We start from the raw sequence: 57,671 nt of genomic DNA, 5'->3' as shown, positions 1-57,671 counted from the left end.
AGACCTCTGCTAAAGAAGCTTTATCCTGTTCCAACCAATACCTCATTAATTTTTTAGCTCCTTCGAGATCGTGAAGTTTTGCTTGGCCGCACTGCTCTTCGTTAGCGGCCGGTACTTCGTTTAATTCTAAAGAATATTTCATAGTCTTTTCTAGTACATCGATTAACTCTTCGACTTTTGGTTCTCCGTTCATGATAAGGTAAAAGCCGGTTTGACACCCCATCGGTGATAAATCAATGACTTCAAAGTGATCATATTCTTCAGCAAAGCGACGAATGTTCAGCGCTAATAAATGTTCCATCGTATGAATAACAGACGGTTCCATATTTCCTTTATTTGGTTGACAGAATCGAATATCAAATTTATTCACTACGCCGTCTGAACCTACTTTTTGAACTCCAGCATGTCTGACGTAAGGGGCCTTTACTATCGTGTGATCTAACTCAAAGCTTTCTACTCGAGCCATATAAACACTCCTTTTAGATTCTCTGTTTTGATCATACAATGATTCTAGCATCGGATGCAAATGAATTTGTTTTTCCACTCATCAGACAATGCTTTTAAAAGATCCTGAACGCTAGAGGAACATCGTCAGTAAAAATACCATCGATTTCATAGTTTTTCACTTCTCGTAATTTCTCTTCCTTATTTACCGTCCAAACGTACATCCTGTATCCATTGCCACGGAGTCTGGACACAAAGTTACGATCTAGTAACTTATAGTATGGGCAGATGGCATCTGCATCAGTTTCTCGAAGACGTGTCTCTGGGTAATAATCTCGCCAGTATGTTTTTCCTTTTATTTTTGCTTTTCCTAACATGGACTTCCCAACTATTAGAGAAGTTTTTACGTTGCTATTTATTGATTTTATTTTCTTTATGACTTGGTCTTCAAAAGAAGAGAATAATAAATCTTGAACAGGGTACGATTCAGGGATTGCTTGAAAAACCTCGCTCTCTATATCCTTTTCTTTGATCTCTAAATTAAGCGGGATTCTTCCTTCACATAACTCGAAAGTTTCCTTTAAGCGAGCTGGCTGCCATCCTTCTTCCGTGAGGGTTAATCTCTTCCATTCCTCGTATGTCATATCAGACAGACGTTTCCCTTTCCAGTCTGGGTTATGAGCACACACTAAAGTCCCGTCTTTCATTCGTCTAACATCTGTTTCTATCATGTCTGCCTTCCATTCAATAGCCTTTCGAAAAGCCAATATGGTATTCTCTCGTATAGTAGGGGTAGTTGATCCTCTGTGAGCAATCACTTCGATAGAATTGTTCATGTTGCCTCCTCGCCAATCCTTTTACATCTCACTATCACAATTCAGTTATTATCTGTTTCTATTTTATTCTACCCCTTTCCTTCTAGATAACCAATAGGTGACGAATAGAAAATAAATGGCTCCACAACAGTTACTTTCCCATCAGCTCCCTACTAAGAGGTCTCTTCCTAGCCAGAGAGAAACACTTAAATTGGTACAACTTTTAAATTCCGATCTCAAAAAAACTGCGGGTGATTTTCTCACCCGCAGTCTAACTAATCTTTCTTACTCTCCTGTAATTTCTTCGATTTCAGAAGTTAATTTATCTAAAATTTCTCCTGCTTGTTCTCCGCCATTTTCGCGGTAATAATCACGCAGTGGTTCTTGAAGCTCACGGAAAGCATCGCGCTGCTCTTCTGTAAGTTCCACAACTTCTGTCGGATTATCCGTGTCTTCCTCAATCACCTCTATATACTCGCTATTGAGATCATCTTGAATTTGGAATCCAACATCGCGCATTTCTTCTACTGTTTCGTCAAACATAGCCTTAATGTCATCAGGAAGATCATTGTAGAAAGTAGGATTTACAGTCATCATTGCTACATAACTGTTATGATTGGAAATCATTAAATAGTCTTGTACTTCATGGTAAGAAGAATCTGCTATAAAGAATATAGGGTTTTCCTGTGCATCAACAGTACCTTGCTGAAGTGCAGAGTAAAGATCACCCGCACTCATAACCGTTGGATCCGCTCCATATGTTTCGTAAGACATCTGATTGAGCGGAGAATCTTGCGTTCTGAATTTTACTCCTTCAAAATGAGACGGCTCTGATAATTCCTTATTTGCTGTCCAATTTGTAAAGCCTTCTGTAAAGAAAGATAATGGTTTGATGTTGTTTTCTTCATACAAGGCTGCTAAATCTTCGTTAATTGCTTCACTCGTATTTAACAATTCATGAACTTGTTCTTGATCACTCGGCAATAGGTATTGCAATGAAAAAATTTGAGCTTCATCTACCATCGTACCAGTGAAACCAGGCGACACAATAGCCATTTCTACCGCACCGCTTTGTAACTGTTCTACTTGGTCAATTTCGCTTCCAAGTCCTCCAAATTCATAAACATCGATGTTAATTTGTCCGTCTGATTTTTCTTCTAATCGACTCGCAAACTCTTCGGCATAGTCAAATTGAACTTGCCCATCATATTCTTCTGTGATAAAACGCCAGTTATACGTTTCCTCGCCTGCTTCTCCTCCATCAGCAGACTCACCACCGTTATCACCACCTCCGCCACCGCAAGCGGCGAGAAGCATCGATGTCACAAGAGCAGTACTTCCTAACAACCCAAATTTTCTTTTTTTCATGCAACATTTCCCCCTTTTCGTTCAATATATCTATTCTCACTCCTGTTATAACAGGAACAGAGATAGCTGTGGAAAGAACACAAGCAGTACCCAAACTAATAGTAGCATCCCTATAAATGGCGGCGTACCCCTTATCGTATCAAGATAGGATCGGTTAAACACTGCACTCGCCGTAAATATGTCCACCCCAAACGGCGGCGTAGCAGAACCAAGCGCAGCCTGGAATGTAACAATAACCCCTAGATGGACAGGATCAATCCCCGCATCCATGGCAGCAGGAGCAAATATAGGAGTTAAGATTAAAATAACTACAATTGGATCAACGAACATACATCCTATGAAGAAAAAGATCGATATTATAATTAGCACGTAGATAGGGCCTGGATCTCCCGAGAGAAACACTTCAGACATTAGCTGAGGTATTCGTGCGTATGAAATAGCCCAGGCAAATGCCTGGCCGCCAGCAACAAGAATAAACACCGCGGACGTAACCAATCCAGTTGATAGAGCTATTTTAGGCACTTCTTTAAAGCCGAAAGATCGAAAAATGAGCAATTCCAATATTAGCGCATACAATACAGATATCCCGGCTGCTTCTGTAGGTGTAAAAAAGCCGGTATATATCCCACCTACAATGATAACGGGAAACATAAGAGGCAGTACTGCTCTCCATGTATACCGGAACCTGTCTCCCCATGTAAATTTATCCGCAAGCGGTATTTTATAAAGCCGTGCGTGTATGTAAGAATAAAGAGCAAAGAAAAGAAAAATAATGATTCCTGGAATGATACCTGCGATAAACAAATCTCCAATTGAAGTATTAGAGGCAATTCCGTAAATGATCATTCCAATACTAGGCGGTATAAGAAGCGCCACGTCACTGGAGTTAATGATTAATGCAATCGCTGTGGAGTCCTTATACCCTACTCTTAAGAGTCTCTCACGCATAGGCTTTCCGATCGCAACTACAGTAGCCTGTGTTGAACCGGAGATCGATCCGAATAACGTACAAGCAGCGGCAGTGGTGATGGCATAGCCGCCTCGCAAGTGACCGATAAAAGAACCAATGAAATCAAGTAACCGATTAGAAGTCCTCCCCATCGACATAATGTCCGCTGCAAATATGAATAAAGGAACAGCTAATAACGCATAGTTTGATATCCCTTCCATCATTTGCTGGATCATGAAAAATGGCTCTACATTTGGGAAAAATATTAATACTACAACTAATGGAGCCAAAATCAATGGGATCATCATTGGAAAACCAAGTACAAGAAATATAACCATAATTGCTAATAATGTAGTAACCATTGGCATTCCCCGCTATTCTAATTTTTTAAATAGATGGTGGGTTTTCCACATCCGTATCATCGTCATAATCTTTCCTCTCTGCAGCCAAGTAAACATCTTTGTTTCTAACGTTCACCCAGAAGTTTCTAAAAAACTGCAGAGCCCCTAAAACGAAACCGATTGGAGCCCATATAATCATTATGTAATAAGGCAGCCGCAATGCAGAGGTTACTCTCCCAGAGTCAATTACACTTTGTACGTAACCCCAAGAGAAATAGGCAAGACCTAGTAAAATAATCCCAGTAGTAAGTGGAATTAACAGAGCAAGTGCTTTCCGAAACCCAAAAGGGACGGTGTCAAACAAAGCGGACATACTAATATGTCTACCTTTTCTTGCAACGTAACTTATACCCATGAAAGTAGCCATAAATAAAGCTAATTGACTTATCTCTTCCGCAAAGGCCCAGCTGTTCCCAAAGAAGTTACGACTAACAGCGTTGCCAGCTACCATCACGGTAATTACGAGAATCGCCAGACTTAAAATTACTTCTTCTACTCTTCGAAGTATATTATCAAGCCACTTAATCACTTTCATCATTACACACATCCCATCTACGTCACTGCCGCTAATTGGTTATAATTTTCTGAATGAAAACTATTGTAACTGACATGACTTACTCTCATCAACCGGAATACAAGACGATTTTACCGAATTTTACCTAATATAACAGTAAAAGCTACGGTCAGCTCACTTCTTCTTTTTCATTCCGCCCTACAACATAGATTCTCTATTTTAAGATGAAGAGTAGTAAGTTTTTAATATTATTTTAAGAAAAGAAAAGTAAGAAATTACAAGCTTATGTTATAATTTAATGTGTAGTGTGCGCTTATTTTCGAAAATATCGGAAAAATTAAGATAGTAACATTATACCAGCAGGTGCTAGTTTATAAAAGACTTTTTTCAAATCCGCGCACATGTAAAAGTGTCTGTATTGTCAACCGAAAGTGACAGATTGCTTTTTCGATATTGGGTGGAGAGACCTGGTATACAGCCTCATCTGCAGAATATACAGATAAAAATACTTGAATGGAAGTTTCATTTTATAGAGGAGAGGTCGTACAAGCTTATGGATGTATTTCACAATTTTCCACTTTGGATTGCACTATTTTCAGTACTTTTTGCCCAAGGGATCAAGATCCCTCTCTCTTATATAGCTTCAAAAAAATGGGACCTTACGTTGGTCACCAGCACAGGAGGTATGCCTAGCTCTCACTCCGCTGCTGTCACTTCCGTGTCCACTGCTATTGGTATCGAACATGGCTTCGATTCAGGGCTTTTTGCTATTTGTACTGTTTTTGGAATCATTGTCATGTTTGATGCTACAGGGGTCCGCAGGCACGCTGGTTATCACGCTACCGTGATTAATCAACTCGTCGTAGATTTTAATAAATTTGTTACAGAAGCTAAATCATGGCAGCATAAAGGAGATACGGAAAAAAGAGAGGAATTAAAGGAATTGCTAGGCCATCAGCCAATTGAGGTTTTTTTTGGAGCACTTCTTGGAATATTAATAGCTATTATTGGTCAAATGATCGTTTTTAACTGACTAGAAAAACATGTTCTCCATGTACAAATGTACAACACTTATTTAATATGATCATTCTCCCTCTTAGACCCACTTATGAAGATTGATGCTTTTCTACAATATCACGGGAGACGTTAGTTTACGGTTTGAATTCTGATGTGATTGCTGGCAATGCCCCTTCTTTGTTCAGCGCCATCACTTCTGCCTCTTCTAACGTCCCGTCCCCTTTTTTTATTACTTGTACTTCTACCTTACGCTTTCCCCATTCGTTATAAACATCTTCTACCGTGTCATAATAAAGATCTATCTTCCTTCCTTTAATTGCAGAACCTGTATCAGCTACCACCCCATACCCATATCCGGGGATGTACAAAAGGGTTCCAATGGGGAATAAATTTGGATCCGCAGCGATTGTAGAAACATTGTCTCTTCTGACTTCTACTCCTGAATAAGTAACTCCATATGCTGGATGCTCCATAGTCTTTCCTGTCGATTCATAACCAGCAGTATATCCTGTAGCGGTTACAACTTCTGTAGGACCTTCAGCCTCAAACAATGGTTCAGACTCTTTTTTAATTGCTGGTTTTTCCTCCGCTTCGATAGGGGAGCGTCTCTCTATTGGACTTCCTTGTTTTTCAGGAACTTCAGAATGGTATTTCATTGTTGGTTCCTCTGTTTGAAAATACTGATAAAAATAACCAGGAAGGTCCTGAGCTTTCACATTTGTAATATAAGATAAGGTTGTCACTAAAGCCATGGTAAATAACACGATCATACTTGTACGTCTAAAAATTATAGTCATTTTCCAACAACTCCTCTCACAACAACATCCTTTCCAAAAAGAAAAATTTTATTCTCTGTGAGAGGTACAAGAATATTTGTAAAACATAATTTCGTAAATTGCCGCTCGCTTTTCCCTTCTTCTTCTTTGCATAAAAAAACACTATCGGCTCCCTGTTGAATTCTAAGAAAACAAGAAGGATAATGCCGACAGTGTTAAAACATTTGATAGCCACGGGCTCGCAGCATTTTAATTACTATTCCAGCTATCACTGATCCCGCCATTCCACAAGACAAAATAAGAATATCGACAAGCTGTAAAGCAGCAAAATGATCACCTAATGCACGAAATGAAGAGACGGGCGAAAAGATATAATCAAAAAACCCTACATTATCTATAATTAAAATGACAACGACTGGATAAACAACTGCCATAATCCAAGTCGATCGAAGAATCATATTAAGTAAAAATCCTATACCGAAGAATAATAATAGAAAAAGGAGCATGGATATAATTAACTGCGGTAGACTTCCTATTCCTGTCATAAAAACCACCTCCATCAAAAAGAAAGTGTACGCAACGCAATAACATTCATCAATTTCTTATTATACAAAAAAGATATGTCTAACATGTGAAATAATAATATCCTGCAAGACCTTTCATCCTGCAGGATACGGGACATTATATTCATCATTCTGACTGAAGCCTAGTTTAAAACGGGTTTTTCCCTTTCTTAAGAACTAAACCAGCTCCACCTAAAATCCATAATGCCCGGTTATCAATCATTTTTTTCATGAAATGAGCTGATGTGCCGAACAGTTTTTTATCGCCGACTACACCAATTGCTTCTTTTCCTCCCAAGGAAGCGACAGTACCCTTAATATCAGGCTTAAACTCTTGAAGCTCTCCGCCTTTTATAAGTGCTTTGATATTTTTAACGACTGTTTCTCCTTGCTGCATTGCAATTTGTGCAGTCGGAGGATAAGGACGTTCTGTTTCTTCATTAATAATCAGTGAGCAGTCTCCAATAATAAAGACGTTCTCGTATCCAGGCGCACGTAAATCTTTTTCCACTTTAACTCTAGCTCTCATGTTCTCAAAACCAGATTTCTCTATAATTGGGTTGCCACGGACACCAGTTGCCCATATGACTGTCTCTGCGTTTATTTCTTCGCCACCTTTTAGTGTCACACCGTTCTCCGTGACTTCACTAATTGGTGTTCCAATTTTGAATTCAACTCCGCGATTTTCCAGTAAATTCATTGCATACTCTACCAGCTCTGGATCAAACCCAGGAAGAGCGGTCGGCGCAGCCTCAACACAATATATTTTCACTTTATTAAGAGGGACGTCATATTTCTTACATAGCTCAGGTACTCGTACGCTTAATTCACCTAGATATTCAATCCCTGTGAAACCTGCTCCAGCTACTACAAACGTAAGATATTCATCTTTCGGTTCATTGTTATATTTTGCAAACATATATTCTGTATGCTCTTTTAATTCACGTGCCCCATTTACCGTCCATTGATTAAAGGAATGTTCAAAAACTCCCTCTACACCAAAAGTTTCCGGGATCGCCCCTACAGCAACTACTACGTAATCATAATCAAGCTGCTCACCATTGGATAGTGATACTTTATTTTCCTCCGGGTGCACTTGCTCCACTTCACCGAGTACAAAATCTATTTTTTTCCCACCGATGAGTTGACTGACTGGCATGCGAGTGCGGTCGGAATCAAGTGTGCCCGCTGCTGGTTCATGGAGCCAAGTAGTTTGATAATGGTAATCATGCTTGCTAACCAACGTAATATTTGCTTCATTCGGTCCAAGCTCTTTTGTAATCTTTGCCGCAGTAACCATTCCACCGTATCCTGCGCCTAAAATTAAAATGTTCGGTTTCATTGCCAACATCATCACTTCCATTTTCTTAATATTTTCAAGGGCATAAAAAAAGTTTGTGATTTTATTCACGAGTTAGGGCATAAAAAAACAAACCCGTACAGGGACACAGTGAATAATACACGCTGACACACATTGTCGAATATGTATTTTCTTTGTCGTAAATTCGTCACAACCCATACATGTACTATCTTATTTCTTTTCAATATGTTTTTCAACCTCTTTTTTAGAGACTGTGTAATCCTTTGTTGAAAAATCTTATTCCTTTGCTTATAACAAACTTCAAAGGGGAGACAGTGCCGCTGACACAAAAATTATATTTAAGAACGAAGAGAATGTTCTTAGTATCGAATTCCCACTAAATCAAAGGTTTCAGGGGGGAAGACAAGCTATTTTTACTCCAATCGTATAAACATAGATACTATTCTTCACTTCTCTTTCTTTTAAAATAAATACTCCTATGCTTATAATAAGATTGTATGAAGAAGTTAAGATGGAGGTGGACACTTTGGTCCAAGAACAAGATATTTATGATATAACGATCCTCGGGGGTGGGCCTGCAGGATTATTTACAGCTTTCTATAGCGGGATGCGCCAAGCGAAAGTAAAAATTATAGAGAGTATGCCTCAATTAGGCGGGCAATTATCAGCTTTATATCCAGAGAAGTATATATACGATGTAGCAGGTTTCCCAAAAATTCGTGCCCAAGAGTTAGTGGATAATTTAATCGAGCAAATGAACATGTTTGAGACGGAAGTCGTTCTCAATCAGTCGGTAAATGATGTGTCGAAAACCGACGAGAATATCTTTGAATTACAGACTGACCAGGAAACACACTATTCTAAAACAATCATCATTACTGCCGGTGTGGGTGCCTTTCAACCTCGCAAACTTAAAATTGAAGGTTGTGAAGCATATGAAGAAAGCAATCTTCACTATTTTGTAAATGACTTACAGCAGTTTAAAGGTCAAAAAGTAATGATACTCGGTGGCGGGGATTCAGCAGTAGACTGGGCAAATATGCTTGACCCAATCGCTGACGTTACACTTGTTCACCGACGTGATAAGTTTAGAGCTCATGAACATAGTGTTGAACAATTAGAAAAGTCAAATGTACGTATTCTAACTCCTTTTCAAGTTAAAGATCTCGCAGGTAACGGTAATCGCATTGAACAAGTAATCTTAGAAGAAGTAAAGGGAGATAAGACGGAATCAATTAGCGTGGATAGTTTAATATGTAATTACGGGTTTGTATCCTCTCTTGGCCCTATAAAAAATTGGGGATTAGAGTTCGAAAAAAATATGATTAAAGTGAATTCTAAAATGGAAACTAATATTGAAGGCATTTACGCTGCAGGTGATGTAACTACGTACGATGGCAAAGTAAAGTTAATTGCCACTGGTTTTGGTGAAGCTCCAACGGCAGTAAATAATGCCAAAGCTTATTTAGATCCAAAAGCAAGACTGCAGCCGGGGCACAGCTCCCATATGTTTTAATGTTCTTGATTAGGTAGAATAGGCGGAATAAAAAAAGCCACGGGGGATAATGTTCCCGTGGCTCTTTTTCGTATTTCAGCGAGTTCTCTCGGTGTCATATTAGCAATCTTCCGGTGTTCCCGCGTGAGTTGCGGTTTTAAAAGATGATCCACATCCGCAGGAAACAATGGCATTCGGGTTATCAATGGTAAACCCTCCGCCCATCATATTTTGTTTATAGTCAATGGTTACACCATCTAAGATAGGAGCGCTTTCCTTATCCACTACTAATTTCAGCCCGTTCATTTCTTCGATTTGATCATCTTCATTTACATTTTCATCAAATCCTAAACTGTAAGAGAGTCCAGAACAGCCACCGCCTTTTACTCCAACACGAAGCATAAGACTTGGGTTACCTTCTTCTTCTTTCATTTGCTGGACGTGACTAGCAGCCGCCTCGGTAACATTGATCATTATATGACCTCCTTCGTCATAGTTGGCATGCCTTAATGTAAGTATAACGCTTTCTTTGTTTGCTATCAATCGATCTGCAAAGCGGATAATTTTTAAGCAACCCACTCCGTAGAGAGCACCATGAGGATACTCTCTAGAACATGGGGTTGTCCTCTAAATGTTTATAAATATTGGCAAGCAACTCATCCGGATCCTCACCGTCCACTATTTCTCCATTTACTAAAGCGTACATATTCATAGCACAGTGAGCGCAATTACCAAGACAACCATACTCTATAATGTCTAAGTTTGGATCTTTTTCGAGTTCAGCTCTCACTTCCTCTGTGCCGCTTGCCAAATTACTCATACAAAATTCTATAATAGGAAGCATCCATAACACCTCTTTAATTATCTTTTCTTATCCTATCGTTCGTCAAGAAAATAGTCAATGTGTATGCTTTCGACATGGACTTTCCATACCGTGATTTGTTTTTCAATGAATTGTTGTAAAATCGCCACACAGTCGTTATAATCATAAATGACCGGGGTCATTTTTTATGTTTCATTCTTGTTTACTGATATCGATATATTTTGTTTTTCCCATTATTGGAGGATACATAATGAATAGATCACAAAAAAAGCAGCAGACCCGGGAAAAAATATTAACAGCTGCAATTACTTTGTTTCGTGAAAAAGGGTTTGAAGAAGCAACTGTACAGGAAATAACGAAAGAAGCGAAAGTTGCCAAAGGTACATTTTTCAATTATTTTCCAACGAAGGAATCGATTATGGAGACATTGGCAGAAAACCGCCTCCATCAAATCGATGAATACATGGCGGCGTATGGGCTGTACCGCCTGAATTTCCTCTCCAAATTGCGTGCTTATTTCAGCTTCTTTCTCGGAGATTATCATCTTAACCCCGCGTTAACGCGGCAAGTTTGGCAGCATATGACCGAAAAAAATTCTATGCTATCTGATATTTGGATAGAATTATTAAAAGAAGGGGAAAAACAAGGGGAAATAAAATCAGATACCGACATTACAATATGGGCCGACGTGATCAATAGTCACTTCTATTATTGTTTGGCAATGAGTACAGATGATACACGTGAACTGTTCCTGGATCGATTAATGCTGCTTCTCTACACAAGTTTAAAGGCAATTTTAACAAAAAGGGGACGTCAAACCATGAAAAAACTAGTTATTTTAGGGGGAGGATACGGTGGCTTGCGCTTATTACAGCGTCTGCTTCCAAATGATCTTCCGGAAGATGTAGAAATAGTGCTTGTTGACAAACTTCCTTACCATTGTATGAAAACAGAATACTATGCATTGGCTGCAGGGACGGAATCCGATCATGAGGTGAGAGTCCCTTTCCCTACCCATAAGCGCTTAAAACTTCATTTCGGTACCATTGAGCAAGTTGACTTGAAGAATCAGGTGGTCCGGATGAAGGGAGAAGATCCTCTCTCCTATGATTATCTTGTGGTCGGTTTAGGAAGCGAAGACAATTACCATGGCGTACCTGGTGCAGCGGAACATACGTACAGTATTCAATCCATGGAAAGTACGCGGAGAACGTATGAAGTGTTAAATAACCTTCCTGCCAATTCCATCGTTTCCATTATTGGCGCGGGACTAAGCGGAGTGGAAATAGCTAGTGAGCTCCGGGAAAGTCGGTCCGACTTACACATTAAGTTATTTGATCGTGGAGAGACAATTCTTCCTATGTTCCCAAAGAGGTTAAGTAACTATGTACAAAATTGGTTTGAAACACATGAAGTCGAAGTGATTAGCAACTCAAATATCACGGAAGTGACAGAGGAAGGCCTATACAATCACGAGGAATTCATCAAGTCGGACGCTATTATTTGGACGGCTGGTATCCAACCGAACAAAGTAGTTCGAGAAATGGATACAGAGAAAGATAAAAAAGGGCGTGTCATATTGACACCTCACCATCACTTGCCTGATAATGAAAATGTTTTCGTGGTTGGGGATTGCGCGAGTCTTCCTCACGCACCGAGTGCCCAGCTTGCAGAAGGACAAGCTGACCAAATTGCCATGGTACTCAAGAAACGCTGGAACGGAGAAGTGCTTCCTGACAAACTCCCTACTATTAAGTTAAAAGGAGTTCTTGGTTCTCTTGGAAAGAAACATGGTTTTGGAGTTATGGGAGACACTGCGTTAACTGGTCGTGTTGCCCGCTTACTTAAGAGCGGAGTACTTTGGATGTACAAACATCATTCTGGCGTGTAATCATCCAATTGATATTAGTTGTCATTTGCATGATATCCATAGTACAATAACATATAATCCCTTATAAAATATCACCCTCCATGGAAACAATAGTAAGGGAAATGAAAGGAGAGGTCTGAGCATGCCACAAACGACAGAAGATATTTTTGCACAAGTACAGGAAGTGTTAGACAAGTTACGTCCATTCTTGCTACGCGATGGCGGTGACGTTGAGTTGGTTGACGTGGAAGACGGTATTGTCAAAGTTCGCCTTATGGGAGCGTGTGGCACTTGTCCATCTTCTACCATCACATTAAAAGCCGGTATTGAGCGTGCGTTGGTTGAAGAAGTACCTGGCATTACAGAGATAGAGCAAGTTTTTTAACACATTTCGTGATTTCGATATGATGGCTGTCCTTAAAGGACAGCTTTTTTTTATAGGAATTTGGCAGGCGAGAAGGATATGCACACGGAAAGCGAATATGTTTTTTCTCTGCGTCCTATGCGTTACCCTATTGTTAATGAAAAGCCTTTTGAAGAACGAAAAAAAGCTGTACAAGTGCCATTTCATGACCACTTGTACAGCCCTTTATCTTTCTTCTCATGTAGACATACTCGTACTCCGGTTTTCATTCACAAACCGTACAACTGATCCAAATGGTGCTGGTTTGGCGGTTTGAATGGAGTACTGAGGAAAATCTCTCTGAAGAGCTTCTCTTACCTTTTCTCCTTCATCATAGGGAACAAGACACATCAAAGTAGGACCTGCTCCGCTTAATGCCGCACCATAAGCTCCGTATTTGCGAGCATTCTCTAATATCTCTGTTAATCCAGGAACTAGCTTCGCCCGGTAAGGTTGATGGAACAAGTCCTTCGCCATCATACGTCCCGCAAGGTCCCAATCTTCTTTCAAAAGAGCCGCGGTTAGTACATTACCTATTGCGCTGCCTTGGATGGCCTCCTGATACTCCAATCTATCTGGCAGCACTCCCCTTGCTTCCTTTGTCATCAATTCCGCAGATGGTATGGCAAGCACTAAATCAACATCCGGAACGCCACAACGTACAATATCTGTCGATGTTTCCGTATGTAACCCGATGATCAATCCTCCATACAAGCATGGCCCTACATTATCTGGATGGCCTTCTTCTCTACTTGCATAACGCATCTTTTCTTCCTTTGTTAGTGATGCCCCCGTGAGCCAGTTTGCTAATTCAATAGCAGCTACAATAGCAGCTGCACTGCTTCCCAGCCCTCTTGCAAGAGGGATATCACTCGTCATACGGACGTTACAAGGAGGCAGAGTCACCCCTAGATCTTCCGATACACGTAAAGCTGTTTGATACACTAAATTATCTTTCCCTGACGGCATATTCGCTAATTCGGCCGAATTTGAATGAAAAGACCATTCATCTGCCCGTTCTGCTTCTAATGTTAAGTACTTATTAACTGCTAGCCCAATAGAATCAAATCCAGGACCCAAATTAGCGGAACTGGCAGGTACAGTAATAACAATCTTCTTACCTGCCACCTGACGCGCCTCCCTTAAGCTTTTCTAAAAATGCCTCCTCATTATTAGGAATAACAGTTGGCTTCACCGTAATTGTATCGATAGCGGTATTCGGATCTTTTAATCCATTCCCTGTCAATACACAGACCACTTTTGATCCTTTCTTTATTTCGCCATTGTCCAACTGTTTTTTCAAGCCTGCAATAGAGGCACAGGAAGCCGGCTCAGCAAACACCCCTTCTTTTTGAGCAAGAGTTTGATATGCCGATAATATTTCTTCATCTGTTACCATACTAATCTTTCCGTTTGACTCATTCGCAGCTTCTACTGCTTTAGACCAGCTGGCTGGATTCCCGATGCGAATAGCAGTAGCTACTGTTTCCGGTTGTTCAATAACTTTGTTATTTACAATAGCAGCAGAACCTTCTGCCTCAAACCCTCTCATTTCAGGAAGCCCTGTATTTTTAGCCTCATTATACTCCTTGAAGCCTTTCCAATAAGCTGTTATGTTCCCTGCATTTCCAACAGGAATTGATAATACGTCAGGCGCTTCTCCCAACACATCACAAATTTCAAACGCAGATGTTTTTTGACCTTCAATACGGTATGGGTTTACTGAGTTCACGAGAGTAATATTTTCCTTTTCACTCACCGAACGGACAATATCAAGGGCATTGTCAAAGTTCCCCTTGATTTCAAACACTTCCGCCCCATACATGACAGCTTGGGCAAGTTTCCCTAGTGCAATTTTCCCTTCAGGTATAACGACAATGCAACGAAGGCCGGCTCTCGCTCCATAAGCAGCTGCTGCAGCGGACGTGTTACCAGTAGAAGCACATATAATTGCTTTGCTTCCCTCTTCTTTTGCCTTAGCCACTGCCATAACCATGCCGCGATCTTTAAATGAACCTGTTGGGTTCACTCCTTCTGTTTTTACGTAAATTTCCGCTCCCCATTCTTCAGACAAACGCTCTAAAGGAATTAACGGTGTATTTCCTTCATTCAATGTTAACAAGGGGGTATTCTCATTTACCGGTAAATGTTCCTTGTATTCGTGTAGTAAACCTCTCCAGCTGCTCATTACTGATGTCCTCCCTCAACGCGGTAACTGCTTTTTACATCTATCACAACATCCATGTTCTCTAATTCGTTATAGATCCGTTCATACACTGCGCGGTTCGTCTTATGAGTGACGATCACAACTTCTGCTGCCGGTTCTTCTGTTTCCAACGGCCACTGTAATAGTTTTTCGAAACTTACATCTTCCTGGGCAAACAATGAAGTTACTGCCTTAAAGGTTCCCGTTTCATCCTTTACATGCAACCGTAAGAAATATTTAGCTTCCACTTCTTCATCAGACTTTAATTGTTTCTCAAATAAAGGGGTAGGAATCGAGTGGCCATTCACACCGAGAACATAGTTTTTAATCACGGCAACTAAGTCTGAAACAATTGCTGTTGCGGTTGGCAGTGAACCCGCCCCTGGTCCATAAAACATGGTTTCCCCTATCGCTTCACCGTACACGTAGACGGCATTGTACTCATCATTCACAGCTGCAAGCGGATGACTGTCAGGGAGCAACATAGGCTGAACAGTTACTTCTACTCTTCCCTCTTTACGTTTCGCAAGGCCAATAAGTTTTAATGTATAGCCTAATTGGCGACAATATTCCATGTCCTCCGTGGTCACTGTTGTAATACCTCTAACAATGACATCTTCGAGAGCTATGTCTGTTGAGAACCCTAATGTGCCTAGAATCGCCATTTTTCGCGCCGCATCCAGCCCTTCAACATCTGATGTGGGGTCGCTCTCTGCGAATCCTAACGCTTGTGCTTCTTTCAATACTTCATCATAGTCTCGACCTTCCTGGTCCATTTTTGTGAGGATATAGTTTGTCGTTCCATTTACAATCCCCATCATTTCCGTAATCCGATCAGACGACAAGCCTTCCGTTAAACCGCGAATAATAGGTATTCCTCCAGCAACACTTGCTTCAAAAAATAAGTCACAGCTGTTGTCCGCTGCAACTTTGAGTAACTCTGAGCCATAGAGAGCCATCAAATCTTTGTTAGCAGTCACTACATGTTTTTTATTACCTAAAGCTTCCAAAATATATTCGCGAGCCTCTTGTACGCCACCCATTACTTCAATCACAACATCTATATTCGGATCATTCAAAATCTCGGCTGCGTCTTCTGTTAATTGGTCTTCGTTGATAGCAATATCACGAGGTTTCGTTTTATCACGTACCAGTACTTTCCCAATCTTCACAGGCCGTCCTACTTGATGTTGCAATTCTCGTTGATGATCGTTGATAATCTGGATAACTCCGCTTCCTACTGTACCTAATCCCAGCAGTCCAACGACTACGTCCTGAGCCATAATTTCTCCACCCCTTACACTAAATCCGTGCGTATATTTGATACATATCATGTCATACAAAATGCTTACATGTCAATTAGTAAAACAGCATTGTTTTTCTCCAAAAAACAAATGTCCCTCAGACACGGACATTATAAAACCTTCTGATCATTTTTACAAGCTATTTTTAAGAATCAATCTTACTCTGTACATGTCCATATCCAAGCAGGTTCATGACTTTCATTGTTAGAGACTACATTTTTAAGCAAGTAGCTCATTTGCTTCATTTGTTCTCCTTCATTATCCCATATTGTCTGAAGACATTCGTTCAGCCTTCCATTTTCTTTGGGTGCTTCCCGTAAATAAATCTGTTCTACTTGTTCTACATAATGGTACGGAAATAACAAACGGCCAAACATCATATTTCGAGTGAAAGATGTAAGGGAAAAACGTTCCTCATAACTGTTTATAAATTGAAGAATACTCTTCTGTTTATCCCTTGCCTCAAAATCATTCAATTGGTACCGAATCCATTCTGCTATATCACGAGCAGGGTGGTCGTATACCCAATCAGATGGCAATTTAACCGGCGGCGTCCGTTCTCTGATAACGACCCAGGAAGCTGATGTAAAGCAAAAATGACAAATTGTTCCTTGTTCGCTGTGTCCCGCATTCACCATACTGCTTCTTATCCATTGTATCGCATTTTCCGTACGCCCGATATAATAGGGCAGAGTTTGGACAAACCAACGGTCCATCTCAGTGAGTCGTCTTTTTTTACGTATTTCTTGGTACCAGGTTTCCAACTGTTCAATCCGTTTCACCCACCATTGGCACCATCTTTCTCCAAACGTGTTTACAGGCTGTGATTCAAACAATTGCAATGATCTATGGTGGAATTCACCAAGCTGCCTGCCTTCCTCTGAGCTATCCAAGTAAGGAAAATCTTCATGGAGCTTTGGAATATGAAACAATAGCTGCCACTCCCCATCTATTGGAGCAGAGTATTCTCTAGATAGCGTTGGTACGAAAACCGCGCTGTTTAATTCTCCCGATTGTTTCATTTGTTGTTCCCATGTTAGTTTTTCCTCCCACTCAGTTGCTCCATGGCCCTTATCAGGGACAAGAACATAATCTTTCTCCTTTACAGTAAAAGCAGTGTATGGACCAACATAAAAAAGCTCTTCTGCATATAATCCATAATGTTGATAAATGTCACGCTGTATCATTAAATATCCCCCGCCCTCTACGTTCTGTAAAGATTATATGAAAGAGAGGCAGGAGTTCATTCAAAGTTCATGGATAATGCTACAAAAGCCATTCCGATAAAGAAGAAATTTTATAAGTTGGTTGAATTTCTTTGTCACTCACTTCTTTTGTCGTTGTTACCCCAGTATTTACATGTATTGTGTCTACACCCGCCCGAATGCCCGCTAATATATCCGTGTCATAGTTATCCCCGATGAGAACAATTTCTTCTTTCTCTAAATTTATTTTCTTTTGTGCCTGCTCAATCATGATGCTTTCCGGTTTGCCGATAAAAACTGGATTCTTTCCAGTTGCAGTAGTGATGGCAGCAGATATAGCTCCATTACCAGGAGAAAGTCCCTGCTCCGTTGGTAAAACGGCATCTTGATTCGTTGATAAAAAGTGAGCACCTGCTCTTATAGCCAGGCACGCCTTTTCTAACTTTTTATAAGTCAAAGACCGATCCAGCCCTACCACTACAAAACCTGGTTCCTCCTCCTCTTCTCTAATATCGTGTTTTTCCAATATTTCTTTTAAGCCTTCTTCTCCAATTATGTAAGCACTTTGTTTCACTGATCGCTCCTTTATATACGAAGCTGCGGCTAGACTAGAGGTGAGAACTTGTGAGTTTTCACATGGTATCCCCAACTTAGTAAGCCTCGCAGCGACATTTCCAGGAGAAGTTGTTGAATTATTTGTAACAAACAAATACGGTATGGACAATTTATTCAGTGTTTGAACAAATTCGACCGCTTCTGGAAATGGTTTTCCTCCCTTATAAACGGTCCCATCTAAATCTAATAAATATCCCTTATATTTCCTCACGGATCTTCCACTCCTTTAACACGATTACTCATCCGGAAGAAAAGCTGATACAGGACCAAGCTCTTGCTCCAAGTATTTCCTTACTCTTTCAGGAAAAACGGTAATGGATCGTAAGTTGTCTTTTAAAGTTTGTTGAATGTAAGTATGATCCACTTTGGTAAAATCTTGCACGAGCATTTTACGTAAACCAATTACCTTTTTTAAGGAATCTGCTTCCGACGGTTTAATTACCTTCTCATCATCTAATATGTCAATAATATCCTCATAACTGCCTGGATCTCTCATGATGAATCCATCAATCATTTGGTTACCTACATCAATAATTGCTTCTATCCACCCTTGCGCCATGCGTTCAAGAGCTAGTTTTTTCAGTAGTGAATCAAGTGTTGTTGTCTGGGAATATGCATCATGAAGGTCTTCCATGTAAACTAATGCATTTTCTATTTTTTTCCTATCAACAAAGTACAATGTAACGTCTCCTTTCTCAAAAAGCGGTATGGTCAGAATAGCCAGTGTATGATTTCTAAAAGGGGAGGGAATTGTATAGGTTGAGGGGGGATTTTTATGGAAAGAAATTTTTTCAAGTCTCGGAAATTGCATGAACATCCGGATAACCATAGGTATACAGATGTGTCTAATGTGGAAGCTAGCAAAAACTTTCTAGTTCCTGAACAAACTCCCGAAGGTCCATACGGTTCACCTATCGATGCAACGTTTCAAAAAACAACACCTTGGGAGGAAGGTCAGCGTCCTTATAGTGCATTCAACTATGAATTCAAAGCTCACCACCAAAACATTCCGAGACAATACCCTCAATCACATCCTATTCACGATGAACCAGGAGATCAAGAAGAGTACTTGTATACAGAGAAATAAAAATCCACTTTCAAAAACTCTCCCACTGCTGACGCAAGGGAGAGTTTTATTCAGCGTCGTCGCTTTGACGTACCTTTTTAAGCACGAAATAAGAACAACCAAAACTGCAGTACTCATATATATAATCCTCTAACGTATCAATTTTAGAGTCAAAGGCGACTTTTTTACGGCTGTTCTCATAAAAACCCCGTAACCTCAACTGATTATGGGACCAGTCTCCCACAATGAAATCATACTTATTCAAAATTTCACTGTAACGGTCTTTGAAATCATCCTCGCTCCACCCGTCACGAACGTTCTCCCACAACTCAAAGGACTGTCCCTGAATTTGTATCAATTCCTTCTCCACCTCATTTCTTCCTCATTTTATTGTATCACAATGGGTATCTTACATCATTACATAGAGTTACCGAGTTTTACCTTCTTCAATTCTTTGCATTTGAGGCATACTAACTTAGACAGCGAGAAGCTTATTTGGTTGAGGGAGAGGATAACAATGAAAAAATTAATTGTATTGAGTATAGTTTTATTTATGTTACAGGGTTGTGCTCAGATCTCTAATAATACAAAAGAAAATCTCGGGGCAGAATACGGGCCTCATCACCCAATGGATTATGTATCATATACTGCTGAGGAAAAGTATAAACCCAGACCCGAAAAAGTAAATAACTTCGGTTTCAGCAGAAATTACAGCAACGAAGTAGGGTTGGATGAGGAATTAACCGTTTATGATATTATCGATCATCAAAAGACAGCAGAAGGTCTAGGAAGTCTTCTTGTCCAAACCGCTGATGTAAAAGAAGCAGCAGTGTTAATAACCAACGAATACGCTCTCGTTGCTTATACTCCTAACAGCGAGGATAGCGAACGTACTGCCCAGCAAGTGAAAATGACAACCGAAGCAGCTGTACCTTACTATTATGAGACTGTCATCACTGACAACCCAACAATGAAAGAAGACATTGAGTCATTTAAACCAATGGACGAAAGAGACCGCGGCGGACATCAAGCCCTGGAGCGTCTTGTTAGTGAGATGAAACAAACAACGGATCAGCCAGTTACAGATAAACAAAAGGTCGACTCCCAGTAGGAGCGACCTTTTATTTAAGCGTTTTTGTATTTCTCTGCCTCTTCGAGAACTTGGGCATCGTTCACTTGCTCGTCAGCATGGTAAGAAGAGCGAACAAGGGGACCTGATTCACAGTGACTGAACCCTTTCGTCATAGCAATTTCTTTTAGCTCTGCAAACTCTTCAGGTGTGTAGTACTTCTTAACTTTAAGGTGTTTCTTTGTAGGCTGTAAATACTGACCAATCGTCATGATATCAACATCATGTGCACGCAAATCATCCATCGTTTCAATAATTTCCTCTTTTGTCTCTCCCAATCCAATCATGAGACTGGATTTTGTCGGGATATCTGCATGCAATTCTTTTGATCTCTGTAAAAGTTGGAGAGATCGATCATACGTCGCGCGCGCTCTAACTTTTGGAGTTAATCTTCTAACTGTTTCAATGTTATGATTTAATATGTTAGGTCGAGCTTCCATAAGAATTTCCATATTTTCAGCAATTCCCATCATGTCTGCGGGAAGTACCTCGATTGTACAGAATGGATTACGACGTCTAACTGCACGTATCGTTTCTGCGAAAACAGCAGCCCCGCCGTCTTTCAAATCGTCTCTTGCTACTGCCGTGATAACTACATGTTTAAGCCCCATTTGTTCTACTGATTCTGCTACCCGTTCCGGTTCTTGCCAGTCCAGTTCATTCGGCAGTCCCGTTTTCACCGCACAAAAGCGGCAGCCTCGTGTACAAACATCTCCTAAAATCATAAAGGTGGCTGTTTTTCTCTCAGCCCAGCACTCATGTATGTTGGGACATCTTGCTTCTTCACATACCGTATGAAGATTTTTCTCCCTCATCATTTTTTTCAGACCTTTATAGGACTCATTTGTATTTAACTTTATTTTTAGCCAGTCGGGCTTACGAAGGTACTCCTCTGTTTTAGCCAACCATCTCACTCCAATTCATATACAGGTTTGAAGAATCCCCTGCTGCTATGTATTGCTTTTATATCTTACTTTAACATGTCTTTCCTTTAACACCAAGTCGTTTGTTTCCAATCATTGTCTTTATTAAAAGCGGAAAGGAAGTTCACACTAAGGTTAGTAAAAAGAAAGCAAAGGGCGAGTGAGAATGCAAATACGGAAAAAATCGATGATTGCAGTGATGACTATCATAACTTTATTCATCTCTAACGTGTCCGTTCAGGCGGAGGAAGATCTTTCACAACAAGAGAAATATCAAGAACGCCTACAATTATACAAAAAAATGGAAGCTGTCACTCATGTTCCTTGGTATTGGCTAGCAGGAGCGGATGCTTACGAACGCGGCATTCGGAATGCACGAAAAGATCGCGATGCGGCAGAAGGTCTTATAAGCATTTACTTTTCCCCAAAAGAATGGGCAGGACCTTTAAATCCTAATTTAACATCAGACAATCCTTCAGTTATTTCTATATTTGGGGGCGTCGGGCTTGATGGTAATGGCGACGGAAAAGCATCTATTCATAATGATGAAGATGTCTTGTTTACATTCGCCAATTACTTAGGACGATTCGGTCACGACGACGAAAACGTTAAAATTGGGTTATGGGAATACTATCATCGCGACCAAGCAGTTAATATTATCAATGGGCATGCTCGTATTTTTAAGAAATATGGCCGTATTGATTTAGAATCTGAACATGCTTTTCCAGTCCCGCTTCAATACAACTATAGTTACAACAACACTTGGGGGGACAGACGCGGATGGGGCGGACGGAGAATTCATGAAGGTACAGATATTTTTGCGGACTACCGCACTCCAGTCCGAGCTACATCTTACGGTATTGTGGAGTTAAAAGGATGGAATAAATACGGAGGGTGGCGTGTAGGCATTCGTGATTTATCCAACACGTATCATTATTATGCTCATTTAAGTAGTTTTGAAGAAGATCTTGATGTCGGTAATATCGTTGCTCCAGGTGAGGTAATCGGCTATGTCGGCAGCTCCGGTTATGGAAAACCCGGCACAGAAGGAAAATTCCCCCCTCACTTGCACTACGGTTTGTATAGAGATAACGGTTACAGCGAATGGTCATATGACCCTTATCCATCTTTAAAATCTTGGGAAAGAAAAGAAAAAGCAAAGAGCTGAGCAGGAACAGCTCAGCTCTTTGTACTATAAATTTATTGTTTATTTTTTTGTTTTGAAACTTGCCTTGCGTATACCATGCTCGAGATCATTCCACCCCAAATGATGATCATTCCAATAATCATCATGGCTATAGCGCTAGCTGTCATATTATAACGCCTCCTTGTAGTCATCGGTTCCTCGTTTATTCTTCCAGCGAATGACCGTTAGTATGACCCCTATTAGGAAAACCAGGAAGGCTACACCCCAACCGCTATACGTAATAAACACGTCAGAGTATCCTTCATAGTTACCGGTAGGTGTATCAAACTGACGCAACAAGTTTTGACGGAATAAATCGAACATCATATAACCGAGTACAAGTGGTGTGATCAAACCAAGACACACTTTCCAGAACGTACCGATCTGAATATCAGACGTACGATTCGCATGTTGACTCAAAGGCCCAAGCTTTCTCATAAACCACGCAATAGCTACTACTTCGATCAAACCGACAAGTGCCACTCCAAATTGATTGATAAAGTAGTCTATCGTATCTAGGAAGTACAAGCCGCCATTCGTAGCGTAAAGTAAAGAGATGACTGCTGCTATGCCGCCTCCAATGGCAACAGAAGCTTTACGTGAAAGCCCAAACTTTTCCGCAAAACCTTTCACGTAGGTTTCGGAAATGGAAATTAAAGACGATAATCCCGCCAACACAAGAGAAACGAAGAATAAAAACCCAAACAAACCGCTTAGTGCCGGGAATTCATTAATGATTTGCGGGAACACAACAAAGGCAAGACCAACACCGCCTGCAACTACTTCTTCAACTCCTACACCTGCTTGAGAGGCCATAAAACCTAAAGCTGCAAACACCCCTATGCCCGCAAGCAGTTCAAAGCTCGAATTACTAAACCCAGTGATAAATGCGTTGTTTGTGATATCCGCCTTCTTAGGTAAGTAACTTGAATAAGTGATCATAATGGCAAAAGCGATGGATAAACTAAAGAATATTTGTCCGTAGGCCGCAACCCATACTTCTCCTGAAAAAATGGCATTAAAATCAGGCTGGAAAAATGCCTGCAAACCATCCGCGGCGCCAGGAAGTGTAACCGCCCGTATAACAATGATCAAAAATATAATGACTAAGGTAGGAATAAATATCCGATTCGCCATTTCAATTCCTTTTTGAACTCCTCGGAACAATACTCCCAAAGCGATGGCCCACACGATAATAAGTGGAATGAGTACAGACGGAACTAGACCACCCATTTGCCCTTCTGCTTCAGCGATCTGTAAATAGTTATTAAATAAAAATCCTTCCGTGTCCTCCCCCCATGCCTGATTCAAGGAAAAGAAACTATAGGAAATAGCCCAAGCGATAATGACGGAATAATAGGTGGAGATGACGAAAGCGATAATAACTCCCCACCAGCCGATCCATTCTGATTTTTTGTTCATCCTTGAAAAGTTGAGAGGGGACGAGCCTCTGTACTTATGCCCTATCGTAAATTCCAAAATTAACAAGGGAATACCGGCGGTCAACAACGCAAACAAATATGGAATGAAAAAGGCTCCCCCGCCATTTTCATACGCTGTTGCTGGAAAACGCCAAATATTACCTAATCCAACGGCAGAACCAACGGCGGCCATAATAAAACCTGCCCGGGTCCCCCACTGCTCTTTCATGCTCATATTGTAGCTCCTTTCTTGTGAAGAATATTCAGATAATAAATGAAGAATCCAATAAACTATTATAATTATTAAATTGTATTATGTCAAAAGAATATTTTAACATATCGATTTTTATAGATATTCTCCCCAATATACGAGCGCCTAGTCTTCTTTATTTTTCTCTCTCATTTTTTCTAATTCACTTTCTGGTAAGATGGACAGCCCTGGCCCTTCTCCTCCCGAACTGTAATAGTCCGGAACTTCCCCTGATATAAACACGATTCCTAATGGAACAGTAGTTGAGACAGTGGATTTTTCCGTGGCAAACGGAATATAAATTCTTATATCCACTTCGATTTCAATTGCCACTCGTAAATACGTATTATTAATGCCTGCTTCTTCGATCGACTCATTAATTTCTGGCTTTACGTCCCCAATTGTACTAAACGTCACTGGAATTTTCGGTCCTAGTTGTGCCAGTAGGGCATTATTTGTTGCCTGGCCCAAAGGGATAAAATGGATGATTTGGTCCTTTGGTTGTTTTTCCTGTGGAGGAAGATCCGCCATGCCATCTTCTTGTACACCAGCTTCTACATTTTTTAAGTAATAATGGACTCGTTCAATAGTTTCCGCCAATACATGGTTATACAGAGTAGAATTAAAATTAACCGATGTCACATGCCCATTACTATTACGCTCAATATGAACCATATCGTCTACGTCTATTTCTTGTAATACGTCACCAGTTATTGCCTCTTGAATAGCATGCACTGCTACTTTTTGAGTTTCCATTTCTGCAATCGTCATCAGTGCTGGACGTATTCGTTGGTCAATTAGCCAAATGCCTTGAACCGTAAATAGGATAAAAAAAAGTAGAGAGATAATAAAGACATAGCGTAAAGGGAGTGGGCCTTTTTTCCGTACAAATCGCTTTGAAAAAAGACCGTATTTTTTCATAAAAAAACCCGCCCTTCTTTGCCTTATTAATAACTATGCAAAGAAAAACAGGTTCACGCCTTCTTACTTTATTTTCTCTAACGTTAAATACGTATGAGGAAATTTATTTTTCTCATCCACTTTTCCTTCGCGCTTTTCAACGATGTGCCATTCGTCCTCTTTCCAATGCGGAAAAAACGTGTCTCCCGTAAATGTTTCATGAATAATAGTTACATACAATCGTTCCGCTAGTGGGAATGCCTGTTGAAAGAGAGTTTCTCCCCCAATAACAAAGACTTCCTCCGTAACATCTTTGTAGGTAGATAATTCTTCTACCGAATGAATGACTTCACAACCTTCTGGGTGATAATCACGGTTACTCGTCACAATTATATTACGTCTGCCAGGAAGAGGTCGACCAATCGACTCAAAGGTTTTTCGTCCCATTACAATTGGGTGCCCGTTCGTTACTGATTTAAAGTGCTTTAAATCAGCAGGAAGATACCATGGGAGTTGATTGTCTTTTCCAATGACTCTATTCTCGTCCATTGCTGCGATAAAAGATATCATACGGATACTTCTCCTTTAATGTGGGGATGAGGATCATACCCAACTAACTCAAAATCATTTATTGTGAAATCAAAAATGGAAGTAATGTCTTCATTTATCTTCATCTCAGGTAAAGATCTCGGTGTTCTTTTTATTTGCTGTTTCACTTGCTCTATATGATTTAAATAGATATGGGCATCTCCAAAAGTATGTACAAACTCATGTGCCCTAAGCCCACATACTTGAGCTATCATTTTAGTAAGTAAAGCATACGAAGCAATGTTGAACGGGACACCGAGGAAAACATCAGCACTTCTTTGGTACAACTGCAAAGATAACTTCCCGTCATTCACGTAAAATTGAAACAGACAATGACAAGGGGCCAGGGCCATATCTTTTATTTCTGCAGCATTCCACGCACTAACAATAAGACGTCTGGAATCAGGGTTCGTTTTAATTTCATGTATGACATCCGAAATTTGATCAACTGTCGTGCCATCTGCACCTTCCCAAGAGCGCCACTGCTTCCCATACACAGGGCCTAAATCTCCATTTTCGTCTGCCCATTCATTCCAAATTCTTACCTTATTATCCTGTAAATACTTTATATTCGTGTCCCCCTGCAGAAACCATAACAGCTCATGGATAATCGACCGTACATGGAGTTTCTTTGTCGTTAGAAGGGGAAAGCCATCTTCTAAGTTAAACCGCATCTGCCAACCGAATGTGCTAATCGTACCTGTGCCAGTTCGGTCATTCTTTTCCGAGCCATTTTCTAAAATATGTTTACATAAATTAAGATATTGCTCCATTTTATTCGCCCCTTTCCGTTACAATCATACCTTGTATTATACAAAATCTCATCTCCTTCACGCAAAAAAGAAAGTGGTTGTTTTCCCTTATTGAGGGCATAACAACCACTCGACCAATTATGCCATCCGCAGTAAGGCTTCTCTACCGGACATACCTTTCACAACACCCAATTCTTCAGCAGCTTTTGTCACGGATTCTAGCGGTGCGTCAAGAAGCTGTTCCATTGTTCGAACTCCTAACGCTCGGGCGGCAGCGATCTTTCGTTTTGGCCATTTTGTATTTAAAACATCAATATCTAAGGCACCGCACATAATATAGCCTTTGCTTCCTGAAACAATTAATAATGTTGTTTCAGGAAGTTCTATTGTCATACATTTAAACATCTTATCTTGGAGTAATAAAGGCTCCATTCTCATCATGGATACCCCTCCTTCTTCTCCATTTTTCATTTCATTATATGATGACCGGAGAAGAATGGAAGGTTAGTTGCCCGTATGAGAAGATATCGGATAATATTTTTTTAGTATATATGTGAGAATATCACGAATCGTTTCAGGCATAAAATATTTCTTTGGTGCGCTTTGTGCCAAGCCTGGATATAGAGAGCCAAAAGTGAACATATCTGCGGTGGCGAGTTCATATGTCTCATCCAGTATAATTGGCTTCCCATGAATAAATACTTCCCTCACCGATTCCTTACTATTCCCGCCAAAAGTTGCTTCTATTCCTGAAAATGCCATTCTTCCTAACTGATGACCGCGAAATCCAAATCCTTTTAGCGGCAGGTCTATCATTTTTTCGGTAAAAGCAGCAGCAATGGTTTCCTTTAATACAGACCCTTTCACCTGAACGACACATGGATTGATAGGATGAGGACATATACGGTGAATATCTTTTTTGGTCACCCGCCCCGGGACGAGCGGTTCAAGTATCAATCCTGAATTTAACATAGCAATATCTGCTTTACACCAATGTCTCAGCCCTTCAGTTAACATATCTGCAAAAAAAGATGGTTCACTCCAAGAAATAGACAATGATTCAGGTAAAACAGCAACCGTTTCGTCTAATGCTTCTTCTGCTTCCTGTCGTAATTGTTGAACAAGAGACACTGTTTCTGCTGAAGGTCTTTCCCTGCTCACGTCCACAGCTGATCCGGTTTTTTTCATTACCTTTTTTGACTCTTTATCCACCCATATTTCCACCCGACCAACATAATAACTGCTTTTTCCACATTGAGCAATCAGTGTATCATTTACTAGTACTGAAGATTTAAGGAGGTGGTGGGTATGCGCCCCTAAAATGACATCAATTTCATTAAACTGGCGGGCAATTTCTTCGTCTTGCGGATACCCAAGATGGGATAATAAAACAACCACGTCTGCTTTTGCTCTAACTTCTCTAAGAATGCTAGGCAACACTTCATAAGGGTCTTTAATATCCCAACCTAACCCTTTATAAAATGGATAAAAAGGGATGGTTACCCCAAGCAACCCGATCTTAATTCCTTCCTTTGTCTCAACGATGTCATATGGTAATGCCCAATCTGGCATATCACCTTTGTCATCAAACAAGTTGGCGAGAAGCACTTTAAATGTTGCATTTTCATATAGCGATTGAAGCTCTTCTTTCTTTAAGGTAATTCCTTCATTGTTTCCAATCGTTGCATGCTGTACTCCCGCCTCATTCATCAGCTCTACATTCCCTTTACCCTTTGTAGCCTCAGTAATGGGGTGAACTAAATCCGCATGATCTCCTAAATCAAAATAAAAGGAGGTCTCATTTTTTCTTGTGTGGAATTCCCGTCTCTTTTTTATATAATTTACCGCTGACGGCCATTGATTTAAATCACTGTGTAGATCATTCGTATGGTATAAATTAATGGGTATGACAGAAGACAATGCCTGCACCGCCTTTGAACGTTTTGTACCACCACGTTTTCATTATACTAGGTTTCCAAATCATCATCGAATAAGGAGATTTGCCTAGGAGCCAAGCCTTCGTATGAAATACCTGCCAATTTTAAAAATTGTTTTGCATTCGGGGCAGCATGCCCACCTGAATTGTTATTAAATAGGACGTAAACATTTCGAGAATGATTTTCCAGTCCTCTTATTTTTTCAAAGCAATCTCTCAACTCTTCTGTTGAATAATCATATAAGTAACGTACTTCTCGCCATTTTTTTCCTTTTACTGGACGTTTCCATGCTTCTCTATTTCTCCCATGCAGTCGTACTAGAGTCTTGTTATCATGAGTGGGGTGTAAAACCATAGGAACAGATCCTTCTTCTATTTGCGGTTCATCACATATACTGTGAATCCATTCTTCTTCTTTCATAAACTGTAGGGTTTTATCTTTTAATTCTGGTGAAAACCATGATTGGTGCCGAAACTCTAGAGCACATGGAAACGCAGCTAACTTTTCTCGAACAAACCGTAAGTAAGCTACATTTTCTTTTGTACAATCAAACCACGGAGGGAACTGACATAAAATCATGCCTAATTTATTCGATTCTTTCACTTCTTTAACCGATTCTACGTATGCCTTAAACATCTCATGAATGGAAGAAAACGGTATTTCACCTCGTTGATGTCCGGTGATCCCTTGATACGCTTTGACAATAAATGAAAAGCGTTCCGGGGTTTGGTCGATCCACTTTTTATAATTTTTTACCGGCTGAACAGCATAAAAAGAAGCATCGACCTCTACTATTGGAAAATGACTGCTGTATACTTCTAACTTCTCCCCTGGCCGTGTTCCAGGAGGGTATATATAATCATGATCCCCCCAGCCGGTCAGACCTACCTCAATCATGAGCTTTTCCTCTCCTTACTATGTATAGGTTAGATAACAAATCGAGAGGATCCTCTTTCGGCAAACTCACATGCATGTGTAGCACAAAAAGCGAACCCAGGTTACAGGGTTCGCTTTTATGGCTTTCTGTCACTTACAGCTTAGCCGATCGATCCTTCCATTTCAAAACGAATTAAGCGGTTCATTTCTACCGCGTATTCCATTGGAAGTTCTTTCGTAAACGGTTCAATGAATCCCATAACAATCATCTCTGTTGCTTCTTCTTCCGATACACCACGGCTCATCAGGTAAAAGAGTTGTTCCTCCGATACCTTGGATACCGTAGCCTCATGCTCAAGAGTAATATTGTTATTGAAGATTTCATTGTACGGTATAGTGTCAGACGTAGACTGGTTATCCATGATCAGGGTGTCACATTCAATATTCGCTTTTGAACCATCTGCTTTACGTCCAAAATGAGCAATACCACGATACGTCACTTTCCCGCCATGCTTAGAAATCGATTTTGAAACGATAGTCGAGGAACAATTCGGTGCAAGATGCATGACTTTGGCTCCCGCATCCTGATGTTGTCCTTTTCCTGCAATAGCTATAGAAAGAATAGTTCCTTTCGCTCCAGGACCACGCATGATAACCGATGGGTATTTCATCGTAAGTTTTGAGCCAATATTTCCGTCTACCCATTCCATTGTTGCTCCTTCATCTGCAACGGCACGCTTTGTAACAAGGTTGTAGATATTAGGAGCCCAGTTTTGGATGGTAGTATAACGGCAATAGGCATTCTTCTTCACGATGATTTCCACAACCGCACTATGCAAAGAGTCTGTTGAATAAACTGGAGCCGTACAGCCTTCTACATAATGGACGGAACTGTCTTCATCCGCAATAATAAGCGTACGCTCAAACTGTCCCATATTCTCTGAGTTAATACGGAAGTACGCCTGTAGAGGTGTATCTGTCTTTACACCTTTTGGAACGTAGATAAATGAGCCGCCAGACCATACTGCGGAATTCAAAGCTGAAAACTTGTTGTCAGATGGAGGAATGACTGTTCCAAAATGTTCTCTAAACAAGTCTTCATTTTCCTTCAAAGCACTGTCCGTATCTTTAAAGACAATTCCTTGTTTTTCAAGGTCTTCTTGCATGTTGTGATATACCACTTCAGATTCATACTGTGCTGAAACACCTGCTAAATACTTCTGTTCTGCTTCTGGAATCCCTAACTTATCAAACGTATTTTTAATTTCTTCTGGAACTTCATCCCAGGATTTTTCGGAACGCTCAGAAGGCTTTACGTAATACGTGATATCGTCAAAGTGCAAGCCAGTCAAGTCACCGCCCCATTGCGGCATTGACATTTTATAGAATAATCGAAGGGACTTGAGGCGAAAATCAAGCATCCACTCCGGCTCTTCTTTGATTTTAGAAATCTCACGAACAACGTTTTCAGTCAGTCCACGTTCAGAGCGGAAAATTGATACGTCCTTGTCGTGAAAACCATATTGATATTCACCGATTTCCGGCATTTTTTTAGCCATGTGAATGACCTCCTTATAGGATTAATCCTGAGCCAGCCTTCTTTCCATGCTGGATGACTCTTTCACTAAGATCCAGATATCCCTGGTTACAAAAGTGGTTGTCGACACTTCTAACTTTCTTCTTCATGAAGTCCTTTCTCCATGGCCTTCCATGCTAGTGTAGCACATTTTATACGGGCTGGAAACTTAGTTACCCCCTGAAGTGCTTCAATGTCTCCAAGGTCGAACTTCTCATCATCGTAGTCTTCCCCTTGCATCATAAGAGAAAAAATGTTTGACATTTCCAAAGCGTCATCTATTGGAAGTCCCTTTACTGCATCTGTCATCATGGAAGCTGATGACAGGCTGATGGAACATCCTTCCCCAACGAACTTCGCGTCTGCAATTTTTCCCTCTTCCACTTTTAACTGTAATTGAATTCGATCTCCACAAGTCGGGTTATTCATGTTCACATGTAACGTTTCATCCTCCAACTCACCGCGGTTACGGGGGTTTTTATAGTGATCCATAATAACCTGACGATAGAGAGTGTCTAGATTGTTGCTATGCAAAGACATCGCCGAAATACTCCTTTGTTTTTATTAAACCCTCCGTTAGTTTATCAATCTCCTCAATCGTATTATAAAGATAGAAACTTGCTCGGGCCGTCGCTGTTACATCAAGCCATTTCATAAGGGGCTGTGCACAATGATGACCGGCCCTTACAGCAATACCTTCAGAGTCTAGTACGGTCGCCACATCATGAGGGTGAACAGTATCCATATTAAATGTAATGAGTCCCGCCCTCTTTTCAGGACCATATATAGAAAGTCCTTCTACTTCTTGCATTTTTTTCATAGCATAATCAGCAAGATGTGATTCGTGCGCTTCAATCTGATCCATACCTATTTCTTCTAAGAAATCGATGGCAGCTCCCAATCCAACAGCGCCAGCAATGATTGGAGTCCCGCCTTCAAACTTCCAAGGCAGTTCTTTCCAAGTAGAGTCATAAAGATCTACAAAGTCAATCATTTCGCCACCGAATTCCACTGGTTCCATCTTTTCTAACAAGTGTTTCTTTCCATACAATACTCCCGTACCAGTCGGTCCGCTCATTTTATGGGCCGAAAAAGCAAAGAAATCGCAGTCCAGCTCCTGAACATCTACTTTCATGTGTGGAGTGCTTTGTGCACCATCAATAACAGTAACGGCTCCATGTTCATGAGCAAGCTTTGTAATTTCTTTTACCGGGTTAACAGTGCCAAGAACATTGGATACGTGTGCAATCGCTACAATCTTAGTGTTGGATGTCAAGGTATTTCTTACATCCTCTATGGAAACAGTTCCATCTTCCTGCAAAGGTATATACTTTAATTGAGCACCCGTGGCTTTTGCTGCTTGCTGCCACGGAATGATGTTACTGTGATGCTCCATTGGTGTCAGAACAATTTCATCGCCTTCCTCCAAGTTAGTATGCCCATAGCTCGCGGCAACCATATTTATCGCCGTTGTTGTTCCACGAGTGAAAATAATCTCTTGCGTGCTGGAAGCATGTAGAAAGGAGCGTACTTTTTCACGCGCCCCTTCATATGCATCTGTAGCAAGACTTCCTAATGTATGCACGCCACGATGGACATTAGAGTTGTAACGCCGGTAATAATCGTTAACGGCTTCAATAACCTGCACTGGCTTTTGTGATGTCGCTGCACTATCAAGGTAGACTAGCGGTTTTCCATTGACTTCTTGATCGAGTATCGGAAATTGTTTACGGATTTCTTTAACATCCATTAATAGACTTTCCTTTCAATGACTTCCGTCAATCGTTCTTTTACAGCTTTAATAGGTAACTGATTCACGACAGGCGCCAAAAAGCCATGGATAATCAGGCGTTGTGCTTCTGTTTCAGACAAGCCGCGGCTCATTAAATAAAACATTTGCATCGGATCGATACGACCAACAGATGCCGCGTGTCCTGCTGTCACGTCATCCTCATCAATTAAAAGAATAGGGTTAGCATCGCCACGTGCCCTTTCGCTAAGCATAAGGACTCGCTCCGTCTGCTCACCATTTGATTTGGAAGCACCTTTCTCTATCTTAGAAACACCATTAAAGATAGAGGATGCCTTGTCTTTCATGACCCCATGGGTGAGGATCTGGCCATCCGAATGCTTTCCATAGTGATTGATATGCGTGACAAAATTCTGGCTTTGCTCGCCTCGGCCGATTGTCACCGACTTCGCATCAGCGCTAGAACCGTCTCCGTACAGTACAGTAGTATTATCAGATACTGTATTTCCTTCATTCATTTGACCAAGAGCCCATTCAATTCTACCGTCTTTTTCTACATATCCCCGTCGACTTACGTAGGTTGTAATCCCTTTTTCAAAGTGATCTACCCCTCCGTAAGAAACTTTTGCTCCTTGTCCTGCATACACTTCAGAGACAATATTAGCAACGGATCCTTTTTCTTTCTCAGAAGAGATATAGTTTTCCAAGTAAGTTAATTGGCTGTTATCTTCTGCAGCAATAATAACATGGTTAAATAATGCAGCTTCCGGGTCTTCCTGTAAATAAACCGTTTGTAACGGCGCCTCTACTTGGACATTCTTCGGCACATAGACAAACACTCCACCATTCAACAGTGCTACATGCAATGCGTTTAAACGATGTTCGTCTACTTTCACAGCTTTCCCCATAAAATATTGTTTCAACAGCTCACTGTGTTCTTTTGCAGCAGTCTCAATATCAACGAAGACAACACCTTGTTGTTGTAGACGTTCATGGACAGAACGATACAAAGGTTTACCATCCCGAAACACAATAAGATTTTGTTCTCCGCCGCTGCTGTCAATCAGCCTTTGGACGTCTTCAGGAAGTTCTTCCACTTGGTTTACCATGCCGCTATTCTCTGTCTCATGTTTAAACTCTGTAAAATTCCATGTCTTAATATTGGTCTTTTCCGGCTTCGGAAGTTCTAGCTTATCCGCAAGACGAATAGCTGTCAGACGCTCCTCCATCAGCCACTCTGGTTCTCCACGACGTTTGGAAAAGTCTTTCACGTATTCTTCATCGAATGTCCACTTCGTCTCTGTTGCCATGACATATCCCCCCTTCCTTGCTTATGCTTCTTGTTCTTTTTCTCCGACTTTTTCATTCTCAATGCCTAGTTCTTCTTTTATCCAGTCGTAGCCTTCTTCTTCTAAGCGTTGAGCTAACTCTGCTCCTCCAGATTTAACGATACGTCCTTGCATCATCACATGCACTTTGTCTGGTGTAATGTAATTCAAAAGACGCTGATAGTGAGTGATAATTAAGCATCCAAAATCCGGGCTTCTCATGTCATTGACACCGTTTGAAACTACTTTTAGAGCATCAATATCAAGTCCAGAGTCAATCTCATCTAAAATCGCAAACTTTGGTTCCAGCATAAGTAACTGTAAAATTTCATTGCGTTTTTTCTCACCGCCGGAAAATCCTTCGTTAAGATAACGCTGTGAAAAAGATTGATCCATCTCCAATGCATCCATCTTTGCATCCATTTTACGAATAAATTTCATTAGGGAAATTTCATTACCCTCTTCCCGTTTCGCATTAATAGCTGATCTCATAAAGTCAGAATTAGTCACTCCGCTAATCTCACTAGGATATTGCATAGCCAAAAACAGACCAGCCTTCGCACGTTCATCTACATCCATTTCAAGAACGTTTTCTCCATCGAGCCATACATTTCCTTTTGTGATATCATAACGTGGGTGCCCCATTATCGCTGATGCAAGGGTGGATTTCCCTGTCCCATTCGGCCCCATGATAGCGTGGATTTCTCCACCCTTTATTTCCAAATTGAAATCTTTAATAATTTCTGATCCATCAATCTCCACATGAAGATTCTCAATCTTGAGAGTCGATACTGCCATACGTGAAATACCTCCAGTGTTTTATATTAAAGGAATCGAAGTACATCCTTTATTTATTCTCAATCTATTCTCATTACAATCTTAAAACAAATCCAGATAAACTTCAAGGTAAGAGCTTCTACTATATTGTTATCCCTCTCATCTATTATTAACAGAAGATTTTTTCCTATTTCTTATGTTAGTGGAAAACGACTCATAATAAAAGGGAACCGCCCCCAAAAGTAATTTTTAGAGACGATTCCCTTTCGCTATTTACTAGGCATGTTGCAGTCCAGCTGTTAAACGGCAGCACTTTTTGTATTCTGACTCTCGATTCTTTTCTACTTCCATACGCTTTTTTAAGCTCCTGTTATACTCCGCGTAACCAAATCCGTGGTTCTGTTGCATGGCCTTTTCCATCGCATCCGTATAACTGTTTTTAATGTCGTGGATAATTAATCCATCCTTTCTGTGTGTTTAACACATGTATAACTTTATCATTAATATCCCACTGCAACAAAACGGATACAGTTTGATATTTAATAATAAAGTTTTCTCAGAAAGGATATAAAACCACAGCGTCTATCTCATTTATAATTTCTTACATATGCTCCAAAATCCTCATGATGAACGGTCTGAACTTTCACTCTCAAATTCATTAACTGCATCCTGGACAAGAGTTACAGCTTGACTTACAGCGGCTCCCCCTCCAAAAGCAGCAGCGACACCAACTGCTTCCAAGATCTCCTTTTCTGAACATCCTTCATCCAAACAACCTTTTGTATGGAATATAATACAATACTCATCTTGCGAAAATATGCTTATACCTAGTGCGATCATTTGTTTTTCCTTTTTGGATAATGAGCCACTGGCAAAACACGCATCCGTAAACGCATGATATTTGCGCGCCAAGTGCGGCACTTTTTCTGAAAATCGTTTCAACCCATCTTTATAATCCTGTAACGCTTCTTGGATAAATGAATCATTACTTGGTTGTTCTGACATCAGGCTCCCCCTTTCGTTTTCATTTCTATTATGCGAAAAGAAGACCTAACCCATTCAGTATTCAATTACAAGCTTGACAACAATAAAAAGCGCAAGTATTAAGGATGTCCGACTATGTTCGAGTACTTCTGTTAACACCTCACACCTCCATGGTTGATCTTCTGCTAAGAGAGAAAACGTCCTACTCGCAGAAGTTACTCACAAGTGAATACCTCTTATAAACAACAAAAAACAGCCCAAGGAAAATCCCTGGACTGACTTATTCGTTTTATTGGTCATCAGATGTCTCTGCATCACTTGACACAGGTAAAACGGCACCCTCATATTCTTCTTCAATAAAGGTCTTTACTTCATCTGAACGCAAAACTTCTAGCAACGTTTGAATTTCTTCATTGTTCTCATCACCACTGCGTACCGCAATGATATTTACATAAGGGTTATCTTCCCCGCTTTCAAGTGTAATAGAGTCTTCCTGCGGATCCAACCCATTATCAATAGCGAAGTTAGAGTTAATCAGAACAGCATCTCCTTCACCATTTTGATAAGCTTGCAGGAGCATTGCTGGTTCGATATTAGCGGTAAATTCAAGATTTTTCGGGTTTTCTACAATATCTTCAATGGTGGCATTCACGCCATCCACTTCTTCGTCTAATGTAATAAGACCTTCTTCCTCGAGCATCATAAGAATTCGTCCGTGATCAGCAACGGAACTGCTCATTAATACTTCAGCACCGTCTGGAAGCTCATCAAGACTGCCGTATTCTTGAGAATATACACCTATTGGCTCAATATGAACACCGCCAGCATTCACAAAGTCATACCCATGCTCTTCGATTTGGCCTTCCAGGTAAGGTATATGCTGAAAGTAATTAGCATCGATCTCTTCTTCAGATAACGCTTGGTTAGGGATAACATAGTCGTTAAACGTTTCTATTTGTAAATCAATACCTTCCTCGGCTAGGAGGTCTGTTGCAAATTCTAAAATCTCTGCATGCGGTACATTAGAGGCACCTACTGTTAATGTTGTATTTTCTTCTGAAGCGCCTTCTTGGTCGGTTGTTTCTGATGTTTGCTCGGTATTGTCATTTTCCGCATTTTCCTCTGCAGAATCTTCCTGCCCGCCGCACGCTGCTAACAATAAAACGAGCGCGAACACTAATAGTAATTGAAGCCAATTTTTCATTGACTTTCCCTCCTTTATTTATCTTTTATCTGTTTTATTAGTCATCCAATCGCCAATCCATTGCATGATGAATACAATAATTAGAATGGCAACGGTTGCCACAAAAGTCACATCCGAATTGCTGCGTTGATAGCCTTCTCGGAATGCCAGATCTCCAAGTCCTCCCGCTCCGATAACACCAGCCATCGCTGTGTAACTCACTAAGGCGATGGACGTCACAGTGATACCAGAGATGAGAGCAGGCATTGATTCGGGAAGCAATACTTTAAAAATAATGTGCCATTGACTGGCTCCCATAGACTGAGCTGCTTCGATAACTCCTTTATCCACCTCACGCAAACCAATTTCCACCATTCTTGCGTAAAATGGGGCCGCACCAATGACCAGAGCTGGTATTGCAGCATTAGGTCCAAGCATGGTACCGACGAGAAATATAGTAAAAGGAACTAATAAAATAATTAATATGATAAATGGAATAGAACGAAAGATGTTAACAACAGCTGCAGTAATCGCATGAATAGGTTTATTCTGCCATAAATTTCCTTTGTCTGTTAAATAAAGCAACAAACCAAGTATAATACCTAAGACAAAAGTAAGTATCACAGCTGCAATACTCATATATAATGTCTCTAAAGTAGCTTCCCACATATTATCCCAATGGACATTCGGAAGGAGGTTATTTATCATCTTCTAAAACCTCCGCTTCCACTTGTTGGCCTTTTAAGTATTGAATGGCCTCTTTCACGCTATCATCATTGCCTTCGAGTTGCACAAACAATGTTCCATAACTGCCATCTCGTGTTTTGGAGACTTTGCCCTGAAGAATATTCACACTCACGTGGTACGAACGTATTAATTCATTAATTACTGGCTGTTCCGCATTTTCCCCCATAAACATTAATTTAACGATCGTTCCGCCGTCATCTTTACCGAGAAGTTCTCTTATCGTCTCCATCGTTTCTTCCGGTTCAATGACTTGTTTTACAAATTCTTTCGTTATCTTTTTCTCTGGTGTACGAAACACATCGAGAACAGGTCCCTGTTCCACAATCTTACCGTCCTCCATAACTGCTACACGATGACATATTTTTCGAATCACATGCATTTCATGCGTAATAAGAACTATTGTTAAACCGAGTTTTTGGTTAATGTCTGTAAGTAATTCCAAAATGGAATCTGTTGTCTTAGGATCTAAAGCAGAAGTAGCTTCATCGCAGAGCAGGACTTTAGGCTTGTTCGCTAATGCTCTAGCAATACCAACTCTTTGTTTTTGCCCGCCACTCAGTTGAGAAGGATAGGCATCTTCACGGCCTTTTAATCCAACTAGTTCAACTAACTCTTTTACTCTCTTTTGCCTATCCGCTTTGGGAACTTTGGCAATCTCCAATGGGAATTCGATATTTTCCGCAACAGTTCTTGACCACAACAAATTAAAGTGTTGGAATATCATGCTGATTTCCTGTCTCGCTTCTCGAAGTCTTTTCCCTCTTAAACTTGCCATATTATTACCAGCCAAAATGACTTCTCCGGAGGACGGACGTTCAAGCATGTTCAACATACGGATGAGGGTGCTTTTCCCCGCACCGCTATAGCCAATAATGCCAAAAATTTCTCCTTGACTTATCTCTAAATTTGCTTGGTCTACAGCTGAAATCGAAGTTGTTCTTGTTTGAAATGTTTTTGATAATTTTTTTAATGTTATCATCGCCGCTCCCTCATTACATATCAAGCGTATCAGACCTGTCAGGTATATGGGTAAACATCTAGTAGTGTAGGATAAATCTAGACAAAATAAGACACTCTACATGATACAAGAGGGAGCGGAAAAGTCAAGCAGTATGAACTCATAAAAAAAACGCCAGCGACCTCGAGCCGATGGCGCCTGAAGCTAGACATCACTCCTATGTTATACATTCCTATCTGTCTAACGAAAAAGAGCAGTCTGGTAACATGCACCAGACTGCTCTTCCTCTAGACAGATACTTATGTATCCAGGATTAGTCCTCACTAACCATTTCTTCGTATTCTGTCGCTGACATGAGCTCGTCAAACTCATCTTCGTTTGAAGGCTCTACCACTACCATCCAAGCTTTGTCATATGGTGATTCGTTGACAAACTCAGGAGAATCATCAAGTTCTTCATTCACTTCTACCACTTTTCCACTAACAGGGGCATATAGCTCGGATACTGTTTTCACCGACTCTACACTGCCAAAAGGCTCGTCAGCTTGAATTTCATCTCCCACTTCTGGCAACTCTACGAATACAATATCACCCAACTCGGATTGAGCAAAATCTGTAATTCCTATTCTAACCTTTTCTCCTTCTTTCTTTACCCACTCATGCTCTTCAGAATACTGCAAATCACTTGGTAAATTCATATAAAACCCTCCTTATTTAGAATTCACTCTTTCTTTTGCTTCATAGTCTATCGTTATTGCTTCCATGTTTCCTCAAATTGATCTTCTTTAAACCCTACTGTCACATTCCGGCCATCTGTAATAATGGGTCGTTTTACTAACATTCCATCCGATGAAAGGTAGTCCAATAACTCTTCCTCGGAAGCACTTTTTACTTTGTCTTTTAATCCAAGTTCACGATATTTTTTTCCACTTGTGTTAAAAAATTTCTTTAATTCCAAACCACTTTTTTTCCAAAGTGACTTTATCTCTTCTCTGTTTGGCGGCTCTGTAACAATGTCGTATTCATTATAAGCGATTCCTTCGTTCTCTAGCCACTGTTTTGCTTTCCTGCACGTTCCACATCGGGAATAACCGTAATATGTAAGCTCCATGAATTATCTTCTCCATTTCTGCTTAAAATCCTTCCTCATTATATCATTTTAAAAATATCAAAGTGAAATTTTTTACCAGGAACGTTAAAAAATGAGGCCGGAAGGGGCTGTATCAAAAGCCCTTAATGTTAACTCATAAAAAAATCGTCTGCTTTCGTTAATGTAGTGTTGGGTACCTTCATTATACTGAAAGCGGCGATTTTTTTGTATTTTTAATATATAAAAAGAGTGTTGAAGTTTTTTTTCATCCTTTATTTTTGGTTGGCGATCAGGTGAGACGCCTGCGGGACGTCGGCTAAATGCGGCCACGTCCTGTGGCCAACGCCGACACTAGCACGTCCTGTGCGTCGAAGCAAGAGCTGAAGATCCACCGACGGCGGTCTTCCGTCGGTTAGCTGAAGCCTTGCCCTGCGGCTAAGAAGACACAGCGAAAACAAGCGTAGCGTCGTTTGAACTGATGTCGCCCTTGTGCCCGTGGTGCAAGCGAGCCTGAAGAGCCATTTATACGAAAGCGGAGAAGTTAATTTTAACAACGAAGCTTGCAGAATTGAAAAAAGGGCTGTCAAAAGGTCATTTTTTATGACCTTTTGATACAGCCTCCTCCGGGATTGCGAACAACTTAAGAAACAATATATCGCTCATGTTTTAACAACATAGTCGCCACTTCTCTCTTCAAGCTTATTACATCTATCGGCTTGTGCCGTGTCAACTTCCGCAGCATCGATAGGAACATGAGTAAAGTATCCCCTTCTTCAATATGAATCAAAGATTCTTTCGCGGCGTTTTCTATGCGTTGAAATGCTTCCTGGCAAAAAATACTTGTTAGTAGATTTTTCATTGTGCCTTCCTTTAGTTCCTGCGTATTTTGCACTTTTTCGGTACGTAAAATGATACTTTCCATACCGTAAATGTCGCTAGCTATATTCGTAATTTTCATGAGTACTTCTTGTTCGTGTTCAAAGGAAGTTCCATACTTTTGGAACCCTGCTCCAGCTACAAGCAAGAAGATATTCTTTCCATTTTCAAGCAATATCTTTTCTCTTGCAAGGGGCTTCTCTTCTGACATCTTCAGCTCCATAGTCACAATATTCTTCTTCAATTCTTCTGCTGCTTGAAGAAATGGGAGTTTTCCTTTTCGTGATCTCTTAAATATCATATCAGGGACTAGTAAACGGTTAATTTCATTCGTTCCTTCAAAAATACGGTTGATCCTGGAATCTCTATATATGGTCTCTATTTCATATTCAGACATAAAACCATACCCGCCATGTATTTGGACAGCTTCATCAGCTACAACATCCAATGTTTCTGAACCTGCAATTTTGTTTAAAGAACATTCTATCGCATATTCAGCTATTGCATCTGCAACCTTACTGCCATCCTCCTGTTCTTCTTCCGTTAGGTTTCCAAGCCGCTTTTCGATTAAACCACCTGTTCGATAAATGGTGCTCTCTAATGCAAAGGTTTCCGCAGCCATGGTCCCTAGTTTTTCTTGAATCGCTCCAAAATGTCCAATGGGCGTGTTGAATTGCTTCCTCTCCTTCGCATAGGTTGCCGCTAGTTCTATCGCTCTCTTTGCTGCTCCTACGCACCCCGCTCCTAGTTTATAACGGCCTACATTTAGAATATTAAAAGCAATAATATGTCCTTTTCCCGGCTCCCCTAATAAATTGTCTTTAGGAACTTTCGCATTTTCTAAAAGAACGGTTCTGGTCGATGATCCCTTAATACCCATTTTCTTTTCTTCAGGCCCAGTTGAAACGCCCTCACTGTCGCTATTTACAATAAATGCAGAAAAGTCTTTTCCATCTATTTTGGCGTAAACAATGAACACATCTGCGAAACCAGAGTTCGTAATCCATTGTTTTTCACCATTTAATATATAATGGGTGCCTTCTTTATTTAACACAGCCTGCGTTTTTGCACTTAGTGCATCTGACCCGGAGCTTGGCTCGGTTAGTGCATAAGCTGCAATTTTCTTTCCTGAAGCTAAATCTGGCAAATACTTTTTCTTTTGTTCTTCGTTTCCAAAAAAAACAATAGGTAACGTACCAATCCCTACATGTGCCCCTTGACTAAGTGAGAAAGCTCCTCCACGCGAAAATTTTTCCGCTATTAAAGTGGAGCTGATTTTATCTAGTCCCAGCCCTTCGTACTTTTCCGGTACATCAGCACTTAATAAGCCTAGCTTTCCTGCTTCTTTTAGTAGCCTCTTCGATATGTCAAATTGCTGGTCTTCTATTTTTTCTTTTAAAGGCACCACTTCCCCAATCACAAAGTCTTCTGTAGTTTTGGCTATCATCTTTTGTTCATCGGTCATATCTTCTGGGGTAAACACGTCCTCTGCTTTTAGCGTATCGAATAAAAAACCTCCGCCCCTCAATCCTACTTTTAATGTATGACTCATATATTAACCTCCTGCATGTCACGCCTTAGAAAGTCTTCATTTATTTATCAACAGAAAGAACAGATGATAACCTCTCCACTTCATCACATTAATTCACATTAATTCGAACACACCAGCTGCTCCCATACCTCCTCCGACACACATTGAGACGACCCCAAATTGCTCTTTTCTCCTACGCATTTCATACATTAACGTTAACGTGAGCTTTGTTCCCGTACATCCAAGCGGGTGTCCTAAGGCAATAGCTCCTCCATTCACATTCACTTTTTTATGGTCTATCTTTAGTTCTCGAATCACTTGCAACGCTTGCGAAGCAAAAGCTTCGTTTATTTCATACAACCCGATGTCTTCCATTGATAGCCCTGCAGCTTTGACTGCTTTCGGAATAGCCTTTATCGGACCAATCCCCATTATTTCCGGAGGTACACCTGCCACTGCGAAGGAACGGAATTTAATGAGAGGCTTTAATCCCTCCTGATACGCCCTTCTTTTTTCCATTATCAACACAGAAGCCGCTCCATCACTCATTTGTGAAGAATTGCCCGCTGTTACGGTTCCGCGAGGATGAAAAACAGGCTTTAAGCGACTTAACACTTCAAATGTCGTATCCGATCGTATGCCTTCATCTTCCATTAACACGTCTTTTTTTTCTCTCCATTTCCTATCGCTCGTTAATGTTCTTGTTGTTATTTCAACCGGTACAATTTCTTCTTGAAAATAATGCTTCCTCTGTGCATTTGTCGCTCGCCGCTGACTCTCTTCAGCAAATCTATCCTGTTCCTCTCGAGAAATATGATACTTTTTTGCTACCTCCTCCGCTGTGTGACCCATGCTCATATAATATTCAGGCATCTCATCTACCAACACAGGATTCGGTACTTTTACATGCCCTCCCATGGGAACTAAACTCATAGATTCAGCTCCGCCCGCTATAATAGCCTGCGCCTGCCCTGATAGTATTCGTTCTGCCCCGTAAGCAATACTCTGAAGCCCCGAGGAACAGAAACGGTTAACGGTAATTGAGGGAACCGTATAAGGCAAACCAGCAAGCATTGACATGCTTCTCGCCATATTCATACCCTGCTCAGCTTCCGGCATGGCACAGCCAATGATGACATCTTCTATAGAAGCAGGGTCAAAGTTATTTGCCCTTTTTAAGGTTTCCTTAATTGTGATTGCTCCAAGATCATCAGGACGTGTATCGACGAGCAATCCTTTTCTTGCCTTCCCTACAGGCGTCCTAGCTCCTGAAACAATTACTGCTTCATTCTTCATTGATGCACCTCCTTTCTACCTTCTGTTAATTTCTAAGAGGTTTCCCTTTTATCAGCATGTGTTTCATCCGCTCTTGTGTTTTAGGTTCTCCTACCAAACTTAGAAAAGCTTCTCTTTCCAAATCAAGAAGATATTCTTCATCAACGAATTCACCGATTCGAACTTTGCCACCCGCTAATACAAAGGCTAATTTATCAGCCACTTTCATATCATATTCAGTGGCTCTTCCACCATATTGCATCATTTTTGCTGCCATTTTCATCGAAGCATATCCTGCTTCTCCAGAAACTGGTACTTTTCTCTTCAAAGGTGGCATATATCCTTGGTCGAACAATTCCAGCACTGTTTGCTTTCCGTAATACCACCTATCCTCTTCGTTTCTAATGATCCGATCTCTTTGAAGGAGGTAACCATTTTCTTTTGCTTCCTCCGCGGATGTAGAAACCGTCCCTAGTGCTATCCTTTCAAATACTTGATTGGAAGCTTTTAAAATATCTATTTTATCGATCTCCGTAGAAAGAGTACGTTCTAAATAACGTAAATATAATTCCTTGTTTCCTCCCCCACCAGGTATTAATCCCACTCCTGTTTCTACCAATCCCATATATGTCTCAGAGGACGCCTGTATACTAGCAGCAGGTAAACAAATCTCGGCTCCGCCCCCGAGCGTCATTCCGTGCGGCGCGACGACAACTGGACACTTTGCATATTTTATCTTTGTCATTGTCTCTTGGAATCGACGGACAATGTGTTCTATTTCATAATAATCCTCATTTTGGGCTTCCATGAGAATGAGCATTAAATTAGCACCGACAGAGAAGTTTTTGCCTTGGCTGCCAATCACCATCCCTTTAAAGTTTTTTTCCGTTTCTTCTATCGAGCGGTGAATCATTTGTAAAATATCCAACCCAATGGCGTCATTGGGAGAATGAAGTTCGAGATAAGATACATCTTCTCCCGCATGAAAAAGAGTAGCCCCTGGATTTTTGTGGATGACACGTTTGTTACGTTGAGTCACCCATTGAACATGCTTCTTATTCATCGATTTTGTCTTATATTGTCCCTCGTGATAGAAAGTGAGCGGGTCTTTATAAAAGGTGGCAATATTTTTATTGATCATTTCTTTGACCCATAAAGGGACCGTCTCACCTTCTTGTTCCATTTTGACAATGGACGGCTTCACACCGATAGAATCCCATAGTTCAAACGGCCCTAATTCCCAGCCAAATCCCCATCGTATAGCATCATCGATGGCTGTTATATCCTTTGCAATTTGGTCCTTTACTTCAGCGGTATATAAAAGAAGTGACTTTATCAAATTCCATATAAATCGTCCTGCGTCGTCATCAGAATACACAAGCATCTTTAATCTCTTTGCTAAATCTTTCTCCTGCTTTGCCTGAATAACGGCTGAAGTCGTGACTTTCTTTCTTTTTTCATATTCTAATGTGTGGGGGTTTATCTCCAAAATGTCAGTGTGATGGTCATACTTTACTTTCTTATAAAACCCTTGCTTAGACTTGCTTCCTAACCACCCTTTCTCTCTCATTTTTTCCATAAATGGAGGAGGTTGTAACACTTCTGCTTCCCTTCCTCTAATTTCGTTGGAATGGTTCTTCGTAACATACAGCAAAGTATCTAACCCTACAATATCAAGCGTGCGAAACGTAGCACTCTTCGGCCGCCCAATTAATACGCCTGTTAATGAATCTACTTCACCTATGGACCATTCGCTTTCTAACATATGATGGACCGTGGAGAGTAATCCGAACGTTCCTATTCGGTTGGCAATAAAATTAGGTGTGTCCGCTGCAACAACCGGACCTTTTCCCAGCGTATTTTCTGAAAAACTTTTTATTAGAGAAATAACATCAGGTAGTGTCTCGGTATGAGGAATAATTTCTAATAGTTTCATGTATCTCGGAGGATTAAAAAAGTGAGTCCCCAAAAAATGGGATTTAAATTCCTTCGTACGCTCTTTCACCATGCTGTGGATAGAAATGCCTGACGTATTCGTGCTGACAAGAGTGTCAGCTCCTTTGTATTTTTCCACAACCTGGAACAAATTTTTCTTTACTTCTAGATTTTCCACCACTGCTTCAATGATCCAGTCCATCTCCTGTAATTGAGCAATATCGTCTTCCATATTTCCCGTTTTTACACGCTCTACATTCCGCTTTGAAGTGAATGCAGCTGGACCTTGATGAAGGATGCGTTTGATGGCATCTTTACTGAGACGATTTCGGACTAATTTATTGCCTTTTGACACGGGGTGTTGTGTTTCGTTAGCTGGTACATCCTCCGGTACAATATCCAATAACAAAACAGATATACCGGAATTCGCCAGTAAAGCTGCTATTCCCGCCCCCATAACTCCTGAGCCGAGCACAGCTGCTTTTTGTATTGTTCGTTTAATTACTATCGCCCCCTTTAAGTCGCCTTTTCCATTTATCACTGTAAGTATATTCAACTCCTTCTCACATTAGTAAATTGAAATTCGTGATTTCATGATAGTTAAAAAAACGCTTCAGCTTCCCGCCTTCATAACAACGTCCCATAATCCTCGAAAAGACTTTCTCTCTTCAGCAGATTGAAGGACATCTTTGGCTACTAGTATGGAAACCTAAAACGACAACTTTAAAAAAAGAGCGGTAAACGTAGAATTCGGACCTTTTAAAAAGTTGAAATGCGATAATATCTACTTCTTCCTCTTTTATCGCAATTATTTGACTTTAAAAGAGTTTGCCAGTTTTTCTACGATATGTTTACCTAGTATATGTGCGGGGTATGTGGGAGAAAGACTCGCCATAAAAAATTAAATCTAGTGAGTTGGAAAAGGAGTGATGGTGTGATGGCAGTCGATTTATATCCTTCTCGTAAAGGACAGGAGTCACGTATTATTCGAAGACAAGACCCTGTGGTCCACCGCAATCCTGAATTCTCGGATGGCCCGCTCAGCGATCGAGATTTACAGCAATTTGAACAAAATGGTTATCTCATGTTCGAGAAATTATTCAATGATGATGAAGTTTCCATCATGAAGAGCGAGCTGCAACGCACCATGGACGGTAACCGAGACAGAGAAGCCGATGATGTCATCAAGGAACCAGGGAGTAATGAGATTCGTTCTGTGTTTGAAATCCATAAAGACAGTGGTTTCTTCCAAGCATTGTCAAAGAATGAAAGAATCGTAAAAGCAGCGCAGCAACTGTTAGGAAGCCAAGTCTACATTACGCAATCCCGAATAAATTTCAAACCAGGTTTTAAAGGTAAGGAGTTCTACTGGCATTCGGATTATGAGACTTGGCACGTGGAAGACGGTATGCCTAACATGCGTGCTGTCAGCTGTTCCATCATTCTAACGGATAACTACGAATACAATGGACCTCTCATGCTTATTCCTGGCTCTCACAAATGGTATGTATGCTGCCCAGGAGAAACACCTAAAGACAACTATAAGTCTTCTCTCCAGAAGCAAGAGTCTGGTGTTCCGGACAATGATAGCATGAGATGGCTTGTAGATCAGGCCGATGGCAGAATTGACCGAGCAACAGGTCCTGCCGGATCCGTATTGTTCTTCGAGTGCAATACGATGCACGGTTCCGCAGGAAACATATCTCCGTACCCTCGTAGCAATGTATTTTTTGTGTTTAACTCCATTGAAAACAAACTAACCGATCCGTTTTCTGGACAGTCTCCACGGCCAGAATTTCTTGCTAACCGTGACAATGTCCAACCTATAATACCAAATAAAGACCGTCTTCAGAATTTCACTAACCGGATCAAGCGATAATATAATAAATGAACCCACTCCCGCACAATGGGCTGTTACCAGTCCTATAAATAAACACCCTGACAGGGAATCATCCCTTCAGGGTGTTTATTTTGTCTTCACAGCCCGCGTTACTTCTTTTATCAAAAGATGTTTTGTCTCCTTGAAAGGAAGGAATCAGAGTACTAGAGGAATTGAATCGCCATAAAGGAGGCAACTGAAATGAACAAAAAATTCCTATACACAACATTGTCTGGTCTCCTTGCCATGAGTCTTACCGCGTGTGGAAATGATAGTAACCCTGACTCTAATCCCGAGGAAGATCCTGCCTCAGAAGAAGTGGAAACAGAAGAAACCAATAATAATGCGGAACCTCCTGGAAATGAAAATGAGGAACAACCGGAAGAGGGTATTTTAGATGAAGAGGGTGTGGATGATAGCAGTGACTCTGAGACCGGTGGATAACTTGAGTGAGAGAATAACATTTGAAATGGAGAAAGTGAAGAAGTAATTCAGGTGTAGATAACTTAAGAAAAAAGGGAAGACGGCAAGAGCCGTCTCTTTATTCTTTCGTGATAAAAACTCTCGTTTGAGCATGAAAAAACAGCTGCTTTCTAAACAGCTGTTTTATTCTTCTTGATTTTCTTGTTCTTTCCCGCTAGCGTGCTGAGAAAGCAGCAATCCATATAACAAGGCAAAGACCATACCGCCAAATCCTATCATCTGAAATGTAGCACTTTGCATTCCTTCAAATTGTACAGTTCCCATAAAGAACAGCAATACACAGATTGACATCGAAATAAAGGTCCATAACATAGATTGTCTCATTTGCATTCCTCCCGTTTTTTAACTAGGCATCACCTATCCTATGCGTGATTTGTTTCTAACTTGACTCGTTACTCTTCTGAATTTTTAGTTAATTATAGCATAACCTGAACAAAATTGCTATTTTATTTTTTTACTTTTTTAAATTATTTCAACTTACTATCCTGTGTGGTTCTTTGCCTATTTACGGTGAGTATAGGGAAGTGCCTTACCCAAGCTGGCTAGGCACTTCCCTAATAATGAATCATCCGGTAATCGCTGTCTCTTCTTCTTCATTACCTCTTATTTGCTTTTTGTAAACCACTTTTGATAAGAAGAGGCCAATTTCATAAAGAAGGAATAAAGGTACCAACACGATGATTTGTGAGACAAAATCTGGCGGTGTGATTAGTGCTGAAACAACCGCAAGTGTAATGTATGCATATTTTCTCGTTTTCTTTAACTGATCTGGTGTAAATAAACCTATTGCCGTCAAGAACATAAGTACAAACGGTACTTCAAACAGAAATCCTAACGGCATCGTTGACATTAAAAGAAAAGAGAAATACTCTCTTGTCGTGATCATCATTTCAAAGTTAATAGCCCCTAAATTGATTAAAAAGTTGTAAATAAAAGGAAATACAATAAAAAACCCGAAAGAAATGCCAGCCATAAAACTAAAAAACATTGCGGGGATAAAACGAAGTGCTGTGTGACTTTCCTTTTTCGTTAAAGCAGGCTTAACAAAACGCCATATTTGAAATCCAACAAAAGGAGCTGACATTCCTAAACTTATACTTCCTCCAACACCCGTATAAAATCGAACAACTTCCAATGGTCCGAGCATAACAAGCTCGTGGTCCTTTGTTAAAAACGGGATAATTTGCTGAATAGCAATGATAGATGCGATAAAGCAAAGGACAAAGAATACAATGGAAGAGAGAAGGACTTTACGGAGTTCCGTCAGATGCTCAACGGCTGTTTGGTTTTTCTCCATCGTCTGTTCTTGGTCCATAGCCTTCTCCCCCTCTCCTTACACGCTTTCATTCTTACTTTCTTTTTCTTGTTTCTTTTCTCCGTCCGTTGACTTTTCGGAAGAACTGCCATCACTCATGATTTCATTGGCAGACTTCTTAAACTCGGACAATGTTTTACCAAATGCTGCTCCAATTTCAGGGAGCTTTTTGGGACCAAATATGATCAAGGTAATGATTAAAATAATAATTAAACCAGAGACACCAATGTTTGATGGAAACATATTATACCTCCTAAAATGGTCGGGCTCGCCTTTAGACGAGCGAGCCGCCTTCTTTGCTGTACCTGATTATACCTTCTGCTGCCCTATAAGCTAACGCACCTACTGTACCAGTTGGGTTGTACCCGCTGTTATGAGCAAAAGTCGAGGCTCCCACTACAAAGAGATTCTCCGCTTCCCACATTTGTGAATAATTATTAACTGTGGAGTTATCTGGATTATCTCCCATCGGAGTTCCTCCAGTATTGTGTGTTGTTTGATACGGAACAATGTTATAGTCGCCAAGCTCCTCTGCTTCTGTCGCTACATCGGCACCCATTTCTTTCACAAATTCTGTTGCTCTCTGACTTAAATATTTATGCAAGTTTTTATCTTGGTCTGTAAAGTTGTAAGTCATCCGAAGAAGCGGTACACCATATGCATCTTTATATGTCGGGTCCAGATCTAAGTAGTTATATCGATAGGGCATCGAAGCTCCTTGGAAACCAATACCGAGGTGACGTGTGAAGTAATGAATAGATTTTTCTTTAAATTCACGCCCCCATGATGGTGTACCTGGCGGGACTGGATTTGTATTTATCGGCCGTTGTCCTGTCTGTGTTACAGACCCTACCCCGCCGTGTACGAAATCTAGGTCTGCATGGTCAAAGTTGTCACCGTTATAATCATCCACACAAATTCCGAGAGAACCAGCCCCCATGAATGTATTGAATTGTTCTTCTTCAAAAAACCCGGTAGAGCCTGCATTGATTTGATAACAATAGTTTTTCCCAACGTTTCCTCTACCTGTTTCCGGGTTGTAAGGGGTGCCGATATCAGACACAAGAAGCAGCTTTGTATTGTTCATGACATAACTTGTAAGAACGACTACTTCAGCTGGTTGAATATATTCCTTCCCTGATAAAACATCTACATAACGCACTCCCGTTGCACGCCCATCCTGGTGAAGCACTTCTACGACATTTGAATGGGTGCGCAATTCATAATTACCCGTTTCCTGTGCTGTAGGAATCACTGTGATCGTAGGATCGGTTTTAGCACCGTATTCACAACCGAAACGTTCACAAAAAGCACAGTATTGGCAGGCGTTAATTGTTTTTCCATCTGGATTCTCATATTGTTCTGATAAGTTGGCAGATGGTGTCTTAAAAGGTTTTAAGTTTAAATTTTCTGCTGCTTGTCTTGCTCGATCAGTTACTGGAGTGTCTTTCATCGGCGGTGTGGGATACGGGTTACTTCGTGGGCTGTACGGATTTTCTTCGCCGGAAATTCCACAAATTTTCTCGAAATGATCGAAATAGGGTTCTAGTTCATCATAAGTGATTCCCCAATCTTGAAGCATCATTCCATCTTTAATTTTGCCTTCCCCATACTTATCTATCGTTTGGGAACGGATTTCAAAATCATATGGCAAAAAACGATGAGTTTGTCCATTCCAATGAACTCCTGCTCCGCCTAACCCCTGTCCTAGCAGGAATGATCCCATTTGACGCATCGGAAGCGCTCTTTGGTCTGGCGCGTTTCGAAACGAAATAGTCTCCTTCGATACGTCCTGCATTAGGTCATAACGTATAGCGTAACGCAGCTCATCATGGATCATATAATAGTCATCAATGCTGCGACCTTTTCCTCTTTCAAGACCGACCACACTCATGCCTTCTTTGGCGCATTCTGCAGCAATAATACCGCCGGTCCAGCCGACTCCAACTGTCACGACATCCACTTTTTCTAGTTCTTCAGCCATACTTTCAACTCCTCACTTGTTCTCTACTGGTCCATATGAGCATTTAGACTGCTCGGTTCTTCATCATAGAATTCGCCTGAATCAATTTCATTAATATAGGACATTTTATTTCCTGGATATTCCTTCATTCTCCAACCGTCCATGTTCCGATTACCACCGTATAATGGATCAGCATATACTCCTTCAAGAGTAGCGGCTCTTATTAACGCAAAGAACTGCTCATTAGGAGCTCCATCTATTTCTACCTCCCCGTTTTCAAAGGCTGTAAGTATTTCTATTTGCTGTTCTTCTTCTAAATCCAAAAAGCTGGCGTCATAATTACTTTGACTGTATTGTTTTACTTTTTGAATTCCTTGGAATATTAGCTCATGTCTTTTCAATCTAGATTGATAACCTTGCGTCGGTTCTCCTTCATGAAAGGGACCTTGCATGTATTCACGTGCGTTATGTCCCCAAGCTCCAGATAGTTGTTTATCAATATAGAAAGCTGCTCCCAATTCGATGGCTCCTGGACCATTATCATCAGATGGATAGATAAGTTCTGTCATTTGAGAAAGGACATCAAAATCTTCTCTTCTGGAGAAGTATGTTAAGGCGCGTGAAAAGTCTTGTGTCGCTTGACCTCCTTCCTGCTGTGACTGATCTTGTGTAGGAGCTCCCGATTGAAATTGGTTCGTTACCAAACCGCCGATGATTCCGCCGCCCACAACACCACCAGCGACATAACCACTATTTTTTAAAAATTGTCTCCGTGACATTTTATTGTCGGTTGATTCTTCCGCCACTGGAAATTCCCTCCTTTTTTTGGATACTATAGTAAGCTATTGCCAACTCTCTCTATATTTAAACGCCTCTAAATGAAAATTTCGGTTAGAATGCATCCTCTATTTGATAGATCATTGTTAGCCTAGTATGATGTACAGTAGCTATACTATGTATCTCAATTTGTACTTTAATATTGCAAGAGAGGGATGAAAGGAATGGAAGAAAACAAAAAAGACCTGCGGATTCGAAGTAAAGTCATTAGCGAGGGTGCAAATAGGGCACCAAACCGAGCCATGCTCCGTGCAGTTGGTTTCACAGATGAAGATTTCAAAAAACCGCAAATAGGAGTAGCTAGCACATGGAGTGAGGTTACACCTTGTAACGTACATATTGATCAACTTGCCCGTGAAGCAAAAAATGGTGCTTCTGAAAATGGTGGAGCTCCCCTCATTTTTAATACGATTACTGTCTCTGATGGAATTGCTATGGGACACGAAGGAATGAGTTTTTCACTCCCGAGCCGTGAAGTCATTGCCGACTCTATTGAAACAGTGACAGGAGCAGAACGCATGGATGGCGTAGTAGCCATTGGCGGGTGTGACAAAACAACACCTGGCTGTATGATGGCTATTGGACGTTTAAATTTACCATCCGTATTTATTTATGGAGGGACAATCGCTCCAGGAAAGTTGAATGGCGAGGACATCGATATTGTTTCTGCTTTTGAAGCGGTCGGCAAGCATCAACAAAATGAAATAAATGATGAGGAACTCCATAAAGTAGAATGTCATGCATGTCCAGGTGCAGGTGCTTGCGGAGGTATGTACACCGCGAATACGATGGCTGCTGCTGTGGAGGCTCTTGGCATGAGCATTCCAGGCTCCTCGTCAACGCCTGCTGTGAATGACTACAAGGAAAAAGAGTGCAAGCAAGCTGGAGAAATGGTTGTAGAGCTTCTGAGAAATGATATTTATCCACGTGACATTATGACGAAAAAAGCATTTGAAAATGCGATCACTGTAGTAATGGCATTAGGTGGCTCTACAAATGCGTTTTTACATTTGCTTGCCATTGCTCACTCAGCAGATGTCGACCTTAGTTACGATGATTTTGAGAGAATTCGTCAAAACGTACCGCATATCGCTGATTTAAAACCTAGTGGTAAATATGTGATGCAAGACCTCTATGAAATCGGCGGTGTTCCGGCTGTTATGAAACTTCTCTTGGAGGAAGGACTTCTTAATGGTGATTGTTTGACAGTAACAGGCAAAACATTGGCTGAAAACTTAGTAGAAGCCCCATCTTTGAAAGAAGGACAAGATATCATTAAGCCATTAAGCGATCCGATCAAGCCGAATGGACCGCTTGTCGTTCTCCGTGGAAACCTTGCTCCGGATGGAGCCGTTGCTAAAATGTCTGGTCAAAAGATCAGCCATTTTGAAGGAACAGCGAAAGTATATGATAGTGAAGCAGAGGCCACAAAAGCCATTACGAACAATGAAATTGTAGAGGGAGATGTACTGGTTATCCGTAATGTTGGACCAAAAGGAGGTCCTGGAATGCCAGAAATGCTTTCTGTTACGGCTATGATTGTTGGTAGAGGGCTGGGAGGAAAAGTCGCTCTTATTACAGATGGACGGTTCTCAGGAGGTTCCCACGGTTTCGTTATCGGTCACGTTGCTCCCGAAGCAGCTGCTGGCGGACCAATCGGCTTACTTCAAACAGGAGATAAAGTAACGATTGATAGCGACACTCAGGAAATCAACTTCGATGCTTCAGAAGAGGAATTGGATCAACGTGCTCGTCAGTGGACAGCTCCAGAACCACGCTACAAAACCGGGGCCCTCGCAAAATACGCGAAGCTCGTTTCTTCTAGTGCGAAGGGAGCCGTTACCGATTATGAATTAACAAAAGAATAGACAAAGAAGCGTCTCAATAAAAAAGCAGAGCCGAAACGAAGGCTCTGCTTTTTTCTATCCTGCTATTCAATTACACTTTCTATTTCTTTCACCATTTCAGAAACAGACTGGATCCCGCCACTGGCCAAATACCAATACTCTGGATTTAAGTATACAATATTGTCATTTTGATACGCTTGTGTCTTCTCTGTTAAGTCGTTTTCTACTATTTGTTGAGCTGACGTTTCACCACCAACAACGGCTCCACGGTCAATGACAAATAAGTAATCGGGATCTTGCTGAGCGATATACTCAAACGAAACACTTTGACCGTGAGTAGAAGCTTCGATGTTTTCATCAGATTCTGGAAAGCCAAATTCATCATGAATGATGCCGAATCGTGAACCTGATCCATACGCACTAACTTTTCCATCATTGGCCAATGTAATTAATGCTTCCTGTTCCTGAGAGGATACCGACTGATGTAATGATTCCACACTTTCTTCAATGGATGAAACATGTTCTTCCGCTTCTTTCTCTTTCCCAAACAGGGTAGCCAGTGTGTTCACATTTTCTTTGAAAGAATCCATATAATTTTGTGTGTCTACTTCTAAATAAATGGTAGGGGCAATTTTACTAAGCTCTTCGAAAGACTCTTGCTGTCGTCCTGAAATAACGATAAGATCAGGAGCCATGGTAGCAATTTTTTCAAAGTCGGGTTCTTTTACCCCGCCAACATTTTCGTATTCTTCCCCCTCGTATGTCTCTAAGTAACTTGGTATGTTTTCCTTAGGAAGACCATCTATCTCTACGCCGAGAGTATCTAACGTGTCTAAGCTGCCAAAATCAAACACTACGACGCTTTCCGGGTTTTTCTCTACAGCCGTTTCACCTAGTTCGTGTTCCACCACAATTTCTTCTGCCGTGTCATTGTTCTCCTGTCCTGATGAAGAGTCCGACCCTTCTTCACCCGAGCCACAAGCAGCTGTTATTCCTAGAACAAATAACAAACTCGATATGAATCCAAAATTCTTCATACGTGTTCCCCTCTCGAAGCAAACTCTTTTCCTACGCAAAATACATACAAATTTTTCTTTGGTTGATATGCTGGATGGTCATATCCATATCGTAAATTTCCTTGAGGACTTCCCTATTAATAATTTCTTCCGTACTTCCTTCCCGAACAACTCTTCCGTCCTTCATTGCGACAATATAATCGGAGTAACAGGAAGCAAAATTAATATCATGAATGACAATAATTACTGTTTTTCCAAGATCGTCCACTAACTGACGAAGCACTTTCATAATCTGAACGGAATGTTTCATATCCAAATTATTTAATGGCTCATCTAATAAAATATACTCTGTATCCTGAGCAATAACCATGGCAATAAATGCTCTCTGGCGCTGACCACCACTTAATTGATCTAGGAACTTATCACGCAGGTCATCTAACTCCATATAGGAAATAGCTTCATTGACATGTTTCCAGTCTAGATCATTCAGCTTTCCTTGAGAATATGGAAAACGACCGAAAGTAACCAAATCTTCCACAGTAAGACGTATATTCAAAAAGTTTGATTGCTTTAAGATCGATATTTTTTTCGCTAATTCCTGGCTGGATGCAGAACCAATTTCTTCGTTTTCAACTAATACCTCACCACTGTCTTTCGCAATAAGACGGCTCACCATAGAGAGAAGCGTACTTTTTCCTGCACCATTCGGGCCGATAAATGTAGTAATCTTTCCTTTTTCAATTTCCACTGACACGTCTTCAACTACATTTTTATTACCATATTTTTTAAAAATGTTTTTTACTTTTACCATCTTTTACTCTCCTTTAGAAGCAGGTAAATAAAATAAACCCCGCCGATAAAATTGATGATGACACTCAATGTCGTCGAAAAAGTTAAGATTCGCTCAACTACAATTTGTCCCCCGATTAAAGCAACAACGCTGATAAGGATGCCCCCTATAATCAAGGGTTTATGTCTGTGCGTTTGTAAAAACTCGTAAGCTACGTTTGCTACAAGAAGTCCTAGAAATGTAATCGGTCCTACAAGAGCTGTGGATATGGATATTAATACGACTATGATGATCAGCAGTCGTTTCACTACATAGTCATAATCGACCCCTAAGTTAATTGCATGTTCTTTTCCTAAAGACAATACATCTAGATACTTAGCGAAACGCATGAAATACAGAGCTACAAGAAGGATAATAATGATTGAAAATGTAAGAAGATCTGTTGATACATTGTTAAAGCTAGCAAACATCCGATCCTGTACTACTTGGAATTCGTTAGGATCAATAAGCATTTGCATAAAAGAAGATAAACTCTCAAAAAATGTTCCAAAAATCAATCCCACTAAGAGAAGAAAATAAATATTTCGTCCCTCTCCGCGGAATAGCAGCTGATACAAGATAAGGGCAAACCCCATCATGGCACCTACTGAAAGAGCAAAGTTAATATTTTTATTAACTATTGTAAGTGACCCGGACCCAGCAATAAAGATGATGACTGTTTGTATGAGTAAGTATAAAGAATCAAGCCCAATAATACTCGGTGTTAAGATGCGGTTGTTTGTAATTGTTTGAAAGATAATGGTAGCGAATGCAATAGCAGCACCTGTGATAACAATGGCCAGGACTTTTTTTCCTCGACTGGGCAGTATGTAATCTAAGTTTCCTCCTAAACCTTGAAACATAAATATCGCAACAGCTGCAGCAGCCAGTATCGCTAGAATGGTAAGTTTCGCCTTAAGATTCATTGGCTCTGCCCCTTAACAATAAATAGATAAAGATGCCGCTGCCTATCACGCCAACAGTTAAACCAATCGATATCTCATAAGGGAATATAATAACCCGTCCGAGAATATCGCAAAATAATACAAATACTGCCCCAAGTAGTGCTGTCTGTATGAGACTCTTCCGCAGGTTATCACCTTGAAAAATAGATACGATGTTTGGCACGATCAACCCAAGAAAAGGTATCATACCAACAGTCAATACTACCAATGCAGTGACTGCGGCTACAATCGTCAAACCAATATTCACGACATGTCGATAGTTTAACCCTAAGTTTATTGAAAATTCTTCTCCCATCCCCGCTACCGTAAAACGGTTCGCAAACAAGAAGGCCAATAAAAGAATAGGCACACTAATATAAATCAGTTCATATTGGCCGGAGATGATCATAGAGAAGTCACCATGCAACCATGACCCAATGTTTTGGATTAAATCATTCTTGTATGCAAAAAAAGTGGTAATAGAATTAATGATATTTCCAAACATTAGACCAACAAGAGGGATAAACACCGTATCTTTTAATTTAATTCTCTCGAGTATTTTCATAAAAATGAAGGTTCCTATTAGGGCAAATGCAAAAGCAATCCCAGCTTTTACGATTGGTGAAGCCCCTGTGAACAACATCAAAGAAACAAGAATACCAAATCTAGCAGAATCCATTGTACCTGCAGTAGTAGGTGAGACAAATTTGTTGCGGCTCAACTGCTGCATAATCATCCCGCAAATACTCATGCTCATCCCTGCAATCAAGATACTTGCGAGCCGCGGCAGTCTACTAACTAATAATATTTCGATTTGTTCTTCAGTTAATTGGAATAGATCAAGCGGTGATACATCTTGCACTCCAATAAATACGGAAGCGAAGGATAGTATCAGCAAAGCAATTATCAGGTATCTGTTCTTCATAAGAAACCTTACTTTCCACACGCTGCGTGTTAAAATAACATTCAACAATGAAATTCATTTTCAATGATAACTATTCTCATTTTACCATTTTAAAGTGATAAGTCAATATTTTATAAACAATTCTCTCACAATAAAAACAAAATGAGACTGTTCCAGTAAAGGAATAGCCTCATTTCATCTCCTCCTGCACGGTAGGCATACGATTGACCATTAATTTTTAAAAGCGGGTTCTATAGGTGAACGTTTTCCTGAGTCCTCTGGAGTTGGCCGGATTGCGAAAAAAGTGAGAATGACCGCTAAAATACTTCCAGCAGCTAAACTATAGTAAATCCAGCCTGGCTGCTGTTCCATCATGATTGCTATAATAGGCGGCCCTGCTGCTACCCCGACATACCTCATACTCGTGTAAAAAGAGGTGATCGATCCTCTTTCTTCTTTTTCAATTCCTTTTGTAATCAAAGCATCTAAACAGGGAAGAGCAATCCCAATTCCAATACCAGCGACAGA

60 protein-coding genes and 1 pseudogene (2 of these 61 running past the window's edge) are annotated in these 57,671 nt (G+C 40.6%); 11 read left to right on the top strand and 50 right to left on the bottom strand.

Going from position 1 to position 57,671, the window contains the following annotated elements; translation table 11 throughout:
- From BM095_RS13650 to BM095_RS13630, 5 genes are all read right to left on the bottom strand, one after another.
- Positions 1-466, bottom strand: partial view of an S-ribosylhomocysteine lyase gene (locus tag BM095_RS13650; protein ID WP_091662959.1) — the 5' portion only. Its footprint begins 5 nt before the window's first position; the window shows 466 of its 471 coding nt (coding positions 1-466); the start codon lies at positions 464-466; the stop codon falls past the left edge of the window.
- Positions 467-560: 94 nt separating this feature from the next.
- Positions 561-1,280 carry a glycerophosphodiester phosphodiesterase gene (locus tag BM095_RS13645; RefSeq protein WP_091662956.1) on the bottom strand — a complete coding sequence of 240 codons (720 nt, stop codon included), beginning with the start codon at positions 1,278-1,280 and terminating at the stop codon, positions 561-563.
- A 264-nt stretch (positions 1,281-1,544) separates the two neighbouring features.
- A complete protein-coding gene (locus BM095_RS13640) occupies positions 1,545-2,627 on the bottom strand; it encodes a DctP family TRAP transporter solute-binding subunit (protein ID WP_091662953.1) in 1,083 nt (360 codons plus the stop codon).
- A gap of 45 nt (positions 2,628-2,672) precedes the next feature.
- Entirely contained in the window at positions 2,673-3,938 is a 1,266-nt protein-coding gene (locus BM095_RS13635; protein WP_091662950.1) for a TRAP transporter large permease, read from the bottom strand.
- A 25-nt stretch (positions 3,939-3,963) separates the two neighbouring features.
- The gene (locus BM095_RS13630; protein ID WP_322787617.1) at positions 3,964-4,515 is read right to left on the bottom strand and encodes a TRAP transporter small permease; all 552 of its coding nucleotides are present in this window, start codon (positions 4,513-4,515) and stop codon (positions 3,964-3,966) included.
- Positions 4,516-5,044: 529 nt separating this feature from the next.
- Here BM095_RS13630 and BM095_RS13625 point away from each other — a divergent pair.
- A complete protein-coding gene (locus tag BM095_RS13625; protein WP_091662948.1) occupies positions 5,045-5,524 on the top strand; it encodes a divergent PAP2 family protein in 480 nt (159 codons plus the stop codon).
- Positions 5,525-5,642: 118 nt separating this feature from the next.
- Here the strand turns inward: BM095_RS13625 and BM095_RS13620 are convergent, their stop codons facing one another.
- The 3 genes from BM095_RS13620 to BM095_RS13610 form a co-directional block, all read right to left on the bottom strand.
- Positions 5,643-6,305, bottom strand: coding sequence for a 3D domain-containing protein (locus tag BM095_RS13620; protein WP_091662945.1), 663 nt, complete (start codon positions 6,303-6,305; stop codon positions 5,643-5,645).
- 194 nt (positions 6,306-6,499) lie between these two features.
- The gene (locus tag BM095_RS13615; protein ID WP_091662943.1) at positions 6,500-6,829 is read right to left on the bottom strand and encodes a YuiB family protein; all 330 of its coding nucleotides are present in this window, start codon (positions 6,827-6,829) and stop codon (positions 6,500-6,502) included.
- 166 nt (positions 6,830-6,995) lie between these two features.
- Complete coding sequence (locus BM095_RS13610; protein ID WP_091662940.1) at positions 6,996-8,201, bottom strand: NAD(P)/FAD-dependent oxidoreductase; 1,206 nt, start codon at positions 8,199-8,201, stop codon at positions 6,996-6,998.
- Positions 8,202-8,694: 493 nt separating this feature from the next.
- Between BM095_RS13610 and BM095_RS13605 the strand changes: the two genes are divergently transcribed.
- The gene (locus BM095_RS13605) at positions 8,695-9,684 is read left to right on the top strand and encodes an NAD(P)/FAD-dependent oxidoreductase (protein WP_091662937.1); all 990 of its coding nucleotides are present in this window, start codon (positions 8,695-8,697) and stop codon (positions 9,682-9,684) included.
- 99 nt (positions 9,685-9,783) lie between these two features.
- Here the strand turns inward: BM095_RS13605 and erpA are convergent, their stop codons facing one another.
- Together erpA and BM095_RS13595 are read right to left on the bottom strand one after the other, a co-directional pair.
- Positions 9,784-10,137: an iron-sulfur cluster insertion protein ErpA gene (gene erpA, locus BM095_RS13600; RefSeq protein ID WP_091662934.1), complete on the bottom strand. Its 354-nt coding sequence runs from the start codon at positions 10,135-10,137 to the stop codon at positions 9,784-9,786.
- A 133-nt stretch (positions 10,138-10,270) separates the two neighbouring features.
- Positions 10,271-10,507 (bottom strand): YuzB family protein, encoded by a 237-nt coding sequence (locus BM095_RS13595; RefSeq protein ID WP_091662932.1) that lies wholly within the window; start codon positions 10,505-10,507, stop codon positions 10,271-10,273.
- 166 nt (positions 10,508-10,673) lie between these two features.
- On the opposite strand from BM095_RS13595, the pseudogene BM095_RS16775 reads away from it, so the two are divergent.
- From BM095_RS16775 to BM095_RS13585, 3 genes and pseudogenes are all read left to right on the top strand, one after another.
- Positions 10,674-10,850 (top strand): annotated as a pseudogene (locus BM095_RS16775) (TetR/AcrR family transcriptional regulator); the annotation flags it as partial.
- A 456-nt stretch (positions 10,851-11,306) separates the two neighbouring features.
- Positions 11,307-12,377 (top strand): NAD(P)/FAD-dependent oxidoreductase, encoded by a 1,071-nt coding sequence (locus BM095_RS13590; RefSeq protein WP_245757920.1) that lies wholly within the window; start codon positions 11,307-11,309, stop codon positions 12,375-12,377.
- Between the two features lie 121 nt (positions 12,378-12,498).
- A complete protein-coding gene (locus tag BM095_RS13585) occupies positions 12,499-12,741 on the top strand; it encodes a NifU family protein (protein WP_091662927.1) in 243 nt (80 codons plus the stop codon).
- Between the two features lie 216 nt (positions 12,742-12,957).
- Here BM095_RS13585 and thrB read toward each other — a convergent pair whose 3' ends face one another.
- The 6 genes from thrB to hepT form a co-directional block, all read right to left on the bottom strand.
- The gene (thrB, locus tag BM095_RS13580; RefSeq protein WP_091662924.1) at positions 12,958-13,887 is read right to left on the bottom strand and encodes a homoserine kinase; all 930 of its coding nucleotides are present in this window, start codon (positions 13,885-13,887) and stop codon (positions 12,958-12,960) included.
- Positions 13,877-14,947 (bottom strand): threonine synthase, encoded by a 1,071-nt coding sequence (gene thrC, locus BM095_RS13575; RefSeq protein ID WP_091662922.1) that lies wholly within the window; start codon positions 14,945-14,947, stop codon positions 13,877-13,879. The genes thrB and thrC overlap by 11 nt, the downstream gene beginning before the upstream one ends.
- Complete coding sequence (locus BM095_RS13570; RefSeq protein ID WP_091662919.1) at positions 14,947-16,248, bottom strand: homoserine dehydrogenase; 1,302 nt, start codon at positions 16,246-16,248, stop codon at positions 14,947-14,949. The genes thrC and BM095_RS13570 overlap by 1 nt, the downstream gene beginning before the upstream one ends.
- Positions 16,249-16,427: 179 nt before the next feature.
- Positions 16,428-17,456: a spore coat putative kinase YutH gene (yutH, locus tag BM095_RS13565; protein WP_091662917.1), complete on the bottom strand. Its 1,029-nt coding sequence runs from the start codon at positions 17,454-17,456 to the stop codon at positions 16,428-16,430.
- Between the two features lie 79 nt (positions 17,457-17,535).
- Entirely contained in the window at positions 17,536-18,300 is a 765-nt protein-coding gene (locus tag BM095_RS13560) for a TIGR01457 family HAD-type hydrolase (RefSeq protein ID WP_091662914.1), read from the bottom strand.
- 24 nt (positions 18,301-18,324) lie between these two features.
- Positions 18,325-18,768: a type VII toxin-antitoxin system HepT family RNase toxin gene (hepT, locus tag BM095_RS13555; RefSeq protein WP_091662912.1), complete on the bottom strand. Its 444-nt coding sequence runs from the start codon at positions 18,766-18,768 to the stop codon at positions 18,325-18,327.
- A 96-nt stretch (positions 18,769-18,864) separates the two neighbouring features.
- Between hepT and BM095_RS13550 the strand changes: the two genes are divergently transcribed.
- The gene (locus BM095_RS13550; protein ID WP_091662909.1) at positions 18,865-19,176 is read left to right on the top strand and encodes a hypothetical protein; all 312 of its coding nucleotides are present in this window, start codon (positions 18,865-18,867) and stop codon (positions 19,174-19,176) included.
- Positions 19,177-19,222: 46 nt separating this feature from the next.
- On the opposite strand, the gene BM095_RS13545 is transcribed toward BM095_RS13550, so the two are convergent.
- Positions 19,223-19,513, bottom strand: a complete 291-nt coding sequence (locus BM095_RS13545; RefSeq protein ID WP_091663085.1) for a YutD family protein — start codon at positions 19,511-19,513, stop codon at positions 19,223-19,225.
- A 159-nt stretch (positions 19,514-19,672) separates the two neighbouring features.
- Here BM095_RS13545 and BM095_RS13540 point away from each other — a divergent pair, with 159 nt between their 5' ends.
- On the top strand, positions 19,673-20,266 hold the full coding sequence (locus BM095_RS13540) for a YhcN/YlaJ family sporulation lipoprotein (RefSeq protein WP_177194827.1): 594 nt from the start codon (positions 19,673-19,675) through the stop codon (positions 20,264-20,266).
- A 14-nt stretch (positions 20,267-20,280) separates the two neighbouring features.
- On the opposite strand, the gene lipA is transcribed toward BM095_RS13540, so the two are convergent.
- Positions 20,281-21,189 (bottom strand): lipoyl synthase, encoded by a 909-nt coding sequence (lipA, locus tag BM095_RS13535; protein ID WP_091662903.1) that lies wholly within the window; start codon positions 21,187-21,189, stop codon positions 20,281-20,283.
- A gap of 184 nt (positions 21,190-21,373) precedes the next feature.
- On the opposite strand from lipA, the gene BM095_RS13530 reads away from it, so the two are divergent.
- The gene (locus tag BM095_RS13530; RefSeq protein WP_177194826.1) at positions 21,374-22,375 is read left to right on the top strand and encodes a M23 family metallopeptidase; all 1,002 of its coding nucleotides are present in this window, start codon (positions 21,374-21,376) and stop codon (positions 22,373-22,375) included.
- 32 nt (positions 22,376-22,407) lie between these two features.
- On the opposite strand, the gene BM095_RS16425 is transcribed toward BM095_RS13530, so the two are convergent.
- From BM095_RS16425 to BM095_RS13415, 22 genes are all read right to left on the bottom strand, one after another.
- Complete coding sequence (locus BM095_RS16425; RefSeq protein ID WP_143083231.1) at positions 22,408-22,521, bottom strand: methionine/alanine import family NSS transporter small subunit; 114 nt, start codon at positions 22,519-22,521, stop codon at positions 22,408-22,410.
- 1 nt (position 22,522) lies between these two features.
- Complete coding sequence (locus tag BM095_RS13525) at positions 22,523-24,049, bottom strand: sodium-dependent transporter (protein WP_091662901.1); 1,527 nt, start codon at positions 24,047-24,049, stop codon at positions 22,523-22,525.
- Between the two features lie 141 nt (positions 24,050-24,190).
- Positions 24,191-24,985, bottom strand: coding sequence for a sporulation protein YunB (gene yunB, locus BM095_RS13520; protein WP_091662898.1), 795 nt, complete (start codon positions 24,983-24,985; stop codon positions 24,191-24,193).
- Between the two features lie 63 nt (positions 24,986-25,048).
- Positions 25,049-25,534, bottom strand: coding sequence for a dihydrofolate reductase (locus BM095_RS13515; protein WP_091662896.1), 486 nt, complete (start codon positions 25,532-25,534; stop codon positions 25,049-25,051).
- Entirely contained in the window at positions 25,531-26,325 is a 795-nt protein-coding gene (locus BM095_RS13510; RefSeq protein ID WP_091662893.1) for a thymidylate synthase, read from the bottom strand. Before BM095_RS13510 ends, BM095_RS13515 begins: the two co-directional genes overlap by 4 nt.
- 117 nt (positions 26,326-26,442) lie before the next feature.
- The gene (locus tag BM095_RS13505) at positions 26,443-26,745 is read right to left on the bottom strand and encodes a YunC family protein (protein ID WP_091662890.1); all 303 of its coding nucleotides are present in this window, start codon (positions 26,743-26,745) and stop codon (positions 26,443-26,445) included.
- 63 nt (positions 26,746-26,808) lie between these two features.
- Entirely contained in the window at positions 26,809-28,224 is a 1,416-nt protein-coding gene (locus BM095_RS13500) for a bifunctional metallophosphatase/5'-nucleotidase (RefSeq protein ID WP_091662888.1), read from the bottom strand.
- A 47-nt stretch (positions 28,225-28,271) separates the two neighbouring features.
- Positions 28,272-29,138 carry a DUF72 domain-containing protein gene (locus BM095_RS13495; RefSeq protein WP_091662886.1) on the bottom strand — a complete coding sequence of 289 codons (867 nt, stop codon included), beginning with the start codon at positions 29,136-29,138 and terminating at the stop codon, positions 28,272-28,274.
- A 140-nt stretch (positions 29,139-29,278) separates the two neighbouring features.
- A complete protein-coding gene (sufB, locus tag BM095_RS13490) occupies positions 29,279-30,676 on the bottom strand; it encodes a Fe-S cluster assembly protein SufB (RefSeq protein WP_091662883.1) in 1,398 nt (465 codons plus the stop codon).
- A 110-nt stretch (positions 30,677-30,786) separates the two neighbouring features.
- Positions 30,787-31,233 carry a Fe-S cluster assembly sulfur transfer protein SufU gene (sufU, locus tag BM095_RS13485; protein ID WP_091662881.1) on the bottom strand — a complete coding sequence of 149 codons (447 nt, stop codon included), beginning with the start codon at positions 31,231-31,233 and terminating at the stop codon, positions 30,787-30,789.
- Positions 31,220-32,443, bottom strand: a complete 1,224-nt coding sequence (locus tag BM095_RS13480) for a cysteine desulfurase (protein ID WP_091662878.1) — start codon at positions 32,441-32,443, stop codon at positions 31,220-31,222. Before BM095_RS13480 ends, sufU begins: the two co-directional genes overlap by 14 nt.
- Positions 32,443-33,753: a Fe-S cluster assembly protein SufD gene (gene sufD, locus BM095_RS13475; protein ID WP_091662876.1), complete on the bottom strand. Its 1,311-nt coding sequence runs from the start codon at positions 33,751-33,753 to the stop codon at positions 32,443-32,445. The genes BM095_RS13480 and sufD overlap by 1 nt, the downstream gene beginning before the upstream one ends.
- A gap of 21 nt (positions 33,754-33,774) precedes the next feature.
- On the bottom strand, positions 33,775-34,569 hold the full coding sequence (gene sufC / locus BM095_RS13470) for a Fe-S cluster assembly ATPase SufC (RefSeq protein WP_091662874.1): 795 nt from the start codon (positions 34,567-34,569) through the stop codon (positions 33,775-33,777).
- Positions 34,570-35,169: 600 nt separating this feature from the next.
- Positions 35,170-35,553: a carboxymuconolactone decarboxylase family protein gene (locus tag BM095_RS13460; RefSeq protein ID WP_091662869.1), complete on the bottom strand. Its 384-nt coding sequence runs from the start codon at positions 35,551-35,553 to the stop codon at positions 35,170-35,172.
- Between the two features lie 268 nt (positions 35,554-35,821).
- Positions 35,822-36,736: a MetQ/NlpA family ABC transporter substrate-binding protein gene (locus BM095_RS13455; RefSeq protein ID WP_091662866.1), complete on the bottom strand. Its 915-nt coding sequence runs from the start codon at positions 36,734-36,736 to the stop codon at positions 35,822-35,824.
- Between the two features lie 18 nt (positions 36,737-36,754).
- A complete protein-coding gene (locus BM095_RS13450) occupies positions 36,755-37,423 on the bottom strand; it encodes a methionine ABC transporter permease (RefSeq protein WP_091662863.1) in 669 nt (222 codons plus the stop codon).
- Complete coding sequence (locus BM095_RS13445) at positions 37,413-38,441, bottom strand: methionine ABC transporter ATP-binding protein (RefSeq protein WP_091662861.1); 1,029 nt, start codon at positions 38,439-38,441, stop codon at positions 37,413-37,415. Before BM095_RS13445 ends, BM095_RS13450 begins: the two co-directional genes overlap by 11 nt.
- Positions 38,442-38,733: 292 nt before the next feature.
- A complete protein-coding gene (gcvH, locus tag BM095_RS13440) occupies positions 38,734-39,117 on the bottom strand; it encodes a glycine cleavage system protein GcvH (protein WP_091662858.1) in 384 nt (127 codons plus the stop codon).
- 53 nt (positions 39,118-39,170) lie between these two features.
- The gene (locus BM095_RS13435; RefSeq protein ID WP_091662855.1) at positions 39,171-39,530 is read right to left on the bottom strand and encodes an arsenate reductase family protein; all 360 of its coding nucleotides are present in this window, start codon (positions 39,528-39,530) and stop codon (positions 39,171-39,173) included.
- Between the two features lie 619 nt (positions 39,531-40,149).
- A complete protein-coding gene (locus BM095_RS13425) occupies positions 40,150-41,937 on the bottom strand; it encodes an acyl-CoA dehydrogenase family protein (RefSeq protein WP_091662850.1) in 1,788 nt (595 codons plus the stop codon).
- A 93-nt stretch (positions 41,938-42,030) separates the two neighbouring features.
- The gene (locus tag BM095_RS13420) at positions 42,031-43,212 is read right to left on the bottom strand and encodes an acetyl-CoA C-acetyltransferase (protein WP_091662848.1); all 1,182 of its coding nucleotides are present in this window, start codon (positions 43,210-43,212) and stop codon (positions 42,031-42,033) included.
- Between the two features lie 25 nt (positions 43,213-43,237).
- Positions 43,238-45,628 carry a 3-hydroxyacyl-CoA dehydrogenase NAD-binding domain-containing protein gene (locus BM095_RS13415; RefSeq protein WP_091663079.1) on the bottom strand — a complete coding sequence of 797 codons (2,391 nt, stop codon included), beginning with the start codon at positions 45,626-45,628 and terminating at the stop codon, positions 43,238-43,240.
- Positions 45,629-46,063: 435 nt separating this feature from the next.
- Here BM095_RS13415 and thpD point away from each other — a divergent pair, with 435 nt between their 5' ends.
- Together thpD and BM095_RS13405 are read left to right on the top strand one after the other, a co-directional pair.
- Entirely contained in the window at positions 46,064-47,005 is a 942-nt protein-coding gene (thpD, locus tag BM095_RS13410) for an ectoine hydroxylase (RefSeq protein WP_091662846.1), read from the top strand.
- Positions 47,006-47,206: 201 nt separating this feature from the next.
- On the top strand, positions 47,207-47,449 hold the full coding sequence (locus BM095_RS13405; protein ID WP_091662843.1) for a hypothetical protein: 243 nt from the start codon (positions 47,207-47,209) through the stop codon (positions 47,447-47,449).
- 162 nt (positions 47,450-47,611) lie between these two features.
- Here BM095_RS13405 and BM095_RS13400 read toward each other — a convergent pair whose 3' ends face one another.
- The 5 genes from BM095_RS13400 to BM095_RS13380 all read right to left on the bottom strand — a co-directional run bounded on the left by BM095_RS13400 (position 47,612) and on the right by BM095_RS13380 (position 51,572).
- On the bottom strand, positions 47,612-47,812 hold the full coding sequence (locus BM095_RS13400) for a hypothetical protein (protein ID WP_091662840.1): 201 nt from the start codon (positions 47,810-47,812) through the stop codon (positions 47,612-47,614).
- A 241-nt stretch (positions 47,813-48,053) separates the two neighbouring features.
- The gene (tatC, locus tag BM095_RS13395) at positions 48,054-48,803 is read right to left on the bottom strand and encodes a twin-arginine translocase subunit TatC (protein ID WP_245757911.1); all 750 of its coding nucleotides are present in this window, start codon (positions 48,801-48,803) and stop codon (positions 48,054-48,056) included.
- Positions 48,804-48,821: 18 nt separating this feature from the next.
- Positions 48,822-49,046, bottom strand: coding sequence for a twin-arginine translocase TatA/TatE family subunit (tatA, locus tag BM095_RS13390; protein ID WP_091662837.1), 225 nt, complete (start codon positions 49,044-49,046; stop codon positions 48,822-48,824).
- 31 nt (positions 49,047-49,077) lie between these two features.
- Positions 49,078-50,787: a GMC family oxidoreductase gene (locus BM095_RS13385; protein WP_091662835.1), complete on the bottom strand. Its 1,710-nt coding sequence runs from the start codon at positions 50,785-50,787 to the stop codon at positions 49,078-49,080.
- 23 nt (positions 50,788-50,810) lie between these two features.
- Entirely contained in the window at positions 50,811-51,572 is a 762-nt protein-coding gene (locus BM095_RS13380; protein ID WP_245757910.1) for a gluconate 2-dehydrogenase subunit 3 family protein, read from the bottom strand.
- Between the two features lie 195 nt (positions 51,573-51,767).
- Between BM095_RS13380 and ilvD the strand changes: the two genes are divergently transcribed.
- A complete protein-coding gene (gene ilvD, locus BM095_RS13375) occupies positions 51,768-53,471 on the top strand; it encodes a dihydroxy-acid dehydratase (protein ID WP_091662833.1) in 1,704 nt (567 codons plus the stop codon).
- A 62-nt stretch (positions 53,472-53,533) separates the two neighbouring features.
- Here ilvD and BM095_RS13370 read toward each other — a convergent pair whose 3' ends face one another.
- The 5 genes from BM095_RS13370 to BM095_RS13350 all read right to left on the bottom strand — a co-directional run.
- Complete coding sequence (locus BM095_RS13370) at positions 53,534-54,487, bottom strand: siderophore ABC transporter substrate-binding protein (protein WP_091662830.1); 954 nt, start codon at positions 54,485-54,487, stop codon at positions 53,534-53,536.
- Positions 54,488-54,518: 31 nt separating this feature from the next.
- Positions 54,519-55,277, bottom strand: a complete 759-nt coding sequence (locus tag BM095_RS13365) for an iron ABC transporter ATP-binding protein (protein ID WP_091662828.1) — start codon at positions 55,275-55,277, stop codon at positions 54,519-54,521.
- Entirely contained in the window at positions 55,271-56,221 is a 951-nt protein-coding gene (locus tag BM095_RS13360) for an iron chelate uptake ABC transporter family permease subunit (RefSeq protein ID WP_091662825.1), read from the bottom strand. The genes BM095_RS13365 and BM095_RS13360 overlap by 7 nt, the downstream gene beginning before the upstream one ends.
- Positions 56,211-57,164, bottom strand: a complete 954-nt coding sequence (locus tag BM095_RS13355; protein WP_091662822.1) for an ABC transporter permease — start codon at positions 57,162-57,164, stop codon at positions 56,211-56,213. The genes BM095_RS13360 and BM095_RS13355 overlap by 11 nt, the downstream gene beginning before the upstream one ends.
- Before the next feature lie 210 nt (positions 57,165-57,374).
- Positions 57,375-57,671 carry the 3' end of an MFS transporter gene (locus BM095_RS13350; RefSeq protein ID WP_091662819.1) on the bottom strand. Its footprint extends 945 nt past the window's final position, so the window shows 297 of its 1,242 coding nt (coding positions 946-1,242); the start codon falls outside the window, past its right edge; the stop codon is at positions 57,375-57,377.

Source organism: Alteribacillus iranensis, from assembly GCF_900113025.1.
GTDB lineage: Bacteria > Bacillota > Bacilli > Bacillales > Marinococcaceae > Alteribacillus_A > Alteribacillus_A iranensis.
Note: the sequence above shows the minus strand (reverse complement) of the source record. Positions and strands in the feature narration are given on the sequence as shown.

Bases quoted from the DNA above. Each gene is read 5' to 3' on its own strand.
- BM095_RS13595 (WP_091662932.1), bottom strand. From the start codon at position 10,507: ATGCTTCCTATTATAGAATTTTGTATGAGTAATTTGGCAAGCGGCACA.
- erpA (WP_091662934.1), bottom strand. From the start codon at position 10,137: ATGATCAATGTTACCGAGGCGGCTGCTAGTCACGTCCAGCAAATGAAA.
- gcvH (WP_091662858.1), bottom strand. From the start codon at position 39,117: ATGAATTTACCAAGTGATTTGCAGTATTCTGAAGAGCATGAGTGGGTA.
- thpD (WP_091662846.1), top strand. From the start codon at position 46,064: ATGGCAGTCGATTTATATCCTTCTCGTAAAGGACAGGAGTCACGTATT.
- BM095_RS13385 (WP_091662835.1), bottom strand. From the start codon at position 50,787: ATGGCTGAAGAACTAGAAAAAGTGGATGTCGTGACAGTTGGAGTCGGC.
- sufC (WP_091662874.1), bottom strand. From the start codon at position 34,569: ATGGCAGTATCGACTCTCAAGATTGAGAATCTTCATGTGGAGATTGAT.
- thrC (WP_091662922.1), bottom strand. From the start codon at position 14,947: ATGAGCAGCTGGAGAGGTTTACTACACGAATACAAGGAACATTTACCG.
- BM095_RS13550 (WP_091662909.1), top strand. From the start codon at position 18,865: ATGGAAAGAAATTTTTTCAAGTCTCGGAAATTGCATGAACATCCGGAT.
- BM095_RS13590 (WP_245757920.1), top strand. From the start codon at position 11,307: ATGAAAAAACTAGTTATTTTAGGGGGAGGATACGGTGGCTTGCGCTTA.
- BM095_RS13425 (WP_091662850.1), bottom strand. From the start codon at position 41,937: ATGAGTCATACATTAAAAGTAGGATTGAGGGGCGGAGGTTTTTTATTC.
- yunB (WP_091662898.1), bottom strand. From the start codon at position 24,985: ATGAAAAAATACGGTCTTTTTTCAAAGCGATTTGTACGGAAAAAAGGC.
- sufB (WP_091662883.1), bottom strand. From the start codon at position 30,676: ATGGCTAAAAAAATGCCGGAAATCGGTGAATATCAATATGGTTTTCAC.
- BM095_RS13585 (WP_091662927.1), top strand. From the start codon at position 12,499: ATGCCACAAACGACAGAAGATATTTTTGCACAAGTACAGGAAGTGTTA.
- BM095_RS16425 (WP_143083231.1), bottom strand. From the start codon at position 22,521: ATGACAGCTAGCGCTATAGCCATGATGATTATTGGAATGATCATCATT.
- BM095_RS13525 (WP_091662901.1), bottom strand. From the start codon at position 24,049: ATGAGCATGAAAGAGCAGTGGGGGACCCGGGCAGGTTTTATTATGGCC.
- BM095_RS13360 (WP_091662825.1), bottom strand. From the start codon at position 56,221: ATGAATCTTAAGGCGAAACTTACCATTCTAGCGATACTGGCTGCTGCA.
- BM095_RS13530 (WP_177194826.1), top strand. From the start codon at position 21,374: ATGCAAATACGGAAAAAATCGATGATTGCAGTGATGACTATCATAACT.
- BM095_RS13635 (WP_091662950.1), bottom strand. From the start codon at position 3,938: ATGGTTACTACATTATTAGCAATTATGGTTATATTTCTTGTACTTGGT.
- BM095_RS13630 (WP_322787617.1), bottom strand. From the start codon at position 4,515: ATGATGAAAGTGATTAAGTGGCTTGATAATATACTTCGAAGAGTAGAA.
- BM095_RS13540 (WP_177194827.1), top strand. From the start codon at position 19,673: ATGAAAAAATTAATTGTATTGAGTATAGTTTTATTTATGTTACAGGGT.
- BM095_RS13355 (WP_091662822.1), bottom strand. From the start codon at position 57,164: ATGAAGAACAGATACCTGATAATTGCTTTGCTGATACTATCCTTCGCT.
- BM095_RS13400 (WP_091662840.1), bottom strand. From the start codon at position 47,812: ATGAGACAATCTATGTTATGGACCTTTATTTCGATGTCAATCTGTGTA.
- BM095_RS13455 (WP_091662866.1), bottom strand. From the start codon at position 36,736: ATGAAAAATTGGCTTCAATTACTATTAGTGTTCGCGCTCGTTTTATTG.
- BM095_RS13480 (WP_091662878.1), bottom strand. From the start codon at position 32,443: ATGGATGTTAAAGAAATCCGTAAACAATTTCCGATACTCGATCAAGAA.
- BM095_RS13370 (WP_091662830.1), bottom strand. From the start codon at position 54,487: ATGAAGAATTTTGGATTCATATCGAGTTTGTTATTTGTTCTAGGAATA.
- BM095_RS13435 (WP_091662855.1), bottom strand. From the start codon at position 39,530: ATGGAGCTTACATATTACGGTTATTCCCGATGTGGAACGTGCAGGAAA.
- BM095_RS13450 (WP_091662863.1), bottom strand. From the start codon at position 37,423: ATGATAAATAACCTCCTTCCGAATGTCCATTGGGATAATATGTGGGAA.
- sufD (WP_091662876.1), bottom strand. From the start codon at position 33,753: ATGGCAACAGAGACGAAGTGGACATTCGATGAAGAATACGTGAAAGAC.
- BM095_RS13420 (WP_091662848.1), bottom strand. From the start codon at position 43,212: ATGAAGAATGAAGCAGTAATTGTTTCAGGAGCTAGGACGCCTGTAGGG.
- BM095_RS13510 (WP_091662893.1), bottom strand. From the start codon at position 26,325: ATGGAGCAATATCTTAATTTATGTAAACATATTTTAGAAAATGGCTCG.
- BM095_RS13645 (WP_091662956.1), bottom strand. From the start codon at position 1,280: ATGAACAATTCTATCGAAGTGATTGCTCACAGAGGATCAACTACCCCT.
- BM095_RS13405 (WP_091662843.1), top strand. From the start codon at position 47,207: ATGAACAAAAAATTCCTATACACAACATTGTCTGGTCTCCTTGCCATG.
- BM095_RS13625 (WP_091662948.1), top strand. From the start codon at position 5,045: ATGGATGTATTTCACAATTTTCCACTTTGGATTGCACTATTTTCAGTA.
- BM095_RS13610 (WP_091662940.1), bottom strand. From the start codon at position 8,201: ATGATGTTGGCAATGAAACCGAACATTTTAATTTTAGGCGCAGGATAC.
- ilvD (WP_091662833.1), top strand. From the start codon at position 51,768: ATGGAAGAAAACAAAAAAGACCTGCGGATTCGAAGTAAAGTCATTAGC.
- BM095_RS13620 (WP_091662945.1), bottom strand. From the start codon at position 6,305: ATGACTATAATTTTTAGACGTACAAGTATGATCGTGTTATTTACCATG.
- BM095_RS13640 (WP_091662953.1), bottom strand. From the start codon at position 2,627: ATGAAAAAAAGAAAATTTGGGTTGTTAGGAAGTACTGCTCTTGTGACA.
- yutH (WP_091662917.1), bottom strand. From the start codon at position 17,456: ATGATACAGCGTGACATTTATCAACATTATGGATTATATGCAGAAGAG.
- BM095_RS13570 (WP_091662919.1), bottom strand. From the start codon at position 16,248: ATGGCTCAGGACGTAGTCGTTGGACTGCTGGGATTAGGTACAGTAGGA.
- BM095_RS13365 (WP_091662828.1), bottom strand. From the start codon at position 55,277: ATGGTAAAAGTAAAAAACATTTTTAAAAAATATGGTAATAAAAATGTA.
- sufU (WP_091662881.1), bottom strand. From the start codon at position 31,233: ATGTCTTTGCATAGCAACAATCTAGACACTCTCTATCGTCAGGTTATT.
- tatA (WP_091662837.1), bottom strand. From the start codon at position 49,046: ATGTTTCCATCAAACATTGGTGTCTCTGGTTTAATTATTATTTTAATC.
- BM095_RS13460 (WP_091662869.1), bottom strand. From the start codon at position 35,553: ATGTCAGAACAACCAAGTAATGATTCATTTATCCAAGAAGCGTTACAG.
- tatC (WP_245757911.1), bottom strand. From the start codon at position 48,803: ATGGACCAAGAACAGACGATGGAGAAAAACCAAACAGCCGTTGAGCAT.
- BM095_RS13515 (WP_091662896.1), bottom strand. From the start codon at position 25,534: ATGATATCTTTTATCGCAGCAATGGACGAGAATAGAGTCATTGGAAAA.
- BM095_RS13615 (WP_091662943.1), bottom strand. From the start codon at position 6,829: ATGACAGGAATAGGAAGTCTACCGCAGTTAATTATATCCATGCTCCTT.
- BM095_RS13495 (WP_091662886.1), bottom strand. From the start codon at position 29,138: ATGATTGAGGTAGGTCTGACCGGCTGGGGGGATCATGATTATATATAC.
- BM095_RS13445 (WP_091662861.1), bottom strand. From the start codon at position 38,441: ATGATAACATTAAAAAAATTATCAAAAACATTTCAAACAAGAACAACT.
- BM095_RS13505 (WP_091662890.1), bottom strand. From the start codon at position 26,745: ATGATGAGAATGGAGCCTTTATTACTCCAAGATAAGATGTTTAAATGT.